Here is a 57,194-nt window from a genome sequence, read left to right on the forward strand (position 1 = left end):
CGACGCGGATCACCGTGCCGCCCGGCGGCACCTGCACGCGGCCGGAGTCGTACGCCCCCGAATTGCACAGCAGGACCGGTTCGACGTCGTGGCGCCGGCACGCGCGCAACACGTAAGGGTCGGCACCGATCAACAGAACAGATGGCCTGCTCAAAGCCCCTCCAGAGTCCCCAGTTTTCTTCGCTCCGCGCGAAGCGACGCAACAGTAGCCCATTGCCGGCTGATCGAGATGTTCTTTTCGCATCACCAACCCGAATGGCCCCATTCACGGAATAAATGATCTCGCGGAAGCCGTGGTGGGCGATCCGGGACGCGCCGCATTCCACGTCGCCCCAGGTCGGCACGATGGCGTTCGACGAGCACCGCGCGATCCGAGGAAGAATCCACCGAAAATCGACCATCCGAGCAAAATCTTCCCCCGACCTGCCGGAGCCGGGGCGACACTTTGGAAGCATTTCCAGTATTCGCGGAGCCCGGTCGGCACGTGCACCCACGCGGTGCACGTGCAGATTCACGAGCACCGCGGGGGTCGCGGGCGACGGACCGCGTGAAATCGGTGTGCGGTGCGCCGGGCGCGGTTCGGCCGGGCGCGGTTCCGCGGCCGGCACCACCCTCCCGGACGGCCGCGAGGCCCGCGACGGCGCGCCGTCGTCGCTCCCGGCCACCACGTCGCCGGACCCCGCCGACCGGCCACCCGCCACGGGGCCGGGCCGGCGGCCCCCCTGTCGTCGCGGCCACTGGGCCGTCCGCGCACGTCGTCCGACTTGCGCTACTCGATGTGGGGAATTCAGGTTCCTTCCTTACTCCGTTGTGCCACCATTGGTCCGTTCGCGCGGTACGAGGGGTCCGCCGAACCCGACTCAGCGCAGTCATCCGAGTCGTTCGCAGTACCGGACAAGATCATCAGGGGAGGAAGATCTTTTTGTCTACGACAACCGAGACCGAATACGTGGGGGAAGACGTCCCGACGGACGTGATCGACACCGAGGACGTGCTGGACCAGCAGGAACAGCAGGACGGGGACAAGAACGAGCCGGCGACGCCGGACTGCGTGGGCGGCGGCTGCGTCGACACGAAGCCCAAGTCCTGACCCGTCACAGGTGATTGCGCCCGCCGACCAGGCAACTGGTCGGCGGGCGGCTTTCCGTACCGTCCTGTGATGTGATGGAGAAGTGCCTGTCACCGCTTTTCCGGCCGAAGCAGGGATCATCAACGAAGCTCGCGAGCTGCACCGCAGCGGGGTCGAAGCCTCGTGCTCCGGACGGCATCGCGAAGCGGTGAGGTTGCTGAGGCGCGGGCAGCACCTCACGAACGGACTGGACCCTGCCGACCCGGACACCCGGTCCGAGTGGCTCGCGACGCGCATCCGCCTGTCCACGACGTTCGCCGCGGTGATGGCGGAGACCTACGGTCCCGCCGCGGGCTTGGACGGGCTGGCCGAGGTGCGGCAGCTGGTCGAGGACGTGACAGACCCGCTGCTGCAGGTGGAGCTGCGCGGGAGCATCGAGCACAACCGCGGCCTGCTGATGCTGAACGCCGGATTGATCCAGGACGCCACCGCCGCCTTCGACTCGGCGTTGCAGCACAAGGAGCACCGCCTCGCCGCCGGCGAGTCCGCGCCCCTGGTCGAAACGCTCGTGAAGACGCTGTGGAGCAGGGGCACCGCGCACACCAGGCTCGGCGCGATCGGCCAGGCCAGGCAGGACCTGACCAGGGCCGTCACCCTGGCGACCGAGCACGGGCTGCTCGCCAGGGCCGCCGACGCGAGCCACGCGCTGGGCGTGCTGGACCTGAGGGTGGGTGACGTCCCGGCTGCCCTGCGGCGCTACGAGGAGAGCGAGCGCGCCTACCGCGGGCAGGGACCCGACCTGCCTGCCCTGCTGGGCCTGGACCGTGCGCACGCGCTGATGGCGGCGGGGTTGGCCGACGAGGCGGGCAACCAGCTCGACGGCGTGCTGGAGGTGCTGCGCGCCGAGCACGGCACTCCCCGGTACCTGGCCAACGTCGAGCTGTACCGGGCATCGGCGGCCTACATGACCGGGGACCTCGACCTCGCCCGACGCATGGCGTCCGCGGCCCGGCAGCGGATGCGCCGGTGGGGCTGCGCGACCTGCGTCGCCAACGCGGTGCTGCTCGGCCTGCGGGTGGGCACCGCGGTGGCGCTGCGCGCCGGTCGCGCGCCCCGCGCGCTGGTCGGGCGCATCCTGGCGTTCGCCGACGGGCTGCCGGTGCCCCGGCTGGCGGACCAGGCTGCGCTCGCGCGGATGCTGGCGGTGCGGCTGGAGGTCCGGCGCGGTGACCTGGACGCGGCGCGGGACGTCCTCGACCGCGTCCCCCGGCCGGGCCGGCTCACGCCGGTCGACCACCGGATGCTGCGCCGCCTGTGCCGCGCCGAGCTGGCCGTGGCCCTGGGCGACCGCGCGGGCGCGCTCGCCGAGATCCGGGCGGGGTTGACCGACCTCGGGCACGTCCGCGACCGGATGGGCGGCCTGGAGCTGCTGTCCGGCACGGCGCTGCTCGGCCAGGACCTCGCCGAGCTGGCCGTCACCCTGGTCCTGGAGGGTGGCGACGCCCGGAGGCTGTTCTCCTGGCTGGAACGGACCCGGGCGCAGACGTACCGCTACGAGCAGCTGCCCCGCGTCGACGACCCGGAGCAGGCCGAGCGGATCGCCGAGGTCCGCAGCCTCGCGCAGTCGATCCACCAGGCGGAGCACGACGGCCACCCGACGACCGCGCTGCGCGCCCGGCACGCCGAGCGCCTCCGCGAGGCCAACCGGCTGGGCTGGCACGCCGGTCGGTGGGGCAGACCGCGCCCGGTCGTCGGGGCGCCCGAGGTGATGGCGAGGCTGGGCGGCCGGGCACTGGTCAGCTACGCGTCGTCCGGCGACGCGCTGGTCGCGGTCGTCGTGGCGGGCTCCGCCGTCAGGCTGGTCCGGCTCGGGTCGGCCGAGCGTGCGTCGGCGAGCGCCCGGATGCTCAACGCGGACCTCAACGCCCTCGCGCCCGACCACCTGCCGGAGGCGTTGGCGCACGTCATGGCGCTGTCGGCGCGCAGGCAGGCGGAACGGCTGGACGCGCAGCTGGTCCGGCCGCTGGCGGGGCTGGTCGGCGACCGGGACCTGGTCGTCGTGCCGACCGGCGCGCTCTACGCGGTCCCGTGGGGCGTGCTGCCGTCGCTGCGCGCGCGCCCCGCCGTGGTCGCCCCGTCGGCCACCGCGTGGCTGGCCGCGGACCGGGCCGGGACCGGGACGGACGGCCGGATCGTGCTGGTGCGCGGCCCCGGTCTGCCCGCGGCGGTCGGCGAGATCGATCGGCTGGGCGCGCACCACGGCACCGCGGCGCTGATGTCCGGGGAACCGGCGACGGCCGCGGCGGTGCTGGCCGCCCTCGACGGCGCGGAGGTCGCGCACCTGGCCGCGCACGGCGTGCACGAGCCGGAGAACGCCCTGTTCTCCCGGCTCCACCTCAGCGACGGACCGCTCTACGCGCACGAGCTGGCCGGTCTGTCCCGACCGCCCCGGCAGGTGGTGCTGGCCGCGTGCGAACTGGCCCTCAACCGCATCCGCCCCGGTGACGAGCCGCTGGGGTTCGCCAGCGCGTTGCTGGCCGGTGGTTCGCGGACGGTGGTCGCGCCGCTGAGCAGGGTCGGCGACCGGGCGTGCGCCGCCGCGATGGACGACTACCACCGGAGCTTGGCCACCGGTGCGCCACCGGCCGTGGCGCTGGCCGAGGCGATCGCGGTGGACCCGCTGCGCCGGCCGTTCGTCTGCCTGGGCACCGGTTGATCAGGGCGTGAGCGGGTCGGGCAGCGCGCCCTGGGCGGGCCACTCCCCCTCGACCAGGCGGCGCAGCGAGTGGTCCGGCGGCAGCTCGTCGGCCGCCCGGTCCGGTGGCGCCACGACGAGGTGCCTGATCGTGCAGGCCGGCACGTGCATCCGCACGCGTTCGGGCGCGTGCGGGACGTGGAAGAGGTCTGGGTGGGTGCGCTCCAGCAGGCGCAGCGCGGCGGGGTGGGTGTCGTCGACGGCGAGGGCGTCGGGGTCGTCCACCGGTCGGGCCCACCGGGCCGGTTCGCCCAGCGGGCCGACCGCGTCCGCCACGAGCCCGGGTCGACGTGCGGGAGGTTCCGGACGTGCCCGGCCAGCCGCACGGCCCGTTCGGCGGGCAGCGGCACGATGTCCGCGCCGACCAGGCCCGCGACACCACCGGCCAGGTCCCGGCGCGCCGGCAGCGGCCCGACCAGCCCGGCCGGGGGCGTCCACGCGTGCAGCGCGCGCAGGGCCTCGCCGAGCCGGGCGACCGCGGCGCGGCGGTGGGTCGCGGACAGCGCAGGCCACCGCCGGTCGAGGGTGTCGCCCGGCAGCCGGCGGGTCAGCGAGTGCGCCAGCGCGACGCCGTCGAGCGAGGTCCGCCCGTGCGCGAGCACCGGGGGGTGCGGCACGGTGTCCGGCAGGGCGGCCAGGACCACCGCCTCGCGACCCAGGCGGTCCACGTCACCGCGCCAGGACACCCGCAGCACGGCGTCGTCCAGCAGCCAGGCGTCGTCGGAGTGGCTTTCGAGCAGCCGCGGCGACGCCGGGTCCAGGCCCGCCGCCTCGCACACGCGCGCCAGCCGCGCCTCGCGTCCGGGAACACCCCGCGGCAGTACCAGGTCGGGCGTGCGCGGGCACCTCACTTTCCGGCGGGGAACACGGCCGCCACGTCGTCCAGGCGCGTCACGACCAGCACGCCGACGGCGGCCACGAGCAGTCCCACGAGCACGGCGCCGGGCTCCGGCGGTGGTGGGGTGTCGGCGACCGGGGCGAGCGTGCCGGTGCAGGCCAGGAGCAGGTTGCGCGCCACGTGCACCCGGCCGAGCGGCGTCGCCGAGGCCCCGAAGCAGCGGCACGGCGCCCGGTGCCCCCGGTGCAGCGCCCACGCGATCCCCGCGGCGAACACCAGCAGGAGGGCCGCCGCGAGCACGAACCCGGCGGGCACGGTCGCGGGCACCGCGAGCAGCACCAGGACGGCGGCCTCGGTGGCGACGACGGCGACGGCCAGCACCCGCGAGGTGCGCCGGGACGTCCGCGACAGCACGGCGACCGAGTCCGCGAACGCGCCCGGGTCGCGCGCCTTGCCGACCAGCGCGACCAGGAAGACGCCGAACAGCAGCGCCCGGCAGACGAATCCGACCACGTCGCCCCCGTTCCGATCCGTGTCCCGCTCGTCGCGGAACGGTAGCGGCACGGCGTGGGACGATGCCGGGCCGTCGGCACGAGGAGTCGGGACTGCTGGATTCCCGAGTGTTCCGCCGGCCCGGTTGACACTGGTCCGGACCACCCAGCACGCTGATGGAAGCGCTCTCACGCTCGTCGCCGCACCCGTGGTTCCGATCCGGAGGGACACAGCGCATGCGAGGCACACGACCGCTGCTCATCCTCGCCCTGGCCGTGCTGACCGTCGCCGGCGTGCTCACCGCGCCGGCCTCGGCCATCACGGCGAAGAAGGGCGTCAGCGCCAACAACCACCCCGGCGTCAGCGCCGCGCTCGCCGACGTGCGGGCCGGCTGGTACTACACCTGGGCGTCCGACACGCAGGGCATCACCACGCCCGCCGGCGTCGAGTTCGTGCCGATGATCTGGGGCGCGCGCTCGGTCACCGACACCGAGCTGAACCGGGCGCGGGCGCTGGGCACCACGCTGCTCGGCTTCAACGAGCCCGACATGGCGGGCCAGGCGGACATGTCGGTGGAGCAGGCACTCGACCTGTGGCCCCGGCTCCAGGCCACGGGCATGCGCCTGGGCGCGCCGGCCGTCGCGTTCGGCGGCGACCGACCGGGCGGGTGGCTCGACCGGTTCATGAGCGGCGCGGCGGCACGCGGCCTGCGCGTCGACTTCATCCCCCTGCACTGGTACGGCAGCGACTTCTCGTCCGCCGCCGTAGGGCACCTCCAGGGCTACCTGCGCGCGGTCCACGACCGGTACCGCAAGCCGATCTGGCTCACCGAGTACGGCCTGATCGACTTCACCGGCCCGCACCCGGTGTACCCGGACCAGGCCCGGCAGGCGGACTTCGCGCGCCGCTCCGCCGCCATGCTCCAGGGCGAGCCCCACGTCGAGCGGTACGCGTGGTTCTCGCTGTCGACGCGCACCAGCCCGACCGGCCTCTACGACGGCGTCACGCCCAACGCCACCGGTGTCGCCTACCGCTCGGCCGCCTGATCCCCGATCCCCTGCCGCCGCCGCGTGTTCCCGTGGAGGAGCGATGCGCAAGTCCCTGTGCGCGGTGATCGCCGTGATCGCCGCGCTCGTCGTGGTCACCCCGCCGGCCGCCGCCGCGGCCGACCACACCGTCACCTTCGTCAACCGGTCGGGCCGGGCCGTGTGGATCGGCAGCACCGTCAACGCCGACGGCTCCCGCGCCCTCACCGGCCTGCCCACCCTCCAGAACGGCCAGTCGGCCACCATCACCATTCCCGAGTCGACCGCCCCGCACCACTGGCGCGGCAAGTTCTTCGCCCGCCAGGACTGCACCGGCACGCCGGGCAGCACGTTCCGCTGCCGGGTCGCCGACTGCGGCCCGTGGGCCGACCGCTGCACGACCGGTGAGCAGCCGGCGAGCCTGGCCGAGTTCAACTTCGACCGGAACGACTGGTTGGCGCCCTGGTACAACGTCAGTTACGTCAACGCGTTCTCCCTGCCGATCACGATCGAGGCGCGTGACGGGGTGACCCCGCCGGGCTCCACCGAGTGCACGGCGGTCGGCTGCCCGGAGAACCTGCTGCCGTACTGCCCGCCGGAGAACCTGACCCGCTGGGCCGACGGCAGGCCGATGCTGTGCACCAACCCGAACCGCGACGCGCGGACCGCGTACAGCAACGCGCTGTCGTCCCGCTGCCCCAAGGCGTACGCCTGGTCGAAGCACGACACCGAGCCGGGCAACCAGGTCGTCCGCCAGTGCCGGCAGTGCACCGGTTTCACCGTGACGTTCCACCCGGTGCCGTAGCGCCGGGGCGGCCCGCGGTGGCTCCGGTCGGCCACCGCGGGACCGAACGGCCGCCTCCCGGGGCGCACCGGTGCGGGAAGCCCGCCGCCGGCGGGCGCGGACGGCCCTACGATCGGGTCACGGGTCCGGTCGACGGCGGGAGGCGGCGTGGAGTTCCAGGACGTGGTGCGGCGCAGGCGGATGGTGCGCGCGTTCACCGACGAGCCGGTGTCCGACGAGAGCGTGCGGCGCATCATGCGCAACGCGCTGCGCGGACCGTCGGCCGGGTTCTCCCAGGGCCAGGCGTTCCTGGTGCTGCGAGGCGAGGAGAAGGCGCGCTTCCACGACCTGGTGCGGCCCTGGACGGTCCAGTCCGCGAGGACCGCGCCGGTGCTGGTGATCCCGTTCGCGGTCAAGGACGCCTACCTCGACCGGTACGCCCAGCCCGACAAGGGGTGGACCGACCGCGGCGAGGACCGCTGGCCGGTGCCGTTCTGGTACGTCGACACCGGCATGGCGGTGCTCCTGATCCTCCAGACCGCGGTCGACGAAGGACTGGGCGCGGTGTACTTCGGCATCGGTGCCGAGGACGTCGACGCGGTGCGCGAGGCGTTCGGCGTGCCCGCCGACCACGAGCCGATCGGGGCCGTCGCGATCGGGTACGGTGCCGAGGAGGGCGTGTCCCCCGGCGCGTCGCCGAACACCCGCGGGCGCAGGCCGTTCGACGAGGTCGTCCACTTCGGACGGTGGTGAGGGCCGCTCACCCCGTCGCCGGCCCACCCGTCGCCAGGCCGTCGAGCAGCGCCTGGATGCGGGCGGTGTCGTCCGGGCGGTCCTGGGCCTCGTAGAACTCCAGGGCCTCCCGCCACGCGGCGCGGGCGTCGTCGACCTGCCCGAGGGCGGCGTGCGGGTGGCCGAGGTGTTCGAGCGTGTCGGCCACCTGGTAGGTGTTGCCGATCCCGCGGAACAGCACCAGCGCCCGCCGGTAGTGCTCCACGGCCGGGGCGTGCTCGCCGGTGTGGTGGTCGATGTAGCCGAGGCTGTCGAGGGTGTCCGCCTCGCCCTCCGGGTTGTCGTGGCGGCGGTGCAGGTCCAGGGCCGCCCGGCAGTGCTCGCGGGCGCGGCCGTGCCGACCGAGCTGCGCCGCGTACCAGCCGACCATGTTGAGCGCGTTCGCCTCCCACGCCGGGTTGCCGAGCGTGCGGTAGAGGTCCAGGGCGCGGGTGGCGTGGTCGAGCGCCTTGCCGTCGTCGCCGCCGCGCGACCACGTCCAGGCCAGCACCTGGTGGATGTGCGCCTGGTCGGTCGGGTCGTGCTCCTCGGCCAGGGCGAGCGCCTGGTGCAGGTGGCGGACCGCCTCGTCGTGCTGCCGGAGGGCGGCGTGGGAGCGGCCCAGGTTGCGGTGCACCCGGATGCGGGCCGCCGGGTCGTCCGACTGCCCGGCGGCGACCAGTCCGGACCGCCACACGGCCAACTGCTCCTCCAGGTGTCCCCGGCGGTTGTGGAACGTGGTCAGGTTCCACGCCAGCTGCCACACCGCCCGGTGCTGCCCGCCCGCCGCGGCGCTCTGCTGGGCGGCGAGCACGCACCGGTGCTCGGTGTCCAGCCAGGACAGCGCCTCGGCGGTGTCGGCGAGCGGCTGCGGCTCACCGCCCGGTTCGGCCGGGTCCGGCTCGACCAGCTCGCGGTGCGGGTCCAGCAGGCGGTCCGCGGCGTGGGTGGTGTGCAGGTAGAAGTCGACGACGCGGCGCAGCGCGCGGCGGCGGGCGGAGTCCGGCAGACCGCGCGCGGTGCCGGCGGCGTAGGCGCGGATCAGGTCGTGCATCGCGTACCGGCCGCGATCGTCGCGGGTGAGCAGCGACGCCTGTTCCAGCCCGCGCAGCACCGTGCCCGCGCGGGCCGGCGACAGGCCGGTGAGGGCCGCCGCGGCGGGCAGCGCGACGTCGGGCCCGGGGGCGATCCCGAGCAGGCCGAACACCTCGCGCTCCTCCGCGGTCAACGCCTGGTGGGACCAGGACAGCACGGTCGGCAGGCTGGCCGCGGGGTCGCTGTCGGCCAGCGCGTCGAGGCCCAGGTCGCGCAGTTCGGCGGCGAACGTGGCCAGCGGCAGGCGGGGGTGCGCGTAGGCGCGGGCGGCGATGACGCCGAGGGCGAGCGGGAACCCGTTGCACAGGGCGATCAGCTCGTCCACCGCGTGGGCCTCGGCCACGATCCGGTCCGCGCCCAGGCGGCGGGCCAGCAGGTCGCGCGACTCGTCGTGGGACAGCACGTCGAGGTTGAGGTGGCCGGCCCCGTGGGCTGTGGTGAGGCTGAGCAGCCTGCTGCGGCTGGTGACGAGCACGGTGCAGGACCGGCCACCGGGCAGCAGCGGCACGACCTGGGCGGCGCTGGCGGCGTTGTCCAGCACGATCAGCATGCGCCGGTCGGCGACCATGCCGCGCAGCAACGCCGTCTGCGCGTCCGGCCCGGACGGCATGCGGCCCGGTTCGACGCCCAGCGCGTCGAGGAACCCGCGCACCGCGACGGCGGGTGGCATGGGTTCGCTCTCCGGGCTGAAGCCGCGCAGGTCGACGAACAGCTGGCCGTCCGGGAAGCGGTGGGCGTGCTGGTGCGCCCAGTGGAGCGCCAGCCAGGTCTTGCCGATGCCGCCGGTGCCGCCGATCGCGGAGATCACCACGGTGCCGGCGTCGACGTCGTCCAGCGCGGCGGTGAGGGCGGCGAGTTCCCCGGCGCGGCCGATGAACGAGCGGGGCGGGGCGGGCAGCTGGCGCGGCACGACGGCCGCCGGCTGCGGGACGGCGGGCTTGACCACCCCGGCGGTCCCGACGGGTTCGGCGTCGAGCAGCCGCCGGTGCAGGTCGCGCAGCGCGGCACCGGGATCGGCCCCCAGCTCCTCGGCCAGCCGGGAGCGGACCCGCTCGTAGTGGGCCAGGGCCTCGGCCTGACGACCGCCGCGGGCCAGGGCGAGCAGGTACTGGGCGGCCACCCGCTCGTCCAGCGGGTGCTCGGCGGTGCGGGCGGCCAACTCCGGCAGCAGGTCGGTGTGCCGCCCGAGGCGCAGCGCCAGGTCGGTGCGCTCCAGCTCCGCGATCCACCGCTCGCCGTCGACCATGTCCCGCGCCGCGACGACCCACGGCGTGTCGAGCCCGCTGAACGCCTCGCCGCGCCACAACCCGAGCGCCTCGTCGATCGCGCCCAACCCCGCTGCGGGCTCGGGTGCCGAGCGGGCGCGGGCGAGCAGGTCGCGGAACCGGTGCAGGTCCACGCGCGCCGGGTCGACCTCCAGGACCCAGCCGCCGGACCGGTGCACGATGGCGACGTCGCCCAGGTCGGCCAGGGCGGCGCGCAGACGTGACACGTACGAGTGGAGGTTGCTCTTGCCGCGCAGCGGCACCCGAGCGCCCCACACCCGGTCGAGCAACTGGTCGGCGGTGACGACCCGGTTGGCGTCGACCAGCAGCGCCGCCAGCACGCACTGCTGCCGGGCGTGCCCCACGTCCAGCCGCCGGTCCCCCGCCCGGGCCTCGACCGGGCCCAGCACCCTCAGCTCTCCCACGACCGACCTCTCATCGGTGATCATGTCCCCCTTGCGGGTGAAGGCATACCAGTTCCGGGCAGTGCGGCGCAGGTCGGGCACGGCGTCACCGGACCGGCGACTCGGCCGGGACCACCCCGTCGGGCGCGACGACACCGCCGTCGACCACCACGGACACCTCGGTGCCGCACTCGCCCGGCCTGCCTGCTGCCCACGACGACGCACATCGTCGGCGGCGGTCCGGGAGAGCGATCGGAATTCGCCGAGAAGGCCGAACACGACGTCGAACAAGTCGAAACATTTCGGACAGTTTATCGCAATACTTTCGGAGAGCGGACTACGCCATTCGCGCTATCGAAATACTTCCGAGCACTTCATCCACAACCGTCGAACACAGCGTCTCAACTGGGCATACACGCAGCACTTCACTCTGGGAGCGATCCCGGACAACGTCGACAAACTGCACGTCGAACACGATCCAGATGACGGTTCACACCTCAGGCGTCCGCAAGATGCGACCAGATCGCCGCTTGCCAGCCCTACATGTTTCGGTCAATACTGCTAAAAGTTTCAGGGACTGGGCTGTCAATCCCGACCAACCCCCACCTGGCGAACCAGCAGGTGCTCCCCCAGAAGGTGCCAATCATGAAGCTGACATCGAGGTCAGTGCTACGGGCCGCGCTCGTGTCGACCCTCGTCGCCGCCACGACCGGCGCGACGGTGCTCCTGGCCACGTCCGCCAGCGGTGCCGCCTCGACGCTCGCCGCGGCGGCGCAGCAGAGCGGTCGCTACTTCGGCACGGCCGTGGCGGCGAACAAGCTCTCGGACTCGACCTACGTGGGCATCCTCAACCGCGAGTTCGACATGGTCACCGCCGAGAACGAGATGAAGATGGACGCGACGGAACCCCAACGCGGCCAGTTCTCCTACGCCAACGCCGACCGCATCGTCAACCACGCCCGCAACCAGGGCATGCGCGTGCGCGGCCACGCCCTGGCCTGGCACTCCCAGCAGCCCGGCTGGATGCAGTCCATGGAAGGCGCCACCCTGCGCTCCGCCATGCTCAACCACGTCACCCAGGTCGCGACCTACTACCGCGGCAAGATCTACGCCTGGGACGTCGTCAACGAGGCCTTCGCCGACGGCAGCGGGGGCGGGCGTCGCGACTCCAACCTCCAGCGCACCGGCAACGACTGGATCGAGGCGGCCTTCCGCGCCGCCCGCGCCGCCGACCCCGGCGCCAAGCTCTGCTACAACGACTACAACACGGACGACTGGACCCACGCCAAGACCCAGGCCGTCTACCGCATGGTCCAGGACTTCAAGCAGCGCGGCGTGCCCATCGACTGCGTCGGCCTCCAGTCCCACTTCAACTCCCAGAGCCCGGTGCCCTCGAACTACCAGACCACCCTGCAGAACTTCGCCAACCTCGGCGTCGACGTCCAGATCACCGAACTCGACATCGAGGGCTCCGGCTCCGCGCAGGCCCAGAACTTCCAGCGCGTCACCCAGGCCTGCCTCGCCGTCGCCCGCTGCACCGGCATCACCGTGTGGGGCATCCGCGACACCGACTCCTGGCGCGCCTCGGGCACCCCGCTGCTCTTCGACGGCAGCGGCAACAAGAAGGCCGCCTACACCTCGGTCCTCAACGCCCTGAACGCGGCCGACCCGACGGGTCCGACGACCACCACCACGACCACCACCACGACGACCACCACGACCACGACCCCCGGCCCCGGGCCCGGCGGCTGCACCGCCTCGGTGTCGCTGAACTCGTGGAACGGCGGCTTCGTCGCCACGGTCAAGGTCACCGCGGGGTCGTCGGCCATCAGCGGCTGGACGGTGACGACCAACCTGCCCTCCGGGGCGACGGTCACCAACGCCTGGAACGCCCAGCGCAGCGGCACCTCCGGCACCGTCGACTGGACGAACGTGGCCTACAACGGCCGGGTCGCGGCCGGGCAGTCGACCGAGTTCGGCTTCCAGGGCACCGGCTCCGCCACCGGCATGACGCCGACGTGCAGCGCTAGCTGATCCGCCCGCACGACCCGATCCACCGCACGACCCGATCCACCGCACGACGAGGCCCGGCGCGGTCCCCCCGCGCCGGGCCTCCGCACGTCACGCGGCCTGCTCCGCGCACGGGCAGCCGACTCGTCGTCGTCCGGGTGGCGGGCACCTCGCCCGGCGGGACGAGCCGGGCGGCGGACGGGGTCGGGCGCACCCTGCGCCGGGGCGGGGGTGATCACTACGGTGTGGAGCAGGTGAACGACGAGGAGGAACCGGCCCATGCCCCGTGCGGAGTCCAACGGCATCGAACTGGAGTACGACACCTTCGGCGACCCGGCCGATCCCACCCTGGTGCTGGTCATGGGTCTGCGGGCGCAGATGACCGCGTGGGACGAGCGGTTGTGCGCGTTGTTGGCCGGGGAGGGGTTCCACGTCGTGCGGTTCGACAACCGCGACGCCGGGTTGTCCACCCAGCTCGACCACCTGCCCGCGCCGGACGTCGTGGCCATCGCGGGCGGTGACCGGAGCACCGTGCCGTACGTGCTCTCCGACATGGCGGACGACCTCGTCGGGCTGCTCGACCACCTCGGCGCGGAGCGCGCGCACGTCGTGGGCGCGTCGATGGGCGGCATGATCGTCCAGCAGGCGGCCATCGACCACCCGGAACGGCTGCTCAGCCTCACCTCGATCATGTCGAGCACGGGCAACCCGGCCGTCGGCCAGGCCACGCCCGAGGCGCGCGCGGTGCTGATGCGCCCACCCGCCGCCACCCGCGAGGAGGCGGTCGAGAGCGCGGTGGTCAGCTGGCGGGTCATCGGCTCCCCCGGCACGGAGGCCGACGAGGAGGAGGTCCGCGCACGGGCCGCCGCGGCCTACGACCGGGCGTTCCGGCCGGCGGGCGGGGTGCGGCAGTTCGCCGCGATCGTCGCCTCGCCGGACCGGACCGCCGGTCTGCAAGGGGTGAAGCTGCCCGCGCTGGTGGTGCACGGCATGAACGACCCGCTGGTGGGCCCCAGCGGCGGCCAGGCGACCGCGGCGGCCCTCGCCGACTCCGAGTTGCTGCTGGTCGACGGCATGGGCCACGACCTGCCGCCGGCGATCTGGCCGACGCTGGTCCGGGGTGTCCGGCGCAACGCCGACCGGGCGGCCTGACCGGTCGGCAGCCGTTCCCGGCGCGGGGCGGGGGCGGCCTGCGCCGCCCCCGCCCCCGGGGGCCTACAGGGTGCGCTGGAGGTGGTCGGACAGCACCCGCGCGAAGTGCGCCGGGTCGGGCAGGTCGCCGCCCTCGGCCAGCAGGGCCATGCCGTGCAGCAGCTCCACGGTGCCCTCCAGCCGGCTGTGGTCCTCGTCCTTGGCGAACGCCTCGTGCAGGCCGGTGACCAGCGGGTGCGTCGGGTTGAGCTCCAGGATGCGCTTGACCGGCGGCAGCTCCTGGCCCATCGCCCGGTACATCTTCTCCAGGGTCGGGGTCAGGTCGTGGGCGTCGCCGACCACGCAGGCGGGTGAGGTGGTCAGGCGCGAGGTCAACCGGACCTCCTTGACCCGCTCGGCCAGCGCGGTGGTCATCCAGGCCAGCAGGTCGGCGAAGTCCTTGCGGCGCTCCTCGGCCTGGGCCTTCTCCTCCTCGGTCTCCAGGTCGACCTGGCCCTTGGCGATCGACTGGAACTGCTTGCCCTGGAAGCCGGGGACGGAGTCGACCCACATCTCGTCGATGGTGTCGGTGAGCACCAGCACCTCGAAGCCCTTGGCGCGCAGCGCCTCCAGGTGCGGCGAGTTCTCCACGGTGGCCCGCGAGTCGCCGGTCATGTAGTAGATGTGCTGCTGGTCGTCCTTCATCCGCTCGACGTACTGCGCGAGGGTGGTCTGCGCCTCGGCGTCGTGCGTGGAGTCGAACGAGCAGATCGCCAGGATCGCGTCGCGGTTCTCGGCGTCCGCGATCAGGCCCTCCTTGACCGCCGCGCCGAACTCGCGCCAGAACGTCGCGTACGACTCGGGCTTGTCCGCCATCATCGTCTTGACCGTCGACAGGACCTTCTTGACCAGGCGGCGGCGCATCAGCGCGATCTGGCGGTCCTGCTGGAGGATCTCGCGCGACACGTTCAGCGACAGGTCCTGGGCGTCCACGACGCCCTTGACGAACCGCAGGTACTCCGGCATCAGCTCTTCGCAGTCGTCCATGATGAAGACGCGCTTGACGTAGAGCTGCACGCCGCGCTTGCGCTCGCGCATGAACAGGTCCATCGGCGCCTGGGACGGCAGGAACAGCAGCGCCTGGTACTCGAAGGTGCCCTCCGCCTGCATGCGGATGGTCTCCAGCGGCTTGTTCCAGTCGTGGCTGACGTGCCGGTAGAACTCGGCGTACTCGTCCTCGCTCACCTCGCTGGACGGCCGCGCCCACAGCGCCTTGCGCGAGTTGATCGTGGTCGGCTCGGCGGCCTCCCCGTCGTCGCCCGGCTTCCCGGGCACGAGCCGGACGGGCCAGGTGATGAAGTCGGCGTAGCGCTTGACGATCTCGCGGACCTTCGCGGTCGAGGTGTAGTCCGGCAGGTTGTCCTCGGTGTCGACCGGCTTGAGGTGCAGGGTGACGGCGGTGCCCTGCGGCGCGTCGTCGACGTCCTCGATCGTGTAGGTGCTCTCGCCGCCGGACTCCCAGCGCACGCCCTTCTCCGAGCGCGGGTGCTTCGTCACCAGCGTCACCCGGTCCGCGACCATGAACGTCGAGTAGAAACCGACGCCGAACTGCCCGATGAGGTCCTGCGGGCCGGCCGCCTCCTGCGACTCGCGCACCTTGCGCAGGAACTCGGCGGTGCCGGACTTGGCGATCGTGCCGATCAGGTTGACCACGTCGTCGCGGGTCATGCCGATGCCGTTGTCCCGGACGGTCAGCGTGCGCTGCTCCGCGTCGACCTCGATGTCGATGTGCAGGTCGGAGGTGTCGACCTCCAGGTCCTTGTCCCGGAACCCCTCCAAGCGCAGCTTGTCCAACGCGTCGGAGGCGTTGGACACCAGTTCGCGCAGGAACGTGTCCTTGTTCGAGTAGATCGAGTGGATCATCAGCTGGAGCAGCTGACGTGCCTCGGACTGGAACTCCAGCGTTTCCACGTGCTTCCTTCCTGTACGGCTTCCGTCGACCGGTCATCGTATCGGGACGCGACCGGAAATCCGGTCGATCGCCCCCGTCGTGATTTTTATGGTGCTGACGTCGCCGGGAGTCGGGAGGGGTCATGCGCACGTCGTACCCGCGCACGCCGCACCTCCCGTGGTCGCCGGGCGCGTCACCGGACGACGTCCGGGTCTGCGACCTCGACGGGTTGCGCGGGCGCGAGGTCGTGGTGACCGAGAAGCTCGACGGGGAGAACACCACGCTCTACCGGACGGCTCGCACGCCCCGGTCGCCCGACTCGGGCCACCACCCGTCCCGGTCGTGGGTGAAGGGGCTCCAGGGGCGGATCGGGCCGGGGCTGCCCGCCGGGTGGCGCGTCTGCGGCGAGAACGTCCACGCCCGGCACTCGATCGCCTACCGGGACCTGGAGAGCTGGTTCTACGGGTTCTCGGTGTGGGCCGGCGACCGGTGCCTGGGCTGGGACGAGTCGGTGCGCTTCCTGCGCGGGCTGGGCGTGCCCGTTCCCCCGGTGCTGTGGCGCGGGGTGTTCACGGCGGGCGCCCCGCACGCCTGGGACCCGCTGCGCGGGTGGTCGCCGGCCGGGTCCGGCGCCGAACGGCCGGACCTGCACCGGCCCGCCCCCACCGGCCCGATCCCGCGGGGGTCCGGGTGCTGACCTGGAACGTCCTGTGGGACCGCTACGACGGCGACCCTCGACACGGCGCGCCGCAGGCCGCTGCTGCTCGCCGCGCTGGAGGCGGCCGACGCGGACGTCATCGCGTTGCAGGAGGTGGAACCCGACCTGCTGGCCGCGCTCATGGCCGAGCCGTGGGTGCGCGCGGCCCACACCCTCGACGTCGACCCGGCCGGCCCGGACGTCGACCGCACCGGCCTGCTCGTGCTGAGCCGGTTGCCCGTGGTCGAGAGCGGCCGGTTCGCGCTGGGCGCGCACAAGGCCGTCGCCGCCGTGGTGGTGGAGACCGCGACCGGCCGCCGCGCTCGGGGTGCGCGACGCGTGGCCGGAGGCGCGCGACGACGCCCCGCCGACGTTCGACCCGGTGGCCAACCCGCCGGCGGCGGTGTCCTCGCTGACCGGGCGGGCGTCCCGGCTCGACCGGGTGTTCCTGCGCGGCGGGCTGCGGTGCGCGGAGGCGCGGCTGGTGGGCGACCGGCCCGTGGGCGGCCTGTTCGCCTCCGACCACTACGGGGTGCTGGCCCGGGTGGCGCCGACCCCGGCGCCCACCGACGTGCTCGATGGTGTGGCTGCCGCGCGGGCGGGAGGACGTGGACCGGGTGCGCCGCGGGCACGACCCGAGGGCCGACCGGTGGCCGCCGCACGTGACCGTGCTGTTCGGCTTCGTGCCGGAGTCCGACTTCGAGCGGGCCGTGCCCCTGCCGGCGCGGGCGGTGGCCGGGGTGGCGCCGTTCCCGGTGCGGGTGGCCGGGGTGCGCGGGTTCGGGCACGGCGTGGTGTGGCTGGACCCGGCGGCGGGCGGCGGGCCGTGGACCGCGCTGCACGACGCGGTGCGGCGGCGCTTCCCGGGGTGCCCGACCCGCGAGGGGTTCACGCCGCACCTGACGGTCGGCCGGTCCCGGGGGGCGGCCGACCGGATCGGGGCGTGGGACGACCGGGTGGACGAGGTCGTGGTCCTGTCGAGGCGCGGTGACGGCCCGATGCTGCCGCGTGCGGCGGTGGCGCTGGGCAGCGGCGACGTGCGGTGGTTCGAGGAGCCGGAGACGCCGCCGGGGCCGTCGCTGGACGCGGTGGCCGACGAGGTGGTCGCCGCGCTGTCCGCCTCGCTGGACGATCTGCACGTGGTCGGCTCGCGCCGGTTGGGGTGCGCGTTGCCGGACGGCGACCTGGACCTGGTCACCACCGACCAGCGCGGCGCGGGCCCTGGCGGAAGGCCTGCCGCGGGCCGAGGTCCGGGCCGTGCTCGGTGTGCGCTCACCGGGCTACCGGACGGTCGTGGACGGACTGGCGGTGGACCTGGTCGTGGGCGGCTCGCGGCTCGCGATGAGCGCGGTCACCGACGCGGAGGCGATCCTGGCCGGGGTCGGCGACCGGCGGGACGCGTTCACGCGCCTGGCCAGCGAGGTCAAGCGGTGGGCTCGGGCGCGCGGGCTGGACTCGGCGCCGTTCGGCGGGGTGCCCGGCGTGGGGTGGGCGGTGCTGGCGGCGCGGACGGCGCGCGAGTGGGACGGGCCGGACCTGCTCGCCGGGTTCTTCGGCACCTGGGCGGCGTGGGACTGGCGCGACCCGGTCGGACCGGGTGCGCCGACCGGGTCGCCCGTGACGGTCATGACGCCGGCGGAGCCCGTGCGCTCCTGCGCCGAGCAGGTCGGCCCCGGCTTCCGGGACCTGCTGACCGCCGAGCTGTACCGGGCGTGGGAGATCGTCGCCGACGGCCGTGCCGGGCGGCTCTGCGCGCCGCCCGACGCGCACCGGGCGCACGCCGCGTGGGCCGTGCTGACCGTGCCGCACGACCTGGTGGGCCCGGTGCGCGGGCGGGTGCGGTCCCTGGTCGCCGCGCTGGAGGCGGTGGCGCCGGACGTGCACGCCTGGCCGCGCCCGGTCGCGCGCTCCGCCGACGCCGTGCGGTTCGCGATCGGGCTGGGGCGCCACCCGCTGTCCGCGACCGCCCTGGCCGACGTGGCGGCGGCGTGGACGACCGGGTGGCGCGGGGTGTCCGCGGCGGGGGTGTCCGCGGCACGGGTGGGCAACGGCGAGGTGCCCACCCCGCGCCGACCGTCACCCGCAGTCGAGGCGCGCGTCGGCCCAGTCGGCGTGGTCGAAGTTGCGGCCGTCACCCGCGTCGGTGACCCGCAGGACGAGCGTCCGCACGCCGGTGGTGTCCACGGACGCGGCACGTCCCGGCTCGCCGCCCCGGACGACGCCGCTGTCGTGCAGCACCCGGCCGTCACCGACCACCTGGAACACCACCGAGCCCGGTGACGTCGTCTCGTCGTCCAGCCCGAGCACCGCGCCGAACGACCGGCACGCGCCGCCCAGGTGGACCGCCACCTCGGACGGCGCGTGCACCCCGAGCCCCTTGGCGTGCACGACCCCGGCGATGGTCAGCGGCCCGCCGTCACCGCCGGACGCCTCGCCGTTGGAGCGGTCCCGCTCGACCGGCCCCCACCCGTTGGACTGGGTGAACGGCAGGTCGCTCACGTGCGGCGCGCCGGTCGGCGCGACGAACACCCGCACGGCCCGCTCGACGTGCACCCGCGGGTGACCGGGAGTGCGGAACTCCGCGGACACCGGCACGTCGTGCGCGCCGACCGCGCCCGCCGCCGGGCGCACGGTCCACGTGCCGGCGACGGCCTCGCCCGCCCGCAGCACCTGCCGCCGGACGGTCGGGCCGGTGACCTCCCAGCCGGCGGGCGCGGTCGCGGTGAGGGTGACGTCCGCGACGTCGGCGGTGGCGGTGAAGCCGCCGGTCACCACCACCGGTGCCCCCGGCCCGGCGTCGGCCTCGGCCGGCGTGGTGGTCAGGGTGCTGCCGGGGACGGGGACGACCGGCTCGTCGCACGTCGCGCGCCCCGGCCGGTACGGGCAGGCCACCGCGGCGAACCCGCCGTCGCGCGGCACCGCCACCTCCAGCCGGTCGGCGGACCGGGCGACCCGGCTCTCGCGCAGCACGTCGCCGCGCGCCGCGGCCGGGTCGTCCCGCAGCACCTCGACCAGCCAGCGTCCGCCGCCCAGGAAGTCCAGTGACGCCCCCAGGGTGCGCGGGGCACCCGTCGACACCGCGCCGACGAACCACCGCTCGCCCGACCGGCGCGCCACCACCGCGTGGTCGGTCGGGTCGCCGGCGAGCAGCCGGGTGTCGTCCCACACCGCCGGCACCTGGTCGAGGTGGCGCAGGGCCTGCGGGAACCGCTCGTACGCCTCGGGTTTGTCGGCGAAGTGCGTCCACCCCGACTCGTAGAGCACGGGCAGCGCGATCTCGTGCGCGACGGACGCCTCCTTCGTGCCGACCTCCAGCGACACCGGCGTGTAGTCCATCGAGCCGACCACGTTGCGGGTGAAGAACTGCACCGGGTTGTTCGCGGCGGGCGGGGAGTTCTCCGCGCCGCGCACCGCCTCCATGGTCATCACGTGCGGCCAGGTGCGGGCGAGGCCGTGCGGAATGGTCGAGCCGTGGAAGTTGACCATCAGGCGCAGTTCGGCGGTCTTCGCCAGGACGGCGTCGTACCACTGGTAGCGGACCCGCGAGTCGGACTCCATGAAGTCGAGCTTCACGCCCTTCACGCCCCAGTCGCGCACCCGCGGCAGCACGGAGTCGCGTTCGGCGGACGTGTCGAGGTCGCTCCACCGGAACCACAGCAGCACCTCGACGCCCTTGGCTCGGGCGTACCGCACGAGGTCGGGCACCCAGCTCTCCTGCCAGCCCTCGTCGACGAGGACGTACTCCCAGCCGTGCGCGGCGGCGAAGTCCACGTACCGCCGCTGCCGCTCCGGGTCCCCCGGGCTGGAGTGCTCGCTCAGCCACGACCAGGCGACCTTGCCCGGCCGGACCCACGAGGTGTCGGCGAGCCGGGACGGCGGCGCGAGGTCGTCCACGAGGGTGGAGCGGCTCACGGTGGCCAGGTCGCCGACGATCGCGGTCCGCCACGGCGTGCGCAGCTCGCCTTCGGAAGCGCTGCTCCCGTCCGCGAGCACCACCTCGTAGCGGCCCGCCCCGACGTGCCGCAGCCTGCTGCCGGGGTACCGGCCGTCCACGTCGGACTCGGTCAGCAGGGCGTAGTCCCCGCCGACCCGGAACAACGACGGGTGGCCGTAGTCGCCGGGCGGGGCCCCGCCCGCGGTGGTGTGCACGCGGTTGGCCTCGTACCAGGCGTTGTAGGGCAGCAGCCAGGCCGGCGCGTCGGCGGGCAGGGCGTAGGAGGACGCCTCGCCGGTCACCACGGCGGGTCCCGGCACCACGTACCGGTAGGCCACGCCGTCGGGCGCGGCGCGCACCACCAGGTCCAGCCGCGCGCCGCCGGTCCCCGCGAACGACAGCCGCGTCTCGGTCATCCGGTTGTCGCGTTCGAGCCGCTTGCCGGTGGTCATGGCGTACCGCTCCCGCACGACCCGGTCGGACCGCCCGAGCGACCGCAGCCCGGAGGTCAGGTCGGCGGCCTCGGTGCGCAGCCCGACGGGCGCGGGGGCCAGCACGGTGCGACCACCGCGCGTGACGGCGAGCGTGAGGGCGCCGCCCTCCAAGGCGACGCGTGCCGCCACGCCGCCGGCGGGGGCGGTGACCACCCACTGGCCGGGCGCCGGGAGTCCGGGCGCCGGGAGTCCCGGCGCGGAGGGTCCGGGTGGGGCGGCGGTCGCGGGGGCGGGGAGCGCCGCCACCAGGGCGGCGGCCACTGCCAGGGCCAGTGGGCGAAGCGATGACATCGTTGTCAACCCCTGTGGTGCCGGTGCGAGCGGTGCGTGCGGGTCCCCTGATCCTGGTCATGATCCGGATCGGCGGTCAAGGGCGTGCCGGTCTTCCCAGGCCCTGCATGATGACGTGTGGCACCCGTCACACCCTGCACTCGGAGGTCGCCCGTGAACACACGTCTCCACCGCGCCCTGTCCACCGCCGCGGGGGCGGTCGCCCTGGCCCTGCCGGCGTCCGGCCTGCCGGTCCCCGGTTTACCGACGCCGCCGGCCGCGGCGGCGGAACGAGCGGCGGCACCGGGGGCCGCGGCCCTGGCCTACGTGGCGCTGGGCGACTCGATGCCGTCCGGGCCGCTGATCCCCTCCCCGACCGGTCCGCTCGCCTGCGGCCGCTCCACGCACAACTACCCGCACGAGCTGGCCGCCCGGCTGGGGGCGGCGCTGACCGACGTCACGTGCAGCGGCGCGGCCGGCAGGCACCTGACCGAACCGCAGGAGCTGTCGCTGCTCGACATCCCCGCCGGGACCGCGCCGCCGCAGTTCGACGCGTTGCGCCCGGACACCGGCCTGGTCACGTTGACCATCGGCGGCAACGACGTCGGGCTGGTCGGCATCGCCCAGGACTGCGTGCGGCTCGACCCCGCCGCCACGCCGTGCGCCGGCGAGCACGAGGCGCGGTTGGCCCAGCGGTTGGCCGAGTTCGGGCCGAAGCTGGCCGCCGCCCTGGACGGCATCCGCGCGCGGTCGCCGCGGGCGCGCGTGGTCGTCACCGGGTACGGGCTCTACATCAAGGCGGGCGGGTGCTGGCCGGTCCAGCCGGTGCTGCCCGCGGACGCCGACTTCCTCCAGGGCGGCGTCGACCGGCTCAACGCGGTCATCGCCGAGCGGAGCGCGGCGCACGGCGCGGAGTACGTCGACCTGAGGACGCCCAGCGCCGGCCACGACGCGTGCCAGGCGCCGTGGGACAAGTGGGTGGAGGGCTACGTGCCCACCGACCTCGCCGCGCCGCTGCACCCCAACCGGCGCGGTGAGGCCAACTACGCGCGGATCATCGCCGACCACGTGACGGGGGTGTGACATGAGGTCGCGCACGAGGCTGCCCCTGGTCGTCGCGCTCGTCGCCGCGTCGCTCACCGCCACGGCGCCCACCCACGCCGCCGCCCACGCCACCGGCGGCTGCGACCCGATCGGCGGCGGCGTGGAGTGCCTGCTGCCGTTCCCCAGCGACTGGCACACCCGGCCCGACCCGGGCACCGACACGGGACGGCGGGTCGCGTTCGACTCCCGCGTCCTGCCGCGCAACGCGCTCGGCAGCTCGCCGAACCCGACCGCGTGGAACCGGGCGGACGGCTTCTCCCCCGGCTCCACGCTGATCGCGCACGTGCCCGGCCTCGACCCGGTGGCGAGCGGGATGGCCCCGGTCACCGACATCGGCCGCTCGCTCGACCCCGACTCGCCCGTCGTGCTGCTGGACGCGACGACCGGCGAGCGGTGGCCGCACTGGGCCGAGATCGACTCGAACGACCCGCGACGCCGGGCGCTGCTGGTCCACCCGGCCCGCAACTTCCGCGACGGGCACCACTACGTCGTGGCCCTGCGCGGCCTGCGCGACGTCGCCGGGAACGAGATCGCGCCGAACGCCGCCTTCGCGGAGGTCGCCGGGCCGGACCTGGCGCCGGACGACCCGCTGCACGCCCGGCAGCGGCAGCTCCGACCGGCCCTGGACACCCTCGCCGCGCACGGTGTCGCACCGGGCACCCTGGACCTGGCCTGGGACTTCACCGTCGCGAGCACGCGCGGTCTGACCGGCGACCTGACCACCATCCGGGACGACGCCCTGCGCGGCCTGGGCACGCGGGCGCCCGCGTCGACCGTCACCGGCGTCACCGACTTCACCCCCGAGCAGGACGCGCGCATCGCCCGCGAGGTCACCGGCCGGGTCACCGTGCCCAGCTACCTGACGCTGCCCGCCGGCCTGCCCGGTTCGGTGCTGCGCCGCGGCTCCGACGGCACGCCGCGACGCTCGCTGTTCGGCACCGTGGAGGCGCAGTTCCGCTGCGAGGTGCCCCGGTCGGCGTTCACCCGGCCCTCCTGGCCCGCCCTGTACGGGCACGGGTTGCTGGGCTCGCGGTCGGAGGTGGGGGCGGGCAACGTGAAGGCGATGGCGGCCGAGCACGGGTTCACCTTCTGCGCCACCGACTGGATCGGCATGGCGCAGGACGACATCCCGGTCGTGCTGGCGGCGCTCGCGGACATCGGCCTGTTCCCGGCGATCCCGGAGCGCTCGCAGCAGGGCCTGCTCAACGCGATGTTCGTGGGCCGCGCGCTGGCGCACCCGCAGGGGTTCACCGCGCACCGGGCGTTCCGCACCGACGACGGACGCCCGCTGGTCGACACCACCCGCCCGCTGGTCTTCGACGGCAACAGCCAGGGCGGCATCCTCGGTGGGGCGCTGGTGGCGGCGTCGCCGGACATCCGCACCGCCGTCCTCGGCGTCACCGGCATGAACTACGGCCTGCTGCTCAACCGCAGCAGCGACTTCGCGCGGTTCCACCAGGTGCTCGACCTGTCCTACCCGGACCGACTGCGCCAGCAGGTGGTGCTCCAGCTGCTCCAGCTGCTGTGGGACCGGGGCGAGACCAACGGCTACGCCAACCACCTCGGCGACCGGCGCGTGCTGATGCACATCGCGTTCGGCGACCACCAGGTGGCGAACGTCGCGGCGGACGTGCAGGCCCGCACGGTCGGCGCCCGCCTGGTGACGCCGGCCCTCGCGCCCGGCCGCGGTCCCGACCGCGAGCCGTACTGGGGGATCGAGCCGGCACGGCTGCCGCACGCCGGCTCGGCGATGGTGGTGTGGGACAGCGGCACGCCCGCGCCGCCGACCACCAACACGCCGCCGACGGAGCCCGACTACGGCCGCGACCCGCACGCGGACCCGCGGTCCTCGGCCGACGCGCGCCGACAAAAGGCCGCTTTCCTGACCACCGGACTGGTGATCGACGTGTGCGGCGGAGCGCCGTGCACGGCGCCACCCGCGTGATCGGTCAATTGCCTTGGACGCCCTCGGCGGGCCGTTCCGGAGAACGACCCGCCGAGGGGTGGCGACAGGTGGGACGGTCAGGACACGGTGAACTCGTACAGCTTGGTCACCTGGCCCGGCTTGAGCGTGCACGCGGACGTGAAGGTGCCCAGGCCGGTGGTCGAGCCGTCGGCCTTCTTCGGGGTGAGCGTGGTGCTGAAGTTGCCGACCGTGATCGTGGTCCTGCCCGCCTTGGTGAGCGTGAGCGGCGGGGTGCCGCCGGTGGCGACCGTGTTGAACGCGCCGGAGGACGGCACGGGGGTCTTGGCCACGGTCAGGTTCGCGGTCACCGGCACGACGGTGCCCGCGTTGTCCACGCTGGTGGAGGCGACCGCCGTGCCCTCGACCGTCTTGGCCCCGACCAGGGCCAGTCCGAGGGTCGCGGTGGCCGGCACGGTGGCGGTGGCGGTGACGGTCGTGGCCGGCAGCGGCACGCCGACGGTGCCGGAGGCCGGCAGGTTGCCGACGACGATCTTCACCGACATGTCCTGCGACCCGATGAGCGGGAACGGGCAGTTGTAGACGAGCGTCAGCTGGGCTGACGCCGCGTGACCGACGCCCGCGCCGCCGAGGACGGCGGTGGTCGCGACCGCGGCGCCGACCGCGAGCCCCTGGACGAGCTTCCGGGACAGGGAAATGCGCATGGACAATCTCCTCGTCGAGATCGATCGGAATACGCTTTCAACAGCGGCGGTTGGTTCTACTACCAGTCAGTAATATACTGACCCCGAAAGACCCCTACAAGCACCGGATTCACATTTGCCGCAAATCCTTCCGATTGCACAGAAACTTCGAATGGATTTGTGCGGCTTGTGACAAAAGTCGACGAACGATCGGCCGCCGGTGGGCGCTCGCACGTCCCGCCCGGAGCCGGCGCGGAGGCCGTCAGCGCAGCGGCAGCCACTCGGTCGACGTGGTGGCGTCCGCCAGCGCGTCGGGCAGCGGGGCGACGCCGAGCCCCGGCCCGGCGGGCACGGGCAGGTGGCCGTCGCGGAGCACGAACGGCTCGGTGAGGTCGGCCCGGTAGTAGCGCTCGGAGGCGGAGGTGTCGCCGGGGAGGGTGAAGCCGGGCAGCGCGGCCAGCGCCACGTTGGCTGCGCGCCCGAGGCCGCTCTCCAGCATCCCGCCGCACCACACCGGCACGCCGTGCGCCGCGCACACGTCGTGCACCCGGCGGGCCTCCAGGTAGCCGCCGACCCGGCCGGCCTTGACGTTGACCACGGAGCACGCGCCGAGGCGGATCGCGTCGGCGGCGGCGCGGGCGGAGGTGACCGACTCGTCCAGGCACACCGGGGTGCGGATCGCGCGGGCCAGTTCGGCGTGGCCGAGGAGGTCCTCCTCGTCGAACGGCTGCTCGACCAGCAGCAGGTCGAACGGGTCGAGGCGGGCGAGGTGGCCGATGTCGGCACGGGTGTAGGCGGTGTTGGCGTCGACCTGGAGCAGCACGTCGTCGCCGAACCGCTCGCGCACCGCGCGCACCGGCTCGACGTCCCAGCCGGGCCGGACCTTCAGCTTGATCCGCAGGTAGCCCGCGTCGAGGTGGCCGGCGACCTCGTCGAGCAGGCGCGGCACCGAGTCGGCGATGCCCACCGACACCCCGCACGGCACGCGGTCGCGCACCGCGCCCAGCTCGCGCGCGAACGACCGGCCCGCGGCGCGCAGCTCGGCGTCCAGGACGGCCGTCTCCAGCGCCGCCTTCGCCATCCGGTGCCCCTTGAACGCGGCCAGCGCGGGCGCCACGGCGGTCGCGTCCGCCACCCGTGCCGCGGCGGGCACGAAGTACGCCCGGAGCACGTGCTGCGCTGCCTCGACGTACTCCGAGGAGTACAGCGGGTCCGCCAGCGCGACGCACTCGCCCCACCCCTCGGCCTCGTCGGTGACCGCGCGCACCAGCAGGATGTCGCGGGTGGTCTCGCTGCCGAACGAGGTCCGGAACGGCGCGACCAGCGGCATCCGGACCCGGCGCAGCTCCACCCCGGTCAGCTCCACCCGTCTCCCCCCGTCACGACGTACCCGCCGGCGCGGTCGAACCCGGTGATCCGCCCCCCGGCGGCGAGCAGCGGCACGAGGGCCTCGCGCAGCGCGGCCCGCCACCGCTTCGCCGCCTCCGGGTCGGTGGCGCGCAGGGCGGCCACGTCCGGCGGCACGGCCACCAGCGCGGCCCCCTCGGGCACGGGGCAGGCCCGCGGCAGGGGCGCGTGGACGTCCCAGCGCACCAGCACCCGGTCGCTGGCGTCGTCGGCGTTGATGCCGTCGCGCATCGGGCCGTAGAAGTCCGGCAGGTACTCCACGACCTCACCGCCGAGCTTGGCCAGGTTGAAGTGGGCGTTGCGGCTGACCAGCGGGTCGAAGGTCCAGGTGATGGCGCGGACGCCGCGTGCCGCGGCCCACGCCCGCTGGTGCAGCTTGAGCGCGTACCCGACGCCCCGACCGAGGGCGGTGGTGGCCACGCCGGTGATGTGGCTGTGCAGGGTTGCCTCGGCGGGCGGGCCGAAGAACCCGGCGACGGCGCCGACGAGCGCGGTGCCGTCGTACGCGCCGGCCACGTAGTTCCCGCCCTTGGTCAGGGCGCGCATCACCTCGGTGGTGATCGGCCGGTTCGCCGGGTCGGGCCGCCAGATGTCGTCGAAGAGCCGCTGCACCGCCGCGAGGTCGTCCAGGTCGGTCACCGCGCGGACCCGCACGCCGGCGGCGCGGGCGGCGTCCACCGCGTCGTCCTCCGGCCCGGTCACCGCTCCCCCAGCAGGTCTGCGACCAGCGCCGCCACCAGTGCCGCGCGGGGCGCCAGTTCGTCGATCAGGACGTGCTCGTCGTCGGCGTGCGCGCCGCCGCCCACCGCGCCGAGGCCGTCGAGGGTGGGCGTGCCGACGCCGGCGGTGAAGTTGCCGTCCGAGCCACCGCCGACGGCCACCCCGCGCAACGGCGGCAGTCCCAGCGCGGCGGCCACCCGGGACGCCCGGTCGAACAGGTCAGCCGAGGCGGTCCGGGGCAGCGGCGGGCGGTTCGGGCCGCCGACGACCTCCAGCACCGCGCCGTCCAGCACGGGGCGCAGCGCGCGCAGGGCGGCGTCCACGCGGTCCTGCTCGGCCGCGTCCCGGGCGCGGACGTCCACCGCGAACTCACCCGCGGCGGGCACCGTGTTCGCCGACGCGCCGGCGGACAGCAGGGTCGGCGTGACCGTGGTGCCGCGTCCCGGGTCGGCCAGGGCGGCCACGGCGAGCACCTGGTGGGCCAGTTCGACGGACGCGTTGACGCCCCGCTCGGGTTCCAGGCCCGCGTGCGCGGCCCGGCCGGTGACCCGCACGGAGTACTGGGACACGCCCTTGCGCTCGACCTTGAGCGCGCCGCCCGGCGCGGACGCCTCCAGCACCAGGGCCGCCGAGCAGCCCGCCGCCTCCGCCCGGATCAGCTCCCGCGAGGTCGGCGAGCCGATCTCCTCGTCCCCGGTGACCAGCAGCGTCACCCCGGCGCGGTCGGGCAGGGCGGCGATCGCGTGGAAGGCGACCACCAGACCGGCCTTCATGTCGAAGCAGCCGGGACCGCGCAGCACGCCACCGGCCGCGGTCACCGGGTGGGTGGCGAGCGAGCCCACCGGCCACACCGTGTCGTGGTGGCCCAGCACCAGCACGCGGGTCGGGCCGTCGCCGAACGCCCAGCGCAGGTGCGCGCGGCCGGCCGACGTGATCCGCTCGGGCGCGACGCCCAGCCGGTCGGCGCCGATCCGCGCCACCAGGTCCGCGCCGGCGGCCACCGCCGCGAGGTCCTCGGACGGCGACTCGCACGCCACCAGTTCCACGATGTCGGCCAGCATCGCGGGCAGCGCGGCCCGCAGGTGTGCGACGAAGTCCACCCGATCGAGCTTAGGGGTCGGGTGGCCCGGCGGGCGGTGCCCCGCTTCGGCGGGGGGGTGTAGGCGTCGCGTGCGGTGGTAGTCCGGTTCCGGTCGAGGGGTCCGCGCGCCACCGGGGCGCACGGGACCACGACCCGGAACCGGAGGTTCGCATGTCTTCCCCCCGCGGAGAGGTACGGCGGCGCGGCCGGGCGCTGGGCCTGGTCAGCCTGGGCCTGGGCGTGGCGCAGGTCGTCGCCCCGAAGGCGGTGCGCCGGCTGAGCGGCGTGGCCGACTCGACCACCTCGAAGGCCGTGGTGCCGCTGGTGGGCGCGCGCGAGCTGGTCCACGCCGCCGGCCTGCTCGCCGGTCGCCGCACCGGCCCCTGGGCGTGGACGCGCGTCGCCGGTGACGCGATGGACCTCGCCGGCCTGGCCGTGGCGCTGACCGGGCGAGGCGCTCGGCGGGGGCGGCTGCTCGGCGCGACCGGCGTCGTCCTCGGCATCACCGTGCTGGACGTGCTCGTCGCGCGCCAGGCCACCCGCGCGAAGGGCGCTACGCCGTGACCTGTCGCCGGACACCTCGAACGGCGTAGCCGACCTTCACTCGAACGGCCGATCAAGATCCGCCGCCGAGCCGTCGATGATCGTGTGGGCGGCGCGGGGCGCGTGATACTGGCGGCGTGACCATCAGGACGGTGTCCTCCCGGATCGTGTACGAGAACCCCTGGCTGTCGGTCCGCGAGGACCGCATCGAGCACGCGGACGGCTCGCCGGGCCTCTACTCGGTGATCGACAAGCCCGATTTCGCGCTGGTCGTCCCGGCCCAGGACGACGGCTTCCACCTCGTGGAGCAGTACCGCTACCCGTCCCGGTCGTGGTCCTGGGAGTTCCCGGCGGGGTCGTTCACGCCCGGGGTGACCGGCACCCCCGAGCGGATGGCCGCCGCCGAGCCGGCCGAGGAGACCGGGTTCACGGCGGGCGCGCTGCACCGGCTCGGCCACGTGCACTGCTCGAACGGCATCGCCGGCCACCGCGCCCACGTGTTCCTCGCGACCGACCTCACGCCGGGCGAGCCGCACCCGGAGGCGACCGAGCTGGGCATGCGCCAGGCGTGGTTCCCGCGCGCCGAGGTGGAGCGGATGATGCGGGACGGCGTCATCACCGACGGTGCCTCGCCGGCCGCGTACACGCTGCTCGCGCTGTGGGAGCGGAACGCGCCCGACCGATGTCGGGACGGTGCGGGCCGGCGCCGGTCGACCGGGTGAGCACGCCGTTCGGGTGACGGGGAGTAGTTGCACCGCGCCGACCGGCGTCGTACGGTCGAGGTGGGTCGACGACCACAGACGTCCGTTCGCGCGGAACGACGATACGGGTTGAAAAGAGCTCGGTTGCCGGTTCTCGTGGCTTGCCGAGAGGTATCCCATGTTCGATGCGCACCCCCTGGCCTCGCCCACCGTCCGCACCCTCGAGCACGACGACATCCCGGTCGTGGTCGTGGCGGGCGAGATCGACGCCTCCACCGCCCACCCCGTCCGGGTCAGGCTGAACGACGTGCTCGACCGCCACCCGTCCGGTCTCGTCGTGGACCTGTCCGACGTGGGGTTCTTCGGCTCCACGGGCCTCCAGCTGCTGCTGGGGGCCGTCCTGCGTGCCCGACGGCTGCGCACCGAGCTGGCGCTGGTCGCCAACCGGCGCGCGGTCCTGCGCCCGCTGGAGATCACCGACCTGCACCACGAGGTCGCCGTGCACCCCACGGTCGAGCAGGCCGTGGCGGCCGTGCGGACCCGGCTCGACCGCACCGCCGCGCAGCCGTCGCGCCGCCGCCGTCGGAGCTGGTGACGGAGCCGGCGACGACCCGGCCGCGCCGGCGCGGCCGGTCCGGCGGCCCGCCCCCTCCGGCGGCGCGGGCCGTCAACAAGCCGTAAAGGACCCGGCCCGCGGCGTCAAGGAGCCGTCAGGCCGCTCCGGGCGGCCCCTTCCCCGATGCACCCTTCCGGTCGTCGCGGTCCCACGAACGGGTGCCGCTCGAATCGGGAAGGGGCGACGTCCATGGCCGACCTGGCCTACGCGCTGCTGCTCATAGGGGTGTTCGCGCTGCTGGCGCTCGGCGTGCGCGGATTGGGGCGCTTGTGAGCGGCACGGGGGTGCTTGCCAACGCCGCGGGCGGCGTGCTGGCCCTGCTGCTGATCGGGTACCTCTTCGTCGCCCTCGTCCGGCCGGAGAGGTTCTGATGTCCTCGACCACGGCCGGGCTGCTCCAGGTCGGCCTGCTGCTCCTCGCCCTGGCGGTCGCGCACCGGCCGTTCGGCGACCACCTGGCCCGCGTCTACACCGGTGACCGGCACCTGGGGGTCGAACGGGCCGTCTACCGCATCGCCCGCGTCGACCCCGACTCCGAGCAGCGCTGGAGCACCTACGCGCTGGGCGTGCTCGGGTTCTCGTTCGTCGGCGCGGCGCTGCTGTACGTGCTGCAACGCGCGCAGTCGGCGCTGCCGTGGGACTTCGGGCGCGGCTCCGTGCCGCCCGGCACGGCGTTCAACACCGCGATCAGCTTCGTGACCAACACGAACTGGCAGTCCTACGTGCCCGAGACCACCATGGGCCACGCCGTGCAGGTGCTCGGCCTGACGGTGCAGAACTTCGTGTCCGCCGCCGTCGGCCTGGCCGTCGCGGTCGCACTGGTGCGCGGGTTCACGCGGCAGCGCACGGACCGGCTGGGCAACTTCTGGGTCGACCTGACCCGGGGTGTCGTGCGCGTCCTGCTGCCCGTGTCGTTCGTGTTCGCGATCGTGCTCGTGGCGGCGGGCGTCGTGATGAGCCTGGAGTCGGGTGTGGACGTCGACGGGCAGACCGTCGCGACCGCGCCGGTGGCGTCGCAGGAGGCGATCAAGGAACTGGGCACCAACGGCGGTGGTGTCCTCAACGCCAACTCGGCCCACCCGTTCGAGAACCCGAACGGGTGGTCCAACCTCGTCGAGGTCTTCCTGATCCTGCTCATCCCGGTGTCGCTGACCCGCGCGTTCGGCACGATGGTCGGCGACCGCCGGCAGGGGCGCGTGCTGCTCGGCGTGATGGGCGCGCTGTGGGGCGCGGTGCTGGCGCTCGTCTGGGCGGCGGAGGCGCACGGCCTGCGCCCGTTCGAGGGCAAGGAACTGCGGTTCGGCATCCCGTCGAGCGCGTTGTTCGCCAACACCACCACGGCCACGTCCACGGGCGCGGTGAACTCCGCGCACGACAGCTTCACCGGCCTGGGCGGCGGTGGGCTGCTGCTGAACATGCTGTTCGGGGAGATGACGCCCGGCGGCGTGGGCACCGGCCTCTACGGCATCCTGGTGATGGCCGTGATCGCGCTGTTCCTGGCGGGCCTGATGGTCGGCCGCACGCCGGAGTACCTGGGCAAGAAGCTGGGCCGCCGCGAGGTGACGGCCGCCGCCGTGTCGATCCTGGCGATGCCGACCGTGCTGCTGCTCGGCGCGGGGATCACCGCGGTCCTGCCGTCCACGCCGGCCGCGCTGGGCAACCCCGGCGAGCACGGCCTGTCCGAGATCCTCTACGCCTACGCGTCGGCGTCGAACAACAACGGCAGCGCGTTCGCCGGGATCACGGTGACCGGCGACTGGTTCCAGGCGTCGCTGGGCGTGTGCATGGCGCTGGGCCGGTTCGTGCCGGTCATCGCGGTGCTGTGCCTGGCCGGTTCCCTGGCCGAGCAGCGGAAGGTGCTGGTCACGGCGGGCACCGTGCCCACCACCGGTCCGCTGTTCGCGACGCTGCTGGCCGGGGCGATCGTCCTGGTCGCCGCGCTCACCTTCGTCCCCGCCCTCGCCCTCGGTCCCATCGCGGAGGCCCTGCTGTGACCACCACCACCGACCGTCCACTTCGGACCGGAAAGCCGCGACCGGTGACCGCGGGCGCGTTCGGCGCCCGGCAACTGGTCACGTCGTTCCCCGACGCGCTGCGCAAGCTCGACCCGCGCCACCAGGCGCGCAACCCCGTCATGTTCGTGGTGTGGGCCGGTTCGGCCCTCGTCACGGTGTTCGCCGCGACCGACCCGAGCGCGTTCACCGTCGCCGTGGCCGCGTGGCTGTGGCTGACGGTGCTGTTCGCGAACCTGGCCGAGGCGGTCGCCGAGGGCCGGGGCCGGGCGCAGGCCGACTCGCTGCGGCGGACCCGGGCCGACGCGGTGGCACGCTTGACCGACGGCCGGACCGTGCCCGGCACCGACCTGGCGATCGGCGACCTCGTGGTGGTCGCGGCGGGTGAGGTGGTGCCCGGTGACGGCGACGTGGTCGAGGGCATCGCCACCGTCGACGAGGCGGCCATCACCGGCGAGTCCGCGCCCGTGGTCCGGGAGTCCGGCGGCGACCGGTCCGCCGTCACCGGCGGCACGACCGTGCTGTCGGACCGGATCGTCGTGCGGATCACGGCGAAGCCGGGCGACACGTTCGTGGACCGGATGATCGCCCTGGTCGAGGGCGCGCGGCGGCGCAAGACGCCGAACGAGGTCGCCCTGACCATCCTGCTCTCGACGCTGACGATCGTCTTCCTGCTCGCGGTCGTGGCGTTGCAGCCGTTCGCGGTGTACTCGGGCGGCGAGCAGTCGGTGGTCGTGCTGACCGCGCTGCTGGTGTGCCTGATCCCGACCACGATCGGCGCGCTGCTGTCGGCCATCGGCATCGCGGGCATGGACCGGCTCGTGCAGCGCAACGTGCTGGCCACCTCCGGCAGGGCGGTGGAGGCCGCCGGTGACGTGGACACGCTGCTGCTGGACAAGACCGGCACCATCACCCTGGGCAACCGGCACGCCACCGAGCTGATCCCGGTGCGCGGCACGTCGTTCGACGAACTGGTCGACGCGGCCCGGCTGTCGTCGCTGGCCGACGGCACGCCGGAGGGCCGCAGCGTCGTCGAGCTGTGCGCGGCGGAGCACGGGCGGTCCGCGGACGCCACCGCGCACGAGAGGACCGGCGAGTTCGTGCCGTTCACCGCGCAGACCCGGATGAGCGGCATCGACCTGGACGGCCGCCGGGTCCGCAAGGGCGCGGCGAGCGCGTTCGCCCTGGACGGGGCGACGCGCGCGGTCGTGGACGGGATCGGCGCGGCCGGCGGCACGCCGCTGGTGGTGGCCGTCGACGACCGGGTGCTCGGCGTGATCCGGCTGGCCGACGTGGTCAAGCCGGGCATGGCGGAGCGGTTCGCGCAGCTGCGCGCGATGGGCATCCGCACGGTGATGGTGACCGGCGACAACCCGCTGACCGCCCGCGCCATCGCCGACGAGGCCGGGGTGGACGACTTCCTCGCGGAGGCCAAGCCCGAGGACAAGATGGCGTTGATCCGGCGCGAGCAGGAGGGCGGCAAGCTCGTCGCGATGACCGGCGACGGCACCAACGACGCACCCGCGCTGGCGCAGTCCGACGTCGGCGTCGCCATGAACACCGGCACCTCGGCCGCCAAGGAAGCCGGGAACATGGTGGACCTGGACTCCGACCCGACGAAGCTGATCGAGATCGTGGAGATCGGCAAGCAGCTGCTGATCACGCGAGGTGCGCTGACCACGTTCTCGGTGGCCAACGACCTGGCCAAGTACTTCGCCGTCCTCCCCGCGATGTTCGCGGCCATCCACCCGCAGCTGGACCGGCTCGACGTCATGCACCTGGCCTCGCCGCAGTCGGCGATCCTCTCGGCGGTGGTCTTCAACGCGCTGATCATCGTGGTGCTGATCCCGCTGGCCCTGCGGGGCGTGCGGTACCGGCCCGCCGGCGCCTCGGCGCTGCTGCGGCGCAACCTGCTGGTCTACGGCCTGGGCGGCGTGGTCGCGCCGTTCGTCGGGATCAGGCTGATCGACCTCCTCGTCCGCCTCATCCCCGGGATCGGGTGACCCTCGTGAACGCGATCGTCAAGCAGTGCCTGGCGGGACTGCGCGTCCTGCTCGTGCTCACCGTGATCACCGGTGTGCTCTACCCCGCCGCCGTGTGGGTCGTCAGCCGGGCGCCCGGACTGCGCGCCAACGCCGAGGCCGTGGACACCACCCTGGTCGCGGTGCCCCGGGACGGCGACGGGTGGTTCGTCCCCCGGCCCTCGGCGGCGACGCCGCCCGCGTCGGGCGGCTCGAACAAGGGCGAGCGCAACGCCGAGCACGACGCCGTGGTCGCCGGGCGCCGGGCGGCGGTCGCCGGGCGCGAGGGCGTCGCGGAGGACCGCGTGCCCGCCGACGCGGTGACCGCCTCGGCGTCCGGCCTGGACCCGCACATCAGCACCGCCTACGCCGAGCTCCAGGTGCCGCGCGTGGCCCGGGAGAACGGGGTGGACGAGGACCGGGTCCGCGACCTGGTCGCCGAGCACACCGACGGCCGGTCGCTGGGTTTCCTCGGCGAGCCGGGGGTCAACGTCACCGCGCTCAACCGCGCGCTCGACGCGGCGCGCTGACCCCGGTCACACCTGCCAGAAGAACCGGGCGGACGCCGGGCAGCCGTCGCAGAGGAACGCGTACCCGATGCCACCGCCGCCGAAGTTGGCGGCGGTGGCGCCGTCGCGCCCCTCCTCCAGGTGCGCCACCGACGTCATCGTCTTCCCGCAGTCGGGGCAGCCGGGGGTCTGGTCGGCCTGGAGCCAGTACGCGCTCCCGCCCAGCTGCCCGAGCACCACGCGCAGCGGCTCGCCCGTCCGCTCGCCGTACTCCTCGCGCGCTTCGCCGTAGTCCTCGACGTCGGACACCTCGAACCGCACCCCGGACACCGCCCCGAGCACGGTCACGCCGTCGGCGGGCGGTCCTGCGGGCGACAGCCCACCCCGCGCCACGACCGGCGCGGCGGTGCTGCCGGAGTCGGCCTCCCAGGTCTCGCACGCGCCGGGGTCGTTGTCGCACTGGAACAGCAGCACGAGACGGTCGTCCCCGTCCCGGCCGGGCACGTCGGAGAGCAGCACCTGCCCGAGGAACCGGAGCGCGCCACCGCACTCGGCGCACCGGGGCCACTCGAACCCGGCGGGCGCGCTGGGCAGGCCACCGGTCCGGGTCACCTCGGCGCGCGGGTCGGCGTCACCGGCGTAAATCATCAGCAGCGTCACGCGCGGCAGGGTAACCGGGGGGACCGACACCTCCGGAGCGCTGCCCGCGCCGGAGGGCACGACGCACCCTCCCCGCCTACGATGGCCGACAGCCACCCTGACGGAGGAACCGTGCTCAGTGCCGCCGCCGGGAGCGGGGTCGGGAACCGCTACCAGGCGAACTTCGACGCCTTCTCGCTCTCCTCCGACCCGTTGCTCGCGGTCGTCGCGGACGGCATGGGGGACGGGCCGGGGAGCGCCATGGCGGGCCGCACGGCGGTCGACCTGGTCGTCGAACGGGCACGCGGCCGCAAGGAAGGGCTGGTGGAGGCGGTGGCCGAGGCGCACCGGCTCGTCTTCGACTTCGGGCGGGACAACGGGGTCCTGGCCGGGTGCACGGTGACCGCGTTGGCCGAGTGCCCGGACGGGTTCTGGCTCGCGCAGATCGGCGACTCGCGGCTGTACCGGTGGCGCGGCGGGCTGCTGGAGCTGCTGACCACCGACCACACGATGGCCTGGCTCGGGGCCGTGCACGGGTGGTACCCGTTCGACTCGGCCGAGGCGCGGGCGGCGCGCTACCACCTGACCCGGTTCGTCGGGCACTTCGAGGCGCCGGAACCGGACCTGCTGCGGGTCGGGGTGCGCTCCGGCGACGTGCTGCTGCTGTGCACGGACGGGGTCGCCGAGCAGGTGCCCTACAGGCGGCTCGCCGAAGTCCTCGGGAGCGACGCGCCCGCGGAGGACGCGGTGCGCGCGCTGCTCGACGACGCGGAGGCCGCCGGTGGGCGCGACAACGCCACGGCGATCGTGGTGCGTTCGGCCTAATCCCGCGGGACACAGGGGTCACCCGGCGCCCCCGACCGCCGGGTTTCTATAGGGTCGCGCACCGTACCCGTGACGCGACGCGCTGGGAAGGGGACGTCCGGTGATCACGCAGCCCGACGAGCGCGACGTGGGCCGCTGGCGGACCGTCGACCCGGCCGTCCTGCGGGGCGACCTCGACCGGGCCCTGCACGCGCCCGCGCCGCCGTCCCGGTCCTCGTCCCGGTCCTCGTCCCGGTCCTCGTCCCGGGTGCCCTCGGACGCCGAGCTGATCGACGCCGTGCGCGCCGGCGACCTGGGCGCGTACGGGAAGCTCTACGAGCGGCACGCGGGCGCGGCGCGGACGTTCGCCCGGCAGTTGTCGCGGTCGGCGGTGGAGGCTGACGACCTGGTGTCGGACTCGTTCGCCAGGGTGCTCGACGTGCTGCGCGACGGGCGCGGGCCGGACTCGGCGTTCCGCGCCTACCTGTTCACCGCGGTACGGCACACCGCCTACGACCGGCACCGGCGGGAGAAGCGGGTCCAGCCGGCCGACGACGTGTCCGAGCTGGCGCCGGAGGCGGTGGTCGTGCCGTTCCACGACCCGGCGGTGGCGGCGCTGGAGCGGGCGCTGGCGACCCGGGCGTTCGCCAGCCTGCCCGAGCGGTGGCAGACGGTGCTGTGGCAGACCGAGATCGAGGGCCAGTCGCACGCCGAGGTGGCGCCGCTGCTCGGGTTGACCGCCAACGGCGTGTCGGCGCTGGCCTACCGGGCGCGGGAAGGCCTCAAGAAGGCGTACCTCCAGGCGCACCTGGAGGACGTGCCGGCGGGCCGCTGCCGGGCGATCGCCGACCGGCTCGGCGCGTGGACCCGCCGCGGGCTGGGGAGCAGGGAGGCGGCGCAGGTCCAGGCGCACCTGGACGGCTGCGCGCGGTGCCGGGGCCTGGCCGCGGAGCTGGCCGACGTCAACGGCGCGCTGCGCGCGGTCGTCGCGCCGCTGGTGCTGGGTGTCGGGGCGGCCGGTTACCTGGCGGCGAAGGCGGCGGCGGTCGGCACGGCGGCGGGCGCGGCCATGGGCGGCGCGGCAGCCGGCGCGACGGCGGTGGGCACGGCGGGCGCGGGCGCTGCGGCGGCGGGCGCGGGCGCGGCGGGAGGCACGGCGGGCGCGGTCGCCTCGGCACCGCAGTGGCTCGCCGTCGCGGCCTCCACCACGGCGCTGGTGGTCGCCGTCGTGTGGGGCGTCGGCTCGAACGGCGGACCCCCCGAACCGACGACCGACGCCCTGCCCCCCACGCTGAGCGCCGATCTCCAGCAGCCCGCGCCGACCGTCGACAACACCACGCCGACGGCCGCGCCCTCCGGCACGGCCCCCTCCGGCGCCTCGGCGACGGGCTCCACCGCGCCACCCGCCCCGGAGACGCCCGGCCCGGCGCGACCGGGCGCGTCGACGTCCGGGGAACCACCCGCCGGGCCCGCGCCGGGCGCCCTGGAGCCGGACGTGCCCGAGGGGTTCACCCTGGGCACCGGCGGACCGCCGGCCGACCTGCCCGTCATCGTCCACAACACCGGCTCGACGCCCCTGCCGCCGCCCACGCTCGTGCTGTCGCTGCCCGACGACGTCAGGGTGGTCGGGCCGGGCGAGGGCCTGCTCGGCAGGCCGCTGGTCGCCCTCGACGGCGCAGGGGCGCAGACCACCGCCCCCTGCCCGGCGGGCAGGGGCACGGTGACGTGCACGGCGCGGCAGGAGCTGGCCCCTGGTGAGTCGGTGAGGTTCGTGTTCCGCCTGCTCGCGGGCCCGAAAGCGGTGAGCGGCACGGTCACCGGCACGGTGGGCTCCGCTCCCCTGCCGCCGGCGCCGGTCGAGTTCCCGGTGACGGTCACGCCGAAGAAGTAGCCCGCAGGCCGATGTCGGCGCCCGCCCCGCCCACTACGTTGTCGTGGATCGTGGACCCGACGGTGCGGAGGACGACGACGTGGAGCCGGCACTGACCGACCAGCGGTGGCAGGAGTTGCGCGGCGCCCTCGCCGACGCGTCCGCCCGGTTCGGACGCCTGATCACCGAACACCGGGAGCCGGAACGGCGGGCGGTCGGCACGTGGACGGTCGCCGAGGCCGCCGCGCACACCGCGATCGTGTCCCACCTCGACGCGGGGATGCTGACCGGCTCCTCGGGCGACCCGGAGCTCGACCGGCGCATCCCGGGCACCACGCTGGGCGATCTCGCGGACCTCAACGCCCTGGCGCTGCGGAGGTTCCCGCTCGACTCGGCGGGCGCGATCGCGGACCACCTGCGCGAGGGCGTCGCGCTGCTGCTGGAGCGCAGCGCCGACCTCGACCCGCGCGCGCCCGCGACGTGGCTGGGCGGCTCGCGGCTGACCGTCGGGTTCCTGCTCGCCCACCTGCTCAACGAGGTCCTGCTGCACGGGGTCGACGTCGCCGGGCCGGAGTCGGACGCGTGGCACGTCCCCTCGGCGGAGGCGGCGCTCGCGTTCGACCACTTCTTCGTGGGGCTCCTGAGCGCGGAGGAGAAGGGAATCCTGTTCGGCCCGCCGGGCGCCGCCGGCAGGGGCGGCGGCAGGCAGGTGTCCGTCGAACTCCGCTCGTCCCGCACGATCCCCGTGGTGCTCACCACGGACGGGAGCGGCGGCGCGACCGTCGCGCCGGCGGGCGGCCCGGCCGACGCCCGCATCGACTTCGAGCCGGCCGCGTTCATGCTCACGGTCTTCCGCCGCACCGGCGTCGACAGCGCCCTCGCCTCCGGCCGGCTCGTCGTCTCCGGGCGGAACCCCGCGGTCGGGGTGGAGTACCTGAGGCGCACGCAGACGCCCTGAGCCCGGAGCGGCCCCGCCGACGCCTCGCGACGGGGCCGCTCCGGGGGTGTCCGGTCAGCGGCCCAGCTGCTCGGCGGCCATCGCGGTGCCGCGCACGCGCGCCTCGACCTTGGCGAAGGCGATGTCCCTCGACGTGGACGTGTCGTCGGCGAATGGGGAGAACCCGCAGTCGTCGCACGTGCCCAGGCGCTCGACGGGAATGTGGCGGGCCGCCAGCAGCACCCGGTCGCGCACCTCCTCCGGCGTCTCCACGCGGGGGTCGATCGGGTCGGTGACGCCGACGAACACCCTCTGGTCCGCCGTCGTGCGCCCGGCCACGAGGGCGAGCACCCGCTCCGGGTCGGCCTCGCCGGCCAGTTGCAGGTAGAACGCGCCCGCGCGCAGCGCGAACAGGTCGGGCAGGAGGTCGGCGTAGTCGACGTCCAGGCTGTGCGCGGAGTCCCGGTCGCCGCCGGGGCACGTGTGCACGCCGATCCGCGCGCGCTCCTCGGCGGTGAACCGGTCGAGCACGGTGTTGTTCAGGGCGACGAAGTCGCGCAGCAGGCCGCCGGACGGGTCGAGCTTCAACGACAGCCGCCCCTCGGTGAAGTCGAGCTGCACGGACGCCGCGCCCGCGTCGAGGCACTGGCGGATGTCGCGCTCGGCCTCGTCGGCGAGGTCGGCGAGGAACCGCTCCCTCGGGTAGCCGTCGATCCCCGCCGCCGGGTACAGCAGGCTCAACGCCGAGGGCGCGATCACGGCCTGCTTGACCGGGGACGACGTCAGCGCGCGGGTGGCCTCCAGGTAGGGCGCCGCGAACGCCCCGTAGCGGAACGGCCCGCGCGTGATCACCGGCAGGGTCCGGGTGTGCCCGTCGGCGAACGGGATCACGGCGCCGTCGGGCGAGAGCGCCTCCACGCCCTGGAGCGGGTAGGTGGCGAAGCTCGGCTTGCGCTGCTCCCCGTCGGTCACGACGGGCGAGCCGGTGGCCTCGAACCGCTCGACGGTCTCGCGCACCGCGCGGTCCGCCAACGAGTCGTACGCCGCCTGGTCGATCGTCCCGGCGGCGAGCTGCTCCGAACCCCGCAGCAGGTACTCCGGGCGCGGGATGCTGCCGATGGGCTCCGTGGGGATGGTCATACCCGTTACCAGTACCCGGTGGGCGTGGCGAAAGCTCTCCGCCATCAGTGCGACACGTGGCCGAACCGGTCGCGTCTCGGCAGCTCAGGCCACGTTACTACGAGAGTCCGAAGTGGAGCGGGACTCATGCCCGACCGGGCGGCCGCGGCGTCAGGCGGCGCGGGAGGCGGCCACGAAGGCGCGCATCAGGCCGTGGTCCTTCACGCCCCGGCTGGACTCGATGCCGCTGGAGACGTCGACCCCCCACGGGCGGGCCCGCGCGACCGCCTCGGCGACGTTGTCGACGCCGAGTCCGCCGGCGAGCATCCACCGGCCCTCCGGGCGTGCGCCGTCCAGGGCGTCGAGGTCCCAGCGGTGCCCTGAACCGGCCTCGGGCGAGTCGAGCAGCAGCATCTCCTCGCCGAACGCGCCGACCCGCACGTCGGTGTCGGGGGTCAGCGAGACGGCCCGCACCAGCGCCAGCCCGGAGGCTGCCACCTCGTCGAACGCGGCGCGCGGGTAGTCGCCGTGCAGCTGCACCGCCCGGACGCCCGCCCGCTCGGCGACGCGGCGCACCTCGGCCGGTCCGACGTCCTTGAACACGCCGACCGTCAGCACGCGGTCCGGGACGTCGGCGACCAGGCGCCGCGCCGCGTCGGGCTCGACCCGGCGCGCGCTGGCGCTGAACACGAACCCGACCGCGTCGGCGCCCGCGTCCACCGCGACCGCCACGTCGTCCCCGGTCCGCAACCCGCACAGCTTCACGTACACGGCCCCAGCGTATCCGCGGTGGCGGGCGGGGGCCGCCCCGCCCGCCACCGCCGGGGGCACCGCCGGGCGGCCGTCGCCCCCGTGGAGCCCCGGGCGTCCGCCGCGCCGGCGGACACGTAGGACGTGGCGACGAGGCCGCCGGGCGTGCGCCAGGTGAAGATCGGCATCCCGTCCGCCGGCACCAGGCCGGTCGGGTCGGTCGCGGTCTCCTCGAAGTAGCGGACGCCCCAGTCGCCGAACCCGGCGGCCGGAGCCTCCCGGTCGGCTTGGTGCACGACCCCGTCGACGCTTCGGGCGGCCAGCGCCATCAGGCCGTTGCCCTGCGTAGTACCGAGCCACATACTCCTGGAAGCGGTCGACGACCACGGTCCGTCGTTGCGAAAACGATTGTCGAACCTCCCCTGAGGAAGCACGATGGACGACCTCGCACTGCTGCGGGCACTGTGCCCACCCCCGGACGCACCGGTCCGCCCGGTCCGCAGTGGTGCCTCCGGGGCGCTACCGCCCAGCCACACGAGGCTCGTCGATGCCTATGGAGTGGGTTGCTTCGACGAATTCCTGTGGATCTACGGTGAAGGTGCGGAGAACGAGAACCTCGACGTCCACGTCAGGTCGGCGTGGACGAGGTCCTACGTCCGGCGCATGGGCACGTCGGAGGTGCTCGGTGTCCTCGACCGCCACGGTGTCCTCCCGGAGGAACTCGTGTCCTGGGGCGGCACCGACAACGCCGACCTGTTGATCTGGCTGCCCGTGGGCGAACCTGAGGACTGGCCGACCCTCGTCGTCGAGTCGGGGCAGCTGAGCCGGACCGTGTTGACCGGAACCTCGACGCGGATCGTGCTCGACCTCCTGACCAGGGGGGCACGTGCGGCGGCCTTCCCGGAGGACTTCCCCAGTGACACGCCGTCGTTCTCCTCGAATCCGTACACGTGACGCCGATCCCGCCCCCGCCCCGCTCTTGACCGAGGCGGTTCGAACCACATGAGGACAAGGCGCTCGTCGAAGGCTGCCCTCGACGCAGTCGTCGTGCTCTCCTCGGCCATCACGGCGACCGGCACGGCGACCTCCGCCGACGAGGTGGTGCGGTGTGGCACCGCCGTTTCCTCTTCGCGCGCAACGGGATGGCGGTCGACGTGGTGGCGCGCCCCGCCGACGGCGTGCTCGGCACGTGGCGCGTGATCGGCGGCGACTCGGACTCGGTCGGGGCCACCACCCGGTTCACCGACGTGACCGCACGGGGTTGACGGGGCCGATGTCCCGTCCGAGGTGCCCGCCAACCGCCCGGAGGGCCCGGACGCCGGACGGGGCGGGTGCGACGAGACCTGACCACCGGACATCGTTGACACCCCGGGCGGGACCGTGCCAGCGTGAGCGGGCGTGGTCCCGCCGCCACGCTGTGACAACGTTGTCAGGAGGCCCTGCGCATGTCCCCTCCCCACAAGACCCGCGTGACCAGCCCGTTCCTGGTCGCCCTGCTCGCCGCCGGGCTGGTGACCACCGGTCCCGCCGCGGCCCAGGCCCAGGCCCGGGCGCCGGAGGACCCGACGACCCTGGTCAACCCGTTCGTCGGCACGCAGAACTTCGGGAACACGTTCCCCGGGGCCAGCGCGCCGTTCGGCATGGTCCAGGTCAGCCCGGACACCGGCGGCCAGGGCGGGTACGACTACCTCCAGAACCAGATCCACGGGTTCAGCCAGACGCACCTCTCCGGCGTCGGGTGCGGGGTCATGGGCGAACTGCCGGTCATGCCGACCACGGGCCCGGTGGACAACGTTGACACCAACGGTTACCGGTCGCCCTACTCGCACGACGACGAGGAGGCGAGCCCCGGCTACTACCGCGTCGGCCTGTCCCGCTACGGCGTCCAGGCCGAGTTGACGGCGACCGAGCGGACCGGCTGGCAGCGCTACTCGTTCCCGGCGACGAGCGCGGCGAACGTGCTGTTCAACACCGGCAAGGCCAACCAGCAGGTGCTCGACTCGGAGATCCACGTCGTCGACGACCGCACGGTCGAGGGACGCGTGAAGGCCGGCCGGTTCTGCGCGGGCCGCGACGAGCACACCGTGTACTTCACGGCCACGTTCGACCGCCCGTTCGCGAGCTTCGGCACCTGGCGCGGCAGCACGCCGGCACCGGGCGTGCCGGACGCCGCGGGCACGGGCGGCAACGGCGCGTGGGTCACCTTCGACGCCACCGCCGACCGGGACGTCGTGCTCAAGGTCGGCCTGTCCTACACGGGCCCGGAAGGCGCGCGGAAGAACCTCGCGGCCGAGACCGCCGACTCCTACGACTTCGACGCCACCCGCGCGGCCCTGCACGCGAAGTGGGTCGAGAAGCTGAGCGCCATCACGATCGGCGGCGGCACGCCCGAGCGCCGCACGGCGTTCTACACGTCGCTGTACCACTCGCTGCTGCACCCGAACCTGGCCGGCGACGTGGACGGCCGCTACACCGGGTTCGACGGGGCGCAGCACGTGGCGGAGGGCTACACGCCGTACCAGAACCTGTCGCTGTGGGACACCTATCGGCCGCAGAACCAGCTGCTGGAACTGCTGGAGCCTCAGGTCGCGCGGGACGTCGCGCTGTCGGTGGTGGCCAGTGGCCGCGACGGCGGCTGGCTGCCCCGGTGGGCGCTGGCCAACAGCGAGACCAACATCATGACCGGTGACCCGGTGACTCCGTTCCTGGTCGAGGCGTGGTCCAAGGGCCTCCTGCGAGGCCACGAGCAGGAGGCGTATGCGCTGCTCAAGCGCAACGCCACCGAGGTGCCGCCCGCCGACTCGCCGTACAACGGCCGGTCGGGCCAGCAGCACTACGCCGAGCGCGGCTACCTCCCGTCCGGCCTGGAGCTGGGCGTCGACTGCGCGCACAAGGGCGGCGACAACGACTGCGTGCACCCGGCGTCGGCGACGCTGGAGTACGCGGCGGCCGACGCGTCGCTCGCGCTGATGGCCAAGGGCCTCGGGCACGACGCGGACGCGAAGCTGTTCGCCGCGCGCGGCCAGTGGTACCGCAACCTGTGGGACGGCGAGCACTTCCGCCCGCGCACGGCCGAGGGCACGTGGGTGACGCCGTACAACCCGGTGGACGCCGGGCACCAGTTCCACGAGGGCGGCGCGTACCAGTACCAGTGGCTGGTGCCGCAGGACCCGAACGGCCTGGTCGAGCTGATGGGCGGGCGCGAGGCCACCGAGCGGCGGCTGGACGACTTCTTCGTCTACGACAAGCTGCTGACCGACCCGGCGGGCACGGTGCGCACCGACTGGATCACGCAGCCCTACGACTACTACGGCAAACCCACGTACAACCCGAACAACGAGCCGGACCTGCTGGCGCCGTACTTCTACGCGTCGGTCGGCGCGCCCGCGAAGACGGCGACCGTGGTGCGGGCGGCGATGACCCTGTTCACCACCGGCCCGGACGGCATGACCGGCAACGACGACCTGGGCACGATGTCCGCCTGGTACGTGTTCTCCTCGCTCGGGCTGTACCCGACGATGAGCGGCGGCGACTTCCTCTCCGTGTCCAGCCCGCAGTTCCCGTCCGCGACCGTCCGCACCGGGCAGGACCGGGTGCTGGAGATCAGCGCGCCCGGCGCGAGCGACGCGAACCGGTACGTGCAGCGGGTCTCGCTCAACGGCCGCGACGTCCGCACCACGTGGCTGCGCTGGGACGACGTGGTGCGCGGCGGCACGCTGGCGCACCGGCTGGGCACGTCCCCGTCGGACTGGGGCACCCGGCCCGGCGCGGAGCCGCCCTCGGTGAACCGGGCCCGCCCGGACGACCGCAGGCACGTCGACGCGGGGCTGCGGGAGTCCTCGGCGGTGGTGCCGGCCGCGACGGCCGCGCAGACCGTGGCGCTCACCCTGGACGTTCTGGCGCAGGCGCCCGGCGCGGTGCCGGTGACCGTGTCGCCGACCGCGCCGGCGGGGTGGCGGGTGGTCGCGTCGCCGAGGTCGCCGCTGGTGATCCGGTCGAACCGGGCCCCCGTCCAGCGCACGGTCACGCTGACCGTGACGGTGCCCGGCGGCACGCCGGTGGGCACCTACCCCGTGAGCGTCGCCGTGCGCGGGCCGAACGCGGTGACCCGGGACGCCGTGGTGGAGGTCCGCGCGGCGGCCGAGTGCGCCGCCGCGGTCTCCGGGCAGTGCGCGGTGGACCTCGCGCGGGAGCTGAACCACGACGGCACGGCCACCGTCGGGCAGTCGGCGCAGGGCGACTTCGACGGCAGTGGCTGGAGCTACGACGCCGCGCTGCTGCCCACCGGCACGGTCACGTGGGGCGGCACCGCGTTCGCCGCGCCCGACGCGTCCGGGACGGCACCGAACTTCGTGGAAGCGCGCGGCCAGGCCCTGCTGCTGCCCACCGGGTCCTACCAGGCCCTGCGGTGGGTGGCGTCGTCGCACAACGGCCCGGTGACCGCCGGGGTGCTCGTGCGCTACGCCGACGGCAGCACCGCGCAGGTGCCGGTGACCGTGGCGGACTGGGCGGGTTCGGGCGGCGCGGTCGCGCTCGACATGCCGCACCGGATCAAGGCGGGGCAGGGCGTGGACGGCCCGCCGGTGCGCCTGTTCACCGGTTCCGTGCCGCTGGACCCGGCGAAGGTGGTGCACTCGGTGACGCTGCCCGACGACCCGCGGGTCGAGTTCTACGCGTTGACGCTGGTGTGACCGGAGGGGCGGCCGGTCGGACCGGCCGCCCCTCCCCCTGCCGGGGACGTGGCAGGACAGGGCCCGTCAGGACAGGGCCCGTCAGGACAGGGCCCGGAACACCATCGGCCGGGTGGACACCGGCTTGTACTGGTCCACGACGTTCTCGTTGGCGCCCCACCAGTGCCCGGTCGGCACGTCGGCGGCGGTGGTGCTGATGAAGATCCAGCCGCGGCCGACGCCGCTGTACTCGGTGGTGCCGTCCGCGCGGGTGTCGGGGTAGGTCTGGTAGGGCGAGGACGTGTTCGTGCTCGCGACGCCGTGCGGGTTGCTGGTGCTGTCGATCACGCGCACGGCCCACTCCCGGGTGGCGGCGTCGCCGTCGCGGTCGTACAGGTGGGGGGCGGCGGTGACGATCGCGACGTGCCCGGTCGCGTCGCCCGTGCCGCCCGCCGAGTCGGTGTACTTGACGGCGATGACGTCACCGGGGACCAGCGAGGACACCGTCGTCCTGGCGGTGAAGTGCGGCGCGCCCGCGACGAACCCGTCGTAGTACTTCGCCGCCGTGGGGCTGGTGCTGCCGAACTCGGTGGTCAGGTAGCTGTCGGTGGCCCACGGGAAGGTGTGCTTGAGCGCCTGCGTCAGCAGGGCGGCGCACTTGGCCTTGCTCTCGTACGTCGTCGGGCTGCCGGGCGTGCCCCAGACGACGCTGGTGGTGACCTCGGCGTGGCCCTTCGCGCCCGGGTAGAAGTTGTACGCGTCCTGGGCAGGCCAGGACAGGGCGTTGAGGTTGTCCGCCAGTTCGGCGACCTCGGTGTGCAGGGTGGCCGACGTCGCCCGGGCCGGGCCGGCGGTGGCGAGCGCGGCGACCGCCGCGGTGACGACGGCCACCAGGACGCGGGACGTGCGCATGGGTGTCTCCTCTCGGACGCGGTGCGGCGGCGGGGCTTCGTCGCCCGGCAGCCGGTGTTCCCGACAAGGGAGAGCCGGATCGGCGTGCCCTGATACCCGAATGCGGATGAGATCCGGTTCACGCTGACGCCGCCGCCTGTGGCACTTTGGAGCGGTGACCGTGGACATCCGGGTGTTGGGCGAGGTGGGGGCGGTGGCGGACGGCCGCGCGCTCGACGTCGGTCCGCCCCGGCAGCGGTGCGTGCTGGCGGCGCTCGCGGTGGACGCGGGCCGCGTCGTGCCGGTCGACCGGTTGGTGGCGCGGGTGTGGGGCGAGGCGCCGCCGTACCGGGCGCGGACGCTGCTCGTGGGGTACGTGTCGCGGCTGCGCCGGGTGCTGCGGTCCGGTGGCGCGGACGTGGTGCGGCAGGCGGGCGGGTACGCGCTCGTGGTCGAGGCGTCGGAGGTGGACCTGCACCGGTTCCGCGCGCGGCGGGCGCGGGCCAGGCGGCGGGACGACCGCACCGTGGCCGTGCTGCTGGCGGAGGCGGTGGCGCAGTGGCGTGGTCCGGCGCTGGCGGGGTTGCGCGGCGAGTGGGCGGATGCCGAGCGCGACCGGCTGCACCGGGAGCGGGAGGACGTCGAGCGGGAGCTGGCCGACGTCCGGTTGCGGCTGGGGCAGCGGTTCCGGCTCGGTTTCGGGCTCGACGGGGAGCTGGTGGCCGAACCGCCCGAACCCGATCCCCGGCCGGCCGACGTGGACCTCTCCCCGCTGGACGAGGTGGGGTCGCGCCGCCTGGTCGACGCGCGCCTGCGCACGGCCCTGGCAGCCGACCGCGCGCTCGACCCGCACCGGCCGCCGGTGGACGCCGGACCGGCCGAGCAGGCCGAACCTGCCGAACCGCCGTCCGACGCGCACGCCTGGTTCGCCGCCGAGCACGCCGTGCTGCTGGCCGCGCAACGCCTGGCCGTCGACCGGGGGTGGCACGAGCCGGCGTGGCGGCTCGCGTGGGCGATGGACACCTTCCACGCCCGGCGGGGCCACGACGCGGCGGACGACCTCGCCCGCACGCTGGCCCTGGCCGAACGCGTCGGCGACGACACCGCCCGGGCGCACCTGCACCTGGTGCTCGCCCGCACGTGGAACGACCGGGGTCACCCGGAGGTGGCGCTGGAACACGCCACCGAGGCGCTGCAACGGGTCGGGTCGCCGTTGGCGCACGCGTACGCGCTCGTCGCGGTGGGGGTGGCCGAAGCCGGCGCGGGCCGCTTCGACCGCGCCCAGGTCCACTGCGAGGCCGCGCTGGCCCTGGCCCACGAGCACCCCGCCGTGGCGGCGGTGGCGCACGACGGGTTGGGCCGCACCGCCGACCTGGCGGGCGACCACGCCGCCGCCGTGCGCCACCACGAGCACGCCGCGTCGCTGCACCGCGACTCGTGCTGGGCGCCGGTCGCGCTGGAGCGCCTGGCGCACGCCCACCGCGCCGCGGGCCACCTGAACCAGGCGCGGGCGGCGTGGCGGCGGGCGGTCGACCTGTACCTGGCCCAGAGGAGTGAGCGGGACGCCCGGCGGGCGCGGCGGTGGTTGGCGGCGCTCGGCTGAGCGGGGACGGCGGTCAGCCGTGCTCGCCGCCCTGGAGGCGCGGGCGTGCGGGCCACGCCTCGCACCCGGCGGTGTGCCAGGACGACGAGGCGACCGTCCGCGCGGTGGGCCGCACCGCGCACGACGACCACGTGCGCGACTCCCGGCACGTCCGCGACACGTGCCGGGCGAAGGGCGGCGCCATCGCGGCGCGGCACCCGCCGCGGCTAGGCGCCGGCGTCCCGCCCGGACGCCTTCCGGTCGCTGTGCCCGAGGTCGCGGTCGGGAGCGATCCGGTCGCGCACGAGCTGCTTGAGCACGGCCATCTCCGGGAAACCGCCCTCCGCCTTGCGCGACCACAGCAGCTCGTCGTCCAGCCGCACGTCGAACACCCCGCCGGTGCCGGGCACGAGGGCCACCTCGCCCAGCTCGGTCGTGAACGTCGTCAGGAGCTCCTGCGCCGTCCACCCGGCGCGCAGCAACCACCGGCACTGCGTGCAGTACTCGACCTCGACCCGCGGCTGCCTCGTCGTCACGGGGCCACGCTACCGGCGGGCGGGTGCGGGGACCGCACCCGCCCGCGTGGTCAGCGCTTCCAGAACGGCCCGCGCCCGCGCGGCGCGGCCAGTGCTTCGAGCGTGGCCACCGCGTGCCGGAAGCGGTGGTCCAGCTCGGCGCGGTCGGTGGTGGGCGCGGCCAGTTCCGCGGCCAGGTCGCGCAGCGCGCGGACGGTGCCGGCCGGTTCGCCCTTCGCCTTCCAGGCCGGCTCGTGGCGGGTGATCGCCTCGTGCAGCCGGGCCAGGGCGGCGGCCCGGTCGGTCGCGGCGCGCAGGGCGGCCAGTTCGTCGGCCGCGAACCGCGCCACGTCGGGTGCCGGGGGCGCCGGGGGTGCGGGAGGCACCGGGGGCTTCGGGGCGGCGGGGCCGCCGGCCCGGAGCCTGCGCGCGATGCCCGCCGGGGCGGCCATCATCGGGGCCGGGGCGGGCATCGGGGCGCCGGCCAACGGCATGGCGTCCGGCACGGCGCCGAACGCGGGGGCCGGGGCGCCGTAGGCGCCGCCGGCGGGGGCCGCCCAGCCGTCCGGCAGCTCGACGGGCTGGGTCACGCGGCGCAGCTCGCCGGACTCGTCGACCACGCGTTGGTCCACCGCCACGAACGCGGTGAAGCGGGACAGCACGCCGAACGCCAGGGACGTCTCGACGATCCGCCGCTCCAGCGCGTCGCGGTCGCCCGAGCCGACGACGTAGCGGTCCTCCAGGTCGCGGACCCGCGCCCGCGCCCACAGCGCCGACAGGCTCGGGTTGTCGCTCGGCACGGCGGTCACCCGCTGCCGCCAGCCGCCGTCGCCGACGGCCTCGACCGCACCGGACGCGGGACCGGTGAAGCGGCCGGTGACCACGACCGGCGCGCCGGGGAACAGGTCGGGCAGGGGCGCCGGGGCGAACGAGTCCGGGTCCACGGCCAGACCGGCCGGGTGCAGCGCGAGCCCGGTGAGCACGGGCGCGCCGATGCGGCGGTGGATCTGCCGCATGGCCTCGTCCAGCCGGTCCTCGGACTCGACCAGCTCGAACCGGCCCGTCGACCCCGCCAGCCGCCGGAGGAACGCCTCGTTCACGGCGCGGTCGATGCCCACGGTGTGCACGCGCACGCCCGCCAGTTCGGGACCGAGGTCGCGCAGCAGCCGGTCCTCGTCGCCGACCTGGCCGTCGGTCACCAGGACCAGCACCCGCTCCCGGTCGCCGGCCGCGCCGAGGGACCGGGCGGCGTCGCGCAGCGGCCCCAGCATCTCGGTGCCGCCGCGCGCGGTCAGGCCCGCCAGGAACTCCACGGCCCGGTAGCGGTTGCGGTCGGTGGCCTCGACGAGGCCGGACCCCAACCCCGGCGCGGTGTCCACGGAGTTGTCGAACGCGAGGACGGTGAACCGGTCGGCGGTGTCGAGCGAGTCGACGATGCGGGCGGCGGCGCGGCGCGCGGCCACCATCTTCCAGCCGTTCATCGAGCCCGAGCGGTCCAGCACGAGGACGACGTCGCGGCCGCGTGCCGCACCGGTCGCCGCGGGCGGCAGCACGGTGAGCGCGAACGTCCCGCCGCCACCGTCGTCGTCGGGCCGCACGGCCAGGGACGTGCGGACCGCGTCGTCCCCGGCGAACCTCAGGCGCAGCAGGAAGTCCCGGTCCACCCGCGCGCCGGGCCGGACGCGGACCCGGAACCCGGTCGCGGTCTCCTCGGTGACGGTGGCGTGCAGCGTCGACGACGCGGTGGCGGGCGGCAGGCCGCCGGTGTCCACGTCGACCACGACCGACAGCCGCACGGGGTGCGCGAACCCGGGCAGCAGCACGGGCGGGCTGATCCGCGAGGCGTCCGGCACGGCGTCGGTGTCCGCGGCGGTGCCGTCGCCGACCTGGTCGCCGGGCAGCGGCGTGCCGGGGACGTAGCGGGGCGCGACGACGAGCGGCAGCCGGTAGGTGGCCGCGTCGTCCTCGTAGGCCAGCGTCCCGGCCAGGGTGAGGCGCACGGTGACCCGCTCCCCCGGCACGACGTTGCCGACGCGCGTGGTGAACACGCCCGGCCGCTCCTCCTCCGCGATGGCGGCACGGCGGCCGGAGGTGATGGCCCGGTCGTAGTCGGCGCGGGCCTGGCCGCGCTCCTTCAGCACGCCCTCGACCACGCGGCCGTCGGCCTCCACGCGCAGCGCCGTCACCGCCGACCGGGACGGCAGCGGGAAGACGTAGGTGGCTTCGAGCGGCACGTCGTGCGGGTTGTGGAACACCTGGGTGAGGACGGTGCGCGAGGCCAGCCCGGTGATCGCGGCCTCCACCTCGACCGCCTCCAGCGGCAGGTTGCCGCGTTCGGTGCGCAGGCAGCCGAGGCCGTCGTCCTCGGTGGGCTCCGGCGCGCCGCCGGCGGCCTCGATGACCTCGATGCGGGTGCTCATCCCTTGTCCTCTCCGGTGGTCGGGGCCAGGCCCGTGCGGCCGAGCAGGTCGAGCAGCGGTGCGGCGGCGGCCTGGATGGCCGCCAGTTCGGTGGCGTCGGGCGCGCGGTCGGCGGCGTCGAGCACCACCGTGACGCCCGCGCCCAGGCGCAGCGCCTGGACGGGACGCGCGGTGGGCGCTTCCGCGGTCACCTCGCCCGGGGGACCGGTCCGGGCGGGGCGTTCCCGCCAGAACCCCTCCCGTCCGCGCCCCGGCGGCGCGGGCCCGCCCGCGGGCGAACCGGCGGGTTCGGCCGGTCCCGTCCGTTCCGCCACCCCGGCCAGTTCGGCCAGCTCGCGGTCGGAGGCGCCGACCGTCATGCCCTGGATCTCGGCGAGCGTGCGCCCGGCCGCCTGGAGCTTCTTGACGGTGACGACCTGGAGCAGGTGGCGCCGCCCGTACAGCGCCGTCCGCCCCCGGAACCCCGCGGGCCGGTCGACCAGGCCGATGGTGGTGTACCACCGGATGGCCCGCCCGTTCGGCAGCTCCCGAACCCGGCCGTTGCGCTGCCCGTCGTAGTCCTCGGCCAGCAGCGCGGCGACCCGCTCCGGGAGCTGCTCGATGGTCCACAGCTCGTCGTCCACGACGCCATCGTGCACTGCAACACTGACACTGTCAATGTTGCAGTGTCAGTGTCGCGGCGTCGACGTGCGGGTGGCTCCGATGTGCGGGTGGCTCAGCCCTCACCTGCCCAGCGCGTGGCGCACCCTGGTGACGGCGGCGTGCTCGTCGCGGCCCACGTGGCCGTCCGCGGTGGCCACCCGGCCGCACATGGCGACCACGGCCTCGGCGAAGGCGTCCGCTTCGGCGGCGGAGCGCGCGGTCAGGAGGGCCATCGAGTCGCGCAGCGCGGTGAGCACGCCGTGCTCGACGTCGGCCACGCTGCCCGCGGGCAGTTCGGGGGCGCCGGAGTCGACCGCCGCGCGCACGGACGGCGGCAGGGCCGCCATGGCCCTGATGCCGGCGTGGCTCTCCTGGTCGAGCGAGCCCTCCTCCGCGACCGACACCAGCACCATGGCGCCGTAGACGGCGGTGCGGAGCGTGCGGCTTTCCCCGTCCGTGTACTCGATCATGCCCGCCACCCTAGATGCGGTCCCGCGCGGGCGGGCGGCGGTCGTCCTGGGATCGACCGGGACCACCGCGCGCTCGGCGAACCGTCCCGCGCCCACCTCGGCGCTGCGTGAGGGCGGTCGCCGGGCGGTGATCGGCCCCGCCGACCGCCATCACCCCCGGGCGGCCCGGCGGACGTGACCGGTCCCACGCGGCCGGATGCCCGTTCGGAAGAACCCCGGACGATCCCGGACGCCGCGGCCGACCCGGGCACGGCTCAGGCGGCGACCACGTCCGCCACGAGGCACACCACGTCGTCCGGGCCGCCGCCGGCGTTGGCCGGCTCGACCTCGCGACCGGTCAAGGCGCGCACGAGCATCGCCCGCCGCGGGTGGGTGAGCGCCTCTCCCCGGTGAGCCTGCCCTCCTCGATCAGCGACCGCACCACCGTGTGGTCGTGCGTGATGCGGAACAGCCCGCCGCCGCGCAGCAGGTGGGCGCGCGCGTCGCCCACGTGCACCAGGCCCAGCCGCGAGCGGACAGCACGAGCGCGGTGAGCGTCGTGCCGGTGCACCCGTCGACGGGGTCGGCCGACAGTGCTCCTTCCTCGACCGGCGCGTCACCCGGTCGAGGACCACCGTGCGGCTTCCCCGGGGTGGAGGTCAACCCCGGTCAGACCCTCGGCAGCGCCTCCACCGGGGTCCAGTGCGCGTGCTTGCCGGCCCGGTCGTCCCCGGAGGAGCGCCCGCGCAGCCTGCGGGTGAGCCAGGGCAGCACGTGCTCGCGGTAGTACCTGGCCTCGGCGAGCAGGCCGCGCCGGGTCGGCTGCTCGGGGTCGAGCAGCCGCGCCTCGGTGGTGTGGCCCAGCGCGGAGAGCACGAGCGAGGCCACCCGCTGGTGCCCCAGGGCGTTGAGGTGCAGGCGGTCCGGCGACCAGTAGGCGGCGCGGCGGATCTCCACGTCGTTGAACGCGTCGACGAACGTCAGCTCGTAGCGGGCGGCCAGTTCGGCGACGGCGGCCGTCAGCGCCACGCCGCGGCGGTGGACCACGCGGCCGAACGGCAGGCGCTCGGACGGGTCGGCGCCGCTGAGCAGCACCAGCCGCACGCCGGCGTCGACGCAGCGCCGCACGGCCCGTTCGGTCAGCTCGACCAGCTTCGACTCGTCGACCCCGGGCCGCATCATGTCGTTGCCGCCGCCGTTGAGGGTGATCATCGTGGGCGGCGGGTCGAGCGCGAGGGCCGCGTCGAGCTGCTCGTCGACGATCGGTCCGAGCAGCCTGCCCCGGATCGCGAGGTTGGCGTACTGCACCGTCTCGCCGCGCGCGGCGGCCAGCCCCGCGGCCACGAGGTCCGCCCACCCGCGCGACAGCCCGTCGGGCAGCTCGTCCCCGAGCCCTTCGGTGAAACTGTCGCCGATCGCCGCGTACCGCACCGTCCCCGCCTCCCTGTAGACCGATCCGCCCAGCATATGAGGGGTCGGGCGGGGATCGGCACGCGGTCGTCCGACGCCGGGTCGATGCCGTGCGGCAGCGGTCCGGCGATCGGCGCGCACCCCGGCCGCCCCCGCCCGCCACCGGACGCTCAGATCCACAGTGGACAACCACGATCGGTTGCGTCCACACGGGACGCGGTCGGCGGAATCCCCCGTACGTGCGGTTTGCGGTCATCCCGGCGCGTCACCGGGAACACCGCTCCCAGGAGTGCCGCGATGGGAGAGGAAGCCCTGATGAAGACCCTGGTCACCGTCGTCACAGCAGTGCTCGCCTGCACCACGGCGATCCCGGCAGCGGCGCAGGTCGCGGCCGGCGAGGTCGCCGCGTGCGGCACCTACGCGGCGGACCGCGCCACCTCCCGCAGCGAGGTCCAGGCCCGCGCGCAGTCGTGGATAGACGAACGGGCGGCCTACGGCCAGGGCCGCTGCCACTCCAACGGGTACGGCAGCTACCGGTCGGACTGCTCGGGCTTCGTGTCCATGGCGTGGGGCCTGGCGGTGTCGCGCAACACCTCGTCGCTCGGCGAGGTGTCGGTCCAGATCGACCGCGCCGACCTGCGACCGGGTGACGCGCTCAACCGCAGCACGCACGCGGCGCTGTTCGTCCGCTGGGCCGACGCGGCCCGGACCCAGCCCGTGGTGCGCGAGCACACCGGCCCGGACGGCGCGGCGCCCGTGGAGCGCACGTGGTCGGCGCAGACCGCGAGCGCCTACACGCCCATCCGCTACCGCAACCTCGTCGAGGGGTAGCCGACCGGGTGGACGCCCCCGTGCCCGCCGAACCGGGCCGGGGGCGGAACGCGCCCACGCCGGCAGCCGGTGCGACACCGCCGGGACGACGCCCCGCGAAAGCCTTTCAGGCAGACTTCGCCTTCCTGTCGTGATCGACAGCTCCCGTGCCCGGGAGCGGTAGGAGAGTGATCGGGAGCACCGCTTCCCCCTGCCCTGGAAGGATCAGATGAAGCGACACCGATCACGACTCGCCCTGCTGTGCGCCGCCGCCGCGCTCGTCGCGACCGGTCCGGCGATGGCGGCCCCGGACGACCGGGCCCACCTCTACGAGGTGCACGCGCCGCTCGGCACCGAGCAGGCCCTGTTCGCCGGGGGCTTCGACGTGATGGAGCACCGGGAGGGCGACAGCCTCTTCGTGCTGGGCGACTCGACCACCGGCGCCGCGCTCGAACGGGCCGGGTTCGCCGCCACCGCCGACCAGGTGCTGGCCGAGCCGCCCGGGCGGTTCGCGGCGACCGCCGACACGTTCCACGGCGGCTACCGCACCGTCGGCGCCCACCACCGGCACCTGGACCAGGTCGCCCGCGAGCACCCCGACCTCGCCACCGTCGTCGACTACGGCGACTCGTGGCTGAAGACCCGGGGCCGGGGCGGGCACGACCTGCTCGCCATCTGCGTCACCCGCAAGCGCCCCGGCGACTGCGCCCTCTCCCCCGACGCCCCCAAGCCCCGCTTCTTCGTCATGGGTCAGCTCCACTCCCGCGAGCTGACCACCGGCGAGATCGCCTGGCGCTGGATCGACCACCTCGTCGGCAGCACCGACCCGCGCGTCTCCGCACTGCTGGACACCACCGAGTTCTGGGTCGTGCCCGTCGCGAACCCCGACGGCGTGGAGAACGTCCAGAGGGGCGGCGACTCCCCGGTCCCCCACCGCAAGAACGGCAACGACACCGACCACCAGGGCACCACCTGCGGCACGGTGTCCCACACCCACCACGGGGTCGACCTCAACCGCAACACCGGCTCCGGCTGGGGCCTCCAGAACGCCTCCGAACGGCAGTGCGACCAGACCTACCGGGGCACCGCACCCGAGTCGGAGCCGGAGACCCGGGCGCTGGAAGCGCTGTGGCGCTCCCTGTACCGCGACCGCCGCGCGGCCGACCCGGCCCGACCCGCGCCCGCCGACACCACGGGCCTGGTGCTGTCCCTGCACAGCTACGGCGACTACGTGCTGTTCCCGTGGAGCGGCGGCTCGCCCGACCGGCGCACCGGCAACGACGCGGCCCTGCGCGACCTCGCCCAGGGGATGGCCGAACTGGCGGGCCCCGGCTGGCGGTACGGGCAGTCCGGCCAGGTGCTCTACTCCGCGTCGGGCACCACCGACGACTGGGTCTACGACGACCTCGGCGTCGCCTCCTTCGTGTGGGAAGTGGGCCCGCCGCCGGAGCAGGCGTGCGGCGGCTTCTTCCCCGCCCACTCGTGCCAGGACGGGTTCTTCTGGCCCAAGGCGCTGCCCATGCTGCTGCACGCGGCGGGCCACACCGCCGCCCCCTACGCGCCGGTGCCCGAACCGACGACCGCGTGCGCGCGGGCCGACGACACCGACGTCCCGGTGGTCACCCGCACCCCGCCGGTGACCGTGGCCACGACCATCGCCGGCTGCGAGGGCAACGCCCGCTCCGCCTCGCGCGTCGAGGTGCGCTTCAAGAACATGACGGCGTCCCTCGTCACCCTGGACCTGATCGCCCCGGACGGCACGGCCTACCGCCTCCAGCACCAGCTCCAGAGCACCCTGCCGGACCCCGGTGGCTCCTTCACCGTCGACCTGTCCCGCGAGACCCGTGAGGGCACCTGGCAGCTCCGGGTGCACAACGTCATCTGGGTGGGCACCGGCGACCTCGACCGGTGGAGCCTGACGCTGTAGCCCGGTCGGGGGATCGCCGCCCGGGCGCCGTCACGCGGCGCCGGCGGCGGTCCCCCTCCACCGGCTGGTCGGCCAGGTCGGTGCGCAGTGACGCGGCGCCGCGCAGGTCCGACCACGCCGCACCGGGGCTCCGGTTCACCCGCGGCGCGGCCGGCGGACCCGCCTCGCCGCACGAACCGCAACGCGCCCGCGCGGCCGTCAGGTCGACCGCGAACACCTCCGCCGGCGGGCCCGTGAGCGCGTTGCCGTCCACGAACCGGTCCACGTCAGCCTCCGCTGGGTCCGAAGCGCTTGGTCCACGGCGCCCGGGACGGCCGGCAGCCACCCCCACCGGTTCTGCGACGAGCGGACACCGAGAGCCCTCAGGGGCGAACTCAGGGTCGCTCTGGGTGATGCTCCGGATACGAGGGGTGCTCCTGGTTGCCTAGCGTTGCCGGTATGCCGACGAACACCAGCTCGCTCATCCAGGTCCCCCGGCCGAGGCGGGTGGCCTCGGCGGACGCGGCCGGCCTGCCCTCGCACACCGGACGGCACCCCGTCGGCACCACCGACCTGCGCCTGGTGGACCGCTCGCGGTCGGCGGGCGCACCGCGCGAACTGGGCGTCACCGTCCACTACCCGGCACGCGCAGGGCGCGGTCCGCTCGCCCTCCCCGCGGTGCTGTTCTCGCCGGCGGCCGGGCGGTCCCGCGCCCAGGGCGCGCCGGCCGAGGACCTGGCCGGCCGGGGGTACGTCGTGGTCTCGGTCGAGCACCCGGACGAGCCGTTCGCGGGCGGTCGGGCCCCGTTCGCGGGGCACGGGGCGCCCGCGGCGCTGCTCGCCGCGCGGGTCGCGGACCTCCGCTTCACGCTGGACCGGCTGGCGGACCTGACCGACCGGTTCCCGCTGGACCCGACGCGCGTGGGCGTGTTCGGGCACGCCGCCGGCGGCGTCGCCGCGGCCCGGACCGCGGCGGTCGACCCGCGCGTCACCGCGGGTGCCGGCCTGGACGACGGCACCGCGTGCGCGCGCTCGGCCCGCAGCATCGCCGCCACGTGCCCGGACCGACCGTTCCTGCTGGTGAGCGCCGGCACGTGCGACGTGGACGCCGACCTGTCGTGGCGCGTGCCCGGCACCCACGACCAGTTGCGCCACGTGCACGTCGGGGTCGACCCGGTGCGCGCGGCCGAGGCGCGGCGCACCTACCTGGCGGCGTTCTTCGACCGCCACCTCGCGGGCTGACCACGGCCACGCGCCGGCACGCGCCGGCTCGGCACCACCGGCTGCGCGGCGGGCGTTGAGCGGTCGCGGCGGGAGGCCGGTGACGCGTCGCGGCACCTCGAACGGGCGCGCGGACCGGTCACGACCGGGGACTGCGGGTCGCGCCGGCCGACGCGGGGCCCGGTGCTCCCGGCGGCGGGCACCGGGGTCCGCTGACCGGCCTCGGGTACGCCGCCGACGGGCGGACCTCCGCC

Annotated in this window: 53 protein-coding genes (1 of these 53 cut by a window edge); 30 read left to right on the forward strand and 23 right to left on the reverse strand. The window is 74.8% G+C overall.

Going from position 1 to position 57,194, the window contains the following annotated elements; translation table 11 throughout:
* Positions 1–109, reverse strand: the 5' end (the start) of a protein-coding gene (locus CKY47_RS06615; RefSeq protein WP_306744758.1) for an ATP-grasp domain-containing protein. The gene continues 1,169 nt to the left of window position 1, outside the view; only the first 109 of its 1,278 coding nucleotides appear in the window; it begins with the start codon at positions 107–109; the stop codon falls past the left edge of the window.
* Between the two features lie 813 nt (positions 110–922).
* Here CKY47_RS06615 and CKY47_RS06620 point away from each other — a divergent pair.
* Together CKY47_RS06620 and CKY47_RS06625 are read left to right on the forward strand one after the other, a co-directional pair.
* Positions 923–1,090: a hypothetical protein gene (locus CKY47_RS06620; protein WP_306744759.1), complete on the forward strand. Its 168-nt coding sequence runs from the start codon at positions 923–925 to the stop codon at positions 1,088–1,090.
* Positions 1,091–1,172: 82 nt separating this feature from the next.
* Positions 1,173–3,785, forward strand: a complete 2,613-nt coding sequence (locus CKY47_RS06625; RefSeq protein ID WP_371320622.1) for a CHAT domain-containing protein — start codon at positions 1,173–1,175, stop codon at positions 3,783–3,785.
* Here CKY47_RS06625 and CKY47_RS06630 read toward each other — a convergent pair whose 3' ends face one another.
* Both CKY47_RS06630 and CKY47_RS06635 read right to left on the reverse strand, forming a co-directional pair.
* Complete coding sequence (locus CKY47_RS06630) at positions 3,786–4,100, reverse strand: hypothetical protein (RefSeq protein WP_306744761.1); 315 nt, start codon at positions 4,098–4,100, stop codon at positions 3,786–3,788. It abuts the gene before it with no gap.
* A gap of 571 nt (positions 4,101–4,671) precedes the next feature.
* Positions 4,672–5,226: a MauE/DoxX family redox-associated membrane protein gene (locus CKY47_RS06635; protein ID WP_306744762.1), complete on the reverse strand. Its 555-nt coding sequence runs from the start codon at positions 5,224–5,226 to the stop codon at positions 4,672–4,674.
* 164 nt (positions 5,227–5,390) lie between these two features.
* Between CKY47_RS06635 and CKY47_RS06640 the strand changes: the two genes are divergently transcribed.
* From CKY47_RS06640 to CKY47_RS06650, 3 genes are all read left to right on the forward strand, one after another.
* Complete coding sequence (locus CKY47_RS06640) at positions 5,391–6,200, forward strand: glycoside hydrolase family protein (protein ID WP_306744763.1); 810 nt, start codon at positions 5,391–5,393, stop codon at positions 6,198–6,200.
* A gap of 43 nt (positions 6,201–6,243) precedes the next feature.
* On the forward strand, positions 6,244–6,984 hold the full coding sequence (locus tag CKY47_RS06645; protein WP_306744764.1) for a thaumatin family protein: 741 nt from the start codon (positions 6,244–6,246) through the stop codon (positions 6,982–6,984).
* 147 nt (positions 6,985–7,131) lie between these two features.
* Entirely contained in the window at positions 7,132–7,716 is a 585-nt protein-coding gene (locus CKY47_RS06650; protein WP_306744765.1) for a nitroreductase family protein, read from the forward strand.
* Positions 7,717–7,723: 7 nt separating this feature from the next.
* Here CKY47_RS06650 and CKY47_RS06655 read toward each other — a convergent pair whose 3' ends face one another.
* Positions 7,724–10,543: an AfsR/SARP family transcriptional regulator gene (locus CKY47_RS06655; RefSeq protein WP_306744766.1), complete on the reverse strand. Its 2,820-nt coding sequence runs from the start codon at positions 10,541–10,543 to the stop codon at positions 7,724–7,726.
* A gap of 600 nt (positions 10,544–11,143) precedes the next feature.
* Between CKY47_RS06655 and CKY47_RS06660 the strand changes: the two genes are divergently transcribed.
* Entirely contained in the window at positions 11,144–12,532 is a 1,389-nt protein-coding gene (locus tag CKY47_RS06660) for a glycoside hydrolase family 10 protein (protein ID WP_306744767.1), read from the forward strand.
* Positions 12,533–12,787: 255 nt separating this feature from the next.
* Positions 12,788–13,660 (forward strand): alpha/beta fold hydrolase, encoded by an 873-nt coding sequence (locus tag CKY47_RS06665; protein WP_306744768.1) that lies wholly within the window; start codon positions 12,788–12,790, stop codon positions 13,658–13,660.
* A gap of 63 nt (positions 13,661–13,723) precedes the next feature.
* Here the strand turns inward: CKY47_RS06665 and htpG are convergent, their stop codons facing one another.
* Positions 13,724–15,610, reverse strand: a complete 1,887-nt coding sequence (gene htpG, locus CKY47_RS06670; protein ID WP_306744769.1) for a molecular chaperone HtpG — start codon at positions 15,608–15,610, stop codon at positions 13,724–13,726.
* A 122-nt stretch (positions 15,611–15,732) separates the two neighbouring features.
* Between htpG and CKY47_RS06675 the strand changes: the two genes are divergently transcribed.
* The 3 genes from CKY47_RS06675 to CKY47_RS06680 all read left to right on the forward strand — a co-directional run bounded on the left by CKY47_RS06675 (position 15,733) and on the right by CKY47_RS06680 (position 18,434).
* The gene (locus CKY47_RS06675; protein WP_306744770.1) at positions 15,733–16,287 is read left to right on the forward strand and encodes an RNA ligase family protein; all 555 of its coding nucleotides are present in this window, start codon (positions 15,733–15,735) and stop codon (positions 16,285–16,287) included.
* Between the two features lie 114 nt (positions 16,288–16,401).
* Complete coding sequence (locus CKY47_RS36840) at positions 16,402–16,953, forward strand: hypothetical protein (RefSeq protein ID WP_371320623.1); 552 nt, start codon at positions 16,402–16,404, stop codon at positions 16,951–16,953.
* The gene (locus tag CKY47_RS06680; protein ID WP_306745000.1) at positions 16,866–18,434 is read left to right on the forward strand and encodes a 2'-5' RNA ligase family protein; all 1,569 of its coding nucleotides are present in this window, start codon (positions 16,866–16,868) and stop codon (positions 18,432–18,434) included. The genes CKY47_RS36840 and CKY47_RS06680 overlap by 88 nt, the downstream gene beginning before the upstream one ends.
* Here CKY47_RS06680 and CKY47_RS06685 read toward each other — a convergent pair.
* Positions 18,364–21,006 carry an NPCBM/NEW2 domain-containing protein gene (locus CKY47_RS06685; protein ID WP_306744771.1) on the reverse strand — a complete coding sequence of 881 codons (2,643 nt, stop codon included), beginning with the start codon at positions 21,004–21,006 and terminating at the stop codon, positions 18,364–18,366. The genes CKY47_RS06680 and CKY47_RS06685 overlap by 71 nt on opposite strands.
* 153 nt (positions 21,007–21,159) lie before the next feature.
* On the opposite strand from CKY47_RS06685, the gene CKY47_RS06690 reads away from it, so the two are divergent.
* On the forward strand, positions 21,160–22,068 hold the full coding sequence (locus CKY47_RS06690) for an SGNH/GDSL hydrolase family protein (protein ID WP_306744772.1): 909 nt from the start codon (positions 21,160–21,162) through the stop codon (positions 22,066–22,068).
* A 1-nt stretch (position 22,069) separates the two neighbouring features.
* Positions 22,070–24,034, forward strand: coding sequence for a hypothetical protein (locus CKY47_RS06695; RefSeq protein ID WP_306744773.1), 1,965 nt, complete (start codon positions 22,070–22,072; stop codon positions 24,032–24,034).
* A 77-nt stretch (positions 24,035–24,111) separates the two neighbouring features.
* Here CKY47_RS06695 and CKY47_RS06700 read toward each other — a convergent pair whose 3' ends face one another.
* The 4 genes from CKY47_RS06700 to CKY47_RS06715 all read right to left on the reverse strand — a co-directional run bounded on the left by CKY47_RS06700 (position 24,112) and on the right by CKY47_RS06715 (position 27,884).
* Positions 24,112–24,717: a DUF6801 domain-containing protein gene (locus CKY47_RS06700; RefSeq protein ID WP_306744774.1), complete on the reverse strand. Its 606-nt coding sequence runs from the start codon at positions 24,715–24,717 to the stop codon at positions 24,112–24,114.
* A gap of 241 nt (positions 24,718–24,958) precedes the next feature.
* Positions 24,959–26,062: an o-succinylbenzoate synthase gene (gene menC / locus CKY47_RS06705; RefSeq protein ID WP_306744775.1), complete on the reverse strand. Its 1,104-nt coding sequence runs from the start codon at positions 26,060–26,062 to the stop codon at positions 24,959–24,961.
* Positions 26,053–26,805 (reverse strand): GNAT family N-acetyltransferase, encoded by a 753-nt coding sequence (locus CKY47_RS06710; protein WP_306744776.1) that lies wholly within the window; start codon positions 26,803–26,805, stop codon positions 26,053–26,055. The genes menC and CKY47_RS06710 overlap by 10 nt, the downstream gene beginning before the upstream one ends.
* On the reverse strand, positions 26,802–27,884 hold the full coding sequence (locus CKY47_RS06715) for a M20 family metallopeptidase (RefSeq protein WP_306745001.1): 1,083 nt from the start codon (positions 27,882–27,884) through the stop codon (positions 26,802–26,804). Before CKY47_RS06715 ends, CKY47_RS06710 begins: the two co-directional genes overlap by 4 nt.
* Positions 27,885–28,075: 191 nt before the next feature.
* Between CKY47_RS06715 and CKY47_RS06720 the strand changes: the two genes are divergently transcribed.
* From CKY47_RS06720 to CKY47_RS06755, 8 genes are all read left to right on the forward strand, one after another.
* Entirely contained in the window at positions 28,076–28,468 is a 393-nt protein-coding gene (locus CKY47_RS06720; RefSeq protein ID WP_306744777.1) for a hypothetical protein, read from the forward strand.
* A gap of 116 nt (positions 28,469–28,584) precedes the next feature.
* A complete protein-coding gene (locus CKY47_RS06725) occupies positions 28,585–29,169 on the forward strand; it encodes an NUDIX domain-containing protein (protein ID WP_306744778.1) in 585 nt (194 codons plus the stop codon).
* A 157-nt stretch (positions 29,170–29,326) separates the two neighbouring features.
* Entirely contained in the window at positions 29,327–29,743 is a 417-nt protein-coding gene (locus CKY47_RS06730; protein ID WP_306744779.1) for an anti-sigma factor antagonist, read from the forward strand.
* 144 nt (positions 29,744–29,887) lie between these two features.
* Entirely contained in the window at positions 29,888–30,037 is a 150-nt protein-coding gene (locus tag CKY47_RS06735) for a hypothetical protein (protein WP_306744780.1), read from the forward strand.
* On the forward strand, positions 30,034–30,135 hold the full coding sequence (gene kdpF, locus CKY47_RS06740; RefSeq protein WP_306744781.1) for a K(+)-transporting ATPase subunit F: 102 nt from the start codon (positions 30,034–30,036) through the stop codon (positions 30,133–30,135). The genes CKY47_RS06735 and kdpF overlap by 4 nt, the downstream gene beginning before the upstream one ends.
* Positions 30,135–31,757, forward strand: a complete 1,623-nt coding sequence (gene kdpA, locus CKY47_RS06745) for a potassium-transporting ATPase subunit KdpA (RefSeq protein WP_306744782.1) — start codon at positions 30,135–30,137, stop codon at positions 31,755–31,757. Before kdpF ends, kdpA begins: the two co-directional genes overlap by 1 nt.
* Positions 31,754–33,778 carry a potassium-transporting ATPase subunit KdpB gene (gene kdpB / locus CKY47_RS06750; protein WP_306744783.1) on the forward strand — a complete coding sequence of 675 codons (2,025 nt, stop codon included), beginning with the start codon at positions 31,754–31,756 and terminating at the stop codon, positions 33,776–33,778. The genes kdpA and kdpB overlap by 4 nt, the downstream gene beginning before the upstream one ends.
* A 5-nt stretch (positions 33,779–33,783) precedes the next feature.
* A complete protein-coding gene (locus tag CKY47_RS06755) occupies positions 33,784–34,326 on the forward strand; it encodes a potassium-transporting ATPase subunit C (RefSeq protein ID WP_306744784.1) in 543 nt (180 codons plus the stop codon).
* A 6-nt stretch (positions 34,327–34,332) separates the two neighbouring features.
* On the opposite strand, the gene CKY47_RS06760 is transcribed toward CKY47_RS06755, so the two are convergent.
* The gene (locus CKY47_RS06760; RefSeq protein WP_306744785.1) at positions 34,333–34,965 is read right to left on the reverse strand and encodes a YwqG family protein; all 633 of its coding nucleotides are present in this window, start codon (positions 34,963–34,965) and stop codon (positions 34,333–34,335) included.
* A 111-nt stretch (positions 34,966–35,076) separates the two neighbouring features.
* On the opposite strand from CKY47_RS06760, the gene CKY47_RS06765 reads away from it, so the two are divergent.
* The 3 genes from CKY47_RS06765 (at position 35,077) to CKY47_RS06775 (ending at position 38,576) form a co-directional block, all read left to right on the forward strand.
* Positions 35,077–35,769, forward strand: a complete 693-nt coding sequence (locus CKY47_RS06765; protein WP_306744786.1) for a PP2C family protein-serine/threonine phosphatase — start codon at positions 35,077–35,079, stop codon at positions 35,767–35,769.
* Between the two features lie 100 nt (positions 35,770–35,869).
* Positions 35,870–37,639 carry a sigma-70 family RNA polymerase sigma factor gene (locus CKY47_RS06770; protein ID WP_306744787.1) on the forward strand — a complete coding sequence of 590 codons (1,770 nt, stop codon included), beginning with the start codon at positions 35,870–35,872 and terminating at the stop codon, positions 37,637–37,639.
* A 79-nt stretch (positions 37,640–37,718) separates the two neighbouring features.
* Complete coding sequence (locus tag CKY47_RS06775; RefSeq protein WP_306744788.1) at positions 37,719–38,576, forward strand: maleylpyruvate isomerase N-terminal domain-containing protein; 858 nt, start codon at positions 37,719–37,721, stop codon at positions 38,574–38,576.
* Between the two features lie 54 nt (positions 38,577–38,630).
* On the opposite strand, the gene CKY47_RS06780 is transcribed toward CKY47_RS06775, so the two are convergent.
* The 3 genes from CKY47_RS06780 to CKY47_RS06790 form a co-directional block, all read right to left on the reverse strand.
* Positions 38,631–39,695, reverse strand: a complete 1,065-nt coding sequence (locus tag CKY47_RS06780) for a cobalamin-independent methionine synthase II family protein (RefSeq protein ID WP_306744789.1) — start codon at positions 39,693–39,695, stop codon at positions 38,631–38,633.
* 150 nt (positions 39,696–39,845) lie between these two features.
* On the reverse strand, positions 39,846–40,445 hold the full coding sequence (locus tag CKY47_RS06785; protein WP_306744790.1) for a phosphoribosylanthranilate isomerase: 600 nt from the start codon (positions 40,443–40,445) through the stop codon (positions 39,846–39,848).
* Positions 40,436–40,786 (reverse strand): hypothetical protein, encoded by a 351-nt coding sequence (locus CKY47_RS06790; RefSeq protein WP_306744791.1) that lies wholly within the window; start codon positions 40,784–40,786, stop codon positions 40,436–40,438. Before CKY47_RS06790 ends, CKY47_RS06785 begins: the two co-directional genes overlap by 10 nt.
* Positions 40,787–40,859: 73 nt before the next feature.
* Between CKY47_RS06790 and CKY47_RS06795 the strand changes: the two genes are divergently transcribed.
* The 3 genes from CKY47_RS06795 (at position 40,860) to CKY47_RS06805 (ending at position 45,115) form a co-directional block, all read left to right on the forward strand.
* The gene (locus CKY47_RS06795; protein WP_306744792.1) at positions 40,860–41,378 is read left to right on the forward strand and encodes a hypothetical protein; all 519 of its coding nucleotides are present in this window, start codon (positions 40,860–40,862) and stop codon (positions 41,376–41,378) included.
* 152 nt (positions 41,379–41,530) lie between these two features.
* Positions 41,531–41,689 (forward strand): hypothetical protein, encoded by a 159-nt coding sequence (locus CKY47_RS06800; protein ID WP_306744793.1) that lies wholly within the window; start codon positions 41,531–41,533, stop codon positions 41,687–41,689.
* 180 nt (positions 41,690–41,869) lie between these two features.
* On the forward strand, positions 41,870–45,115 hold the full coding sequence (locus CKY47_RS06805) for a GH92 family glycosyl hydrolase (RefSeq protein ID WP_306744794.1): 3,246 nt from the start codon (positions 41,870–41,872) through the stop codon (positions 45,113–45,115).
* A gap of 81 nt (positions 45,116–45,196) precedes the next feature.
* Here the strand turns inward: CKY47_RS06805 and CKY47_RS06810 are convergent, their stop codons facing one another.
* Positions 45,197–46,006: a hypothetical protein gene (locus CKY47_RS06810; RefSeq protein WP_306744795.1), complete on the reverse strand. Its 810-nt coding sequence runs from the start codon at positions 46,004–46,006 to the stop codon at positions 45,197–45,199.
* Between the two features lie 154 nt (positions 46,007–46,160).
* Between CKY47_RS06810 and CKY47_RS06815 the strand changes: the two genes are divergently transcribed.
* Positions 46,161–47,588: an AfsR/SARP family transcriptional regulator gene (locus tag CKY47_RS06815; protein WP_306744796.1), complete on the forward strand. Its 1,428-nt coding sequence runs from the start codon at positions 46,161–46,163 to the stop codon at positions 47,586–47,588.
* A gap of 13 nt (positions 47,589–47,601) precedes the next feature.
* Here the strand turns inward: CKY47_RS06815 and CKY47_RS06820 are convergent, their stop codons facing one another.
* The 7 genes from CKY47_RS06820 to CKY47_RS06850 form a co-directional block, all read right to left on the reverse strand.
* Positions 47,602–47,772: a hypothetical protein gene (locus CKY47_RS06820; protein WP_306744797.1), complete on the reverse strand. Its 171-nt coding sequence runs from the start codon at positions 47,770–47,772 to the stop codon at positions 47,602–47,604.
* A 22-nt stretch (positions 47,773–47,794) separates the two neighbouring features.
* A complete protein-coding gene (locus tag CKY47_RS06825) occupies positions 47,795–48,103 on the reverse strand; it encodes an Rdx family protein (protein WP_306744798.1) in 309 nt (102 codons plus the stop codon).
* A 50-nt stretch (positions 48,104–48,153) separates the two neighbouring features.
* Positions 48,154–50,502 carry a VIT domain-containing protein gene (locus CKY47_RS06830; protein ID WP_306744799.1) on the reverse strand — a complete coding sequence of 783 codons (2,349 nt, stop codon included), beginning with the start codon at positions 50,500–50,502 and terminating at the stop codon, positions 48,154–48,156.
* Positions 50,499–51,125 carry a MerR family transcriptional regulator gene (locus tag CKY47_RS06835; protein ID WP_306744800.1) on the reverse strand — a complete coding sequence of 209 codons (627 nt, stop codon included), beginning with the start codon at positions 51,123–51,125 and terminating at the stop codon, positions 50,499–50,501. Before CKY47_RS06835 ends, CKY47_RS06830 begins: the two co-directional genes overlap by 4 nt.
* 99 nt (positions 51,126–51,224) lie before the next feature.
* Positions 51,225–51,614, reverse strand: a complete 390-nt coding sequence (locus tag CKY47_RS06840; RefSeq protein ID WP_306744801.1) for a hypothetical protein — start codon at positions 51,612–51,614, stop codon at positions 51,225–51,227.
* A 337-nt stretch (positions 51,615–51,951) separates the two neighbouring features.
* A complete protein-coding gene (locus tag CKY47_RS06845) occupies positions 51,952–52,164 on the reverse strand; it encodes a hypothetical protein (RefSeq protein ID WP_306744802.1) in 213 nt (70 codons plus the stop codon).
* A gap of 98 nt (positions 52,165–52,262) precedes the next feature.
* A complete protein-coding gene (locus tag CKY47_RS06850) occupies positions 52,263–53,024 on the reverse strand; it encodes an SGNH/GDSL hydrolase family protein (RefSeq protein WP_306744803.1) in 762 nt (253 codons plus the stop codon).
* A 276-nt stretch (positions 53,025–53,300) separates the two neighbouring features.
* On the opposite strand from CKY47_RS06850, the gene CKY47_RS06855 reads away from it, so the two are divergent.
* Complete coding sequence (locus CKY47_RS06855) at positions 53,301–53,834, forward strand: NlpC/P60 family protein (protein WP_306744804.1); 534 nt, start codon at positions 53,301–53,303, stop codon at positions 53,832–53,834.
* A 208-nt stretch (positions 53,835–54,042) separates the two neighbouring features.
* Positions 54,043–55,740 carry a M14 family zinc carboxypeptidase gene (locus tag CKY47_RS06860; protein WP_306744805.1) on the forward strand — a complete coding sequence of 566 codons (1,698 nt, stop codon included), beginning with the start codon at positions 54,043–54,045 and terminating at the stop codon, positions 55,738–55,740.
* On the opposite strand, the gene CKY47_RS06865 is transcribed toward CKY47_RS06860, so the two are convergent.
* Complete coding sequence (locus CKY47_RS06865) at positions 55,691–56,071, reverse strand: DUF6510 family protein (protein ID WP_306744806.1); 381 nt, start codon at positions 56,069–56,071, stop codon at positions 55,691–55,693. The two genes, CKY47_RS06860 and CKY47_RS06865, sit on opposite strands and share 50 nt — an antisense overlap.
* A gap of 107 nt (positions 56,072–56,178) precedes the next feature.
* On the opposite strand from CKY47_RS06865, the gene CKY47_RS06870 reads away from it, so the two are divergent.
* A complete protein-coding gene (locus tag CKY47_RS06870) occupies positions 56,179–56,961 on the forward strand; it encodes an alpha/beta hydrolase family protein (protein ID WP_306744807.1) in 783 nt (260 codons plus the stop codon).
* Positions 56,962–57,194: the final 233 nt, after the last annotated feature.

The organism is Saccharothrix longispora, from assembly GCF_030852425.1.
Classification (GTDB): domain Bacteria; phylum Actinomycetota; class Actinomycetes; order Mycobacteriales; family Pseudonocardiaceae; genus Actinosynnema; species Actinosynnema longispora.

Coding starts and splice junctions, on each gene's coding strand:
- CKY47_RS06640 (WP_306744763.1), top strand. CDS start 5,391: ATGCGAGGCACACGACCGCTGCTCATCCTCGCCCTGGCCGTGCTGACC.
- CKY47_RS06645 (WP_306744764.1), top strand. CDS start 6,244: ATGCGCAAGTCCCTGTGCGCGGTGATCGCCGTGATCGCCGCGCTCGTC.
- CKY47_RS06655 (WP_306744766.1), bottom strand. CDS start 10,543: ATGATCACCGATGAGAGGTCGGTCGTGGGAGAGCTGAGGGTGCTGGGC.
- CKY47_RS06660 (WP_306744767.1), top strand. CDS start 11,144: ATGAAGCTGACATCGAGGTCAGTGCTACGGGCCGCGCTCGTGTCGACC.
- CKY47_RS06665 (WP_306744768.1), top strand. CDS start 12,788: ATGCCCCGTGCGGAGTCCAACGGCATCGAACTGGAGTACGACACCTTC.
- CKY47_RS06675 (WP_306744770.1), top strand. CDS start 15,733: ATGCGCACGTCGTACCCGCGCACGCCGCACCTCCCGTGGTCGCCGGGC.
- CKY47_RS06680 (WP_306745000.1), top strand. CDS start 16,866: ATGGTGTGGCTGCCGCGCGGGCGGGAGGACGTGGACCGGGTGCGCCGC.
- CKY47_RS06685 (WP_306744771.1), bottom strand. CDS start 21,006: ATGTCATCGCTTCGCCCACTGGCCCTGGCAGTGGCCGCCGCCCTGGTG.
- CKY47_RS06695 (WP_306744773.1), top strand. CDS start 22,070: ATGAGGTCGCGCACGAGGCTGCCCCTGGTCGTCGCGCTCGTCGCCGCG.
- CKY47_RS06700 (WP_306744774.1), bottom strand. CDS start 24,717: ATGCGCATTTCCCTGTCCCGGAAGCTCGTCCAGGGGCTCGCGGTCGGC.
- CKY47_RS06715 (WP_306745001.1), bottom strand. CDS start 27,884: ATGCTGGCCGACATCGTGGAACTGGTGGCGTGCGAGTCGCCGTCCGAG.
- CKY47_RS06720 (WP_306744777.1), top strand. CDS start 28,076: ATGTCTTCCCCCCGCGGAGAGGTACGGCGGCGCGGCCGGGCGCTGGGC.
- CKY47_RS06730 (WP_306744779.1), top strand. CDS start 29,327: ATGTTCGATGCGCACCCCCTGGCCTCGCCCACCGTCCGCACCCTCGAG.
- CKY47_RS06735 (WP_306744780.1), top strand. CDS start 29,888: ATGCACCCTTCCGGTCGTCGCGGTCCCACGAACGGGTGCCGCTCGAAT.
- kdpA (WP_306744782.1), top strand. CDS start 30,135: ATGTCCTCGACCACGGCCGGGCTGCTCCAGGTCGGCCTGCTGCTCCTC.
- CKY47_RS06780 (WP_306744789.1), bottom strand. CDS start 39,695: ATGACCATCCCCACGGAGCCCATCGGCAGCATCCCGCGCCCGGAGTAC.
- CKY47_RS06790 (WP_306744791.1), bottom strand. CDS start 40,786: ATGTGGCTCGGTACTACGCAGGGCAACGGCCTGATGGCGCTGGCCGCC.
- CKY47_RS06795 (WP_306744792.1), top strand. CDS start 40,860: ATGGACGACCTCGCACTGCTGCGGGCACTGTGCCCACCCCCGGACGCA.
- CKY47_RS06805 (WP_306744794.1), top strand. CDS start 41,870: ATGTCCCCTCCCCACAAGACCCGCGTGACCAGCCCGTTCCTGGTCGCC.
- CKY47_RS06810 (WP_306744795.1), bottom strand. CDS start 46,006: ATGCGCACGTCCCGCGTCCTGGTGGCCGTCGTCACCGCGGCGGTCGCC.
- CKY47_RS06820 (WP_306744797.1), bottom strand. CDS start 47,772: ATGGCGCCGCCCTTCGCCCGGCACGTGTCGCGGACGTGCCGGGAGTCG.
- CKY47_RS06830 (WP_306744799.1), bottom strand. CDS start 50,502: ATGAGCACCCGCATCGAGGTCATCGAGGCCGCCGGCGGCGCGCCGGAG.
- CKY47_RS06840 (WP_306744801.1), bottom strand. CDS start 51,614: ATGATCGAGTACACGGACGGGGAAAGCCGCACGCTCCGCACCGCCGTC.
- CKY47_RS06855 (WP_306744804.1), top strand. CDS start 53,301: ATGGGAGAGGAAGCCCTGATGAAGACCCTGGTCACCGTCGTCACAGCA.
- CKY47_RS06860 (WP_306744805.1), top strand. CDS start 54,043: ATGAAGCGACACCGATCACGACTCGCCCTGCTGTGCGCCGCCGCCGCG.
- CKY47_RS06870 (WP_306744807.1), top strand. CDS start 56,179: ATGCCGACGAACACCAGCTCGCTCATCCAGGTCCCCCGGCCGAGGCGG.